A 57,671-nucleotide genomic window follows, 5' to 3' on the forward strand; every position below is an offset into this window, starting at 1 on the left:
CACCGCCTCCGGCGTCTCGCACCGCAGCACGCCGACGCTGCCCGACCCCTCGGCCGGCTTGAGCACCACCGGGAACTCGGTGGCCGCCGCGACCGCCTCGGACACCGACGTCGCCACCGTGCACGGCGCCCCGAGGACCGCACGCTGGTGCGCCTTGTTCCGGCAGTCCGCCACGGCGACCGGATCCGGTCCGGGCAGCCCCAGCTTCGCCGCGATCCGGGCCGCGACCGGGATGAAGTACTCCGAACTGCTCGTCACCCCGGCGGGCTCGCCGATGCCGGCGTCGAGCACCGCGCACGCGTCCGCCGTGTCGCACCGGACCACGCGCACACCGTCCTCGGCCGCGTACGGGTAGCGCGACGGGTCGGCCGCGGCCAGCACCGGCTCGAACCCGAGCGCACGGGCCTGCCGGGCGAACAGCCGCCCGGTGCCGGTCGTGTTGCTCTCGACGAGCAGCAGCGTGCGCGTCATGACGCGGCGGCCAGCGAGCGCCGGCCCCAGTTCAGCCACGTCCACGACCCGCCGGGCTCGGTCGGCGCGACGACCTCGTACGGCTCGGCCGCGCAGGCGTGCGCCAGTCCCTGCGCGCGCAGCCACTCGTCGGAGTAGACCGTGTCCTGGTAGCGGTAGCCCTCGTCCGGGAGCAGCGCGACGACCGTGGCGTCCGGGTTGCGGCGCGAGAACCAGTCGGCGACCTTGAACGACGCGCCGCTCGTCGGGCCCATGAACAGGCAGTGCCGGGCGTAGAGGTCCCGCGTCGCGGCGAACGCCTCGGCCGCGCCGATCCAGTGGACCTGGTCGTAGCTGCCGTGGTCGACGTTCGGCGGCACCAGGCTGTTGCCGAGCCCGCGCAGCACGCGCGGCCCGTCCGGCTGGCCGAAGATGGTGCTGCGCTGGGTGTCGACGCCGATGAGCGTCAGGTCGGGGACGAGCATCCGCAGGAAGGAGCTCGTGCCGGACGTCGACCCGCCGGAGCCGACCGCGCCGACCAGGCAGTCCGGGACGCCGATGGTCTCGGCGAGCTGCTCGGCCACCAGCGCGTACGACCGCGGGTTGTCGGGGTTGCTGTACTGGCCCGGAACCCAGTGGTTCGGGTACTCCGCGCGCAGCTCCTCGAGCCGGTCGAGCCGTGCGCGCTGGTACCCGCCGACCGGGCTGGGCTCCGGGCAGATCTCGACGCGGGCGCCGAGGTGTTCGAGACGGCGCTTGAGCGGCGCGTCGATCGCCGGGTCGCCGACGATCGTGAGCGGATAGCCGCGCAGCCGGCAGACCATCGCGAGACCGAGGCCGAAGGTGCCCGACGACGTCTCGAGCACGGTCGTGCCCGGGCCGACTTCGCCGCGTTCCTCGGCGCGGTCGAGCATGAACCGGGCGGGCAGCAGCTTCATCAGGCCGAAGGCGGCGACGTGGAAGTTGGGCCGGATCCGGATGATCCGGGGCAGCTCGGTCGCCTCCACGACGGACCGGCTGACGGGTGCGGCAAGGGTCATCGGACTCACCTCTCGGTTTCGAACTGCCAGGTCTCGGTCACGTCGAGCCGCGTCGCGGCGAACTCCAGCCGCGCCGGGGTTTCGGCGTCGGTGGCGTCGAAGAGCAGGCCGGCGACGTCGCCGCTGTGGGCGACCTGCACGCCGACGGCCCCGGCGGCGCGCGCGACGGCGAGGATGCCGTCCAGCCCCGGCACGGGCAGGTGCCGCTGGTTGAGCAAGGTGCTGGCGGTGGCGACGCGGCCGAGCAGGCCCGCGTCGCCGTCCCGCACAGCGCGGCGAAGCAGGCCGCGCAGCGGGCGGAACGCCTCGATCTCCCACGACGTGTAGCGCGCGGGCGTGAGTTCGAGGGTGTCGACACCGCGGCCGCCCGGACTGGTGCCGAACCCCAGCACGGCCAGCGGCATCAGCTCGCCCAGGTCCTCGATCGGCTCGCCTTCGCGGTGCGCGAAGACCACCGCCCGGCCGCCGTACATGAGGGAGTCCGACGCGGTTTCGGCCTCGACCGCCAGCGCGCCGACCTCGGCCGGGGAAAGCCGGCGGCCGGTCGCGGCGAGGACGGCGCCGATCGCCGACGTCACGTCCGCCGTCGACGAGCCGAAGCCGCGGCACAGCGGGATGTCGCTGGTGATGTCGAGCAGCCCGCCCGGCACCGGGTGGCCCAGCCGGGCCAGCGTGAGGTCGGCGGCGCGCCGGGCCTTGCTGCGCCACGCGGGCCGGACGATGGTGCCGGCGACGGCGGTGTCCCTGGTGGGCAGGAAGGTGGCGCGGGTGCTGTAGAGCGGGCACGGCAGGGTGACCAGGCCACGGCGCAGCCGGCCGCCGGCGACGAAGACCCCTTGCAGGATCTCGCCGTGGTGGGCGTCGACGCGGAAGCTGCCCGCGCGCGGATCGGTACTGTGCTGATCGTTACCAGTCCGGCCACAGTCACGGCCGAATGGCTCCGTAGCAACGGTTGCGTACCGCGCGAGGGTCGGCCTGCTTTTGGCCGGACTGGTAACCGCGGCGGGGGCCGGGGCGGCGACCGCGAGGTCTTCGGTCATGGCGTTCTCCTTCACTCGTCGGCGGTCACGGCGAGCCCGGCCAGCACGGCCCGGGCCAGCTCCGCCACGTGCGGCGGTTCGACCATGTCCCAGTGGTGGCCCGGAACCGGCGTCACCGTGAGCTCGCCGCGCGTGCGGGCGCGCCAGCTCTCCGGGCGCACCTCCGGGCGGCCCTTCACCGGGTGGGTGCCGGTGGAGGTGATGAGGTGGATGCCGGTGTCGACGACGGCCCGGCAGCGGTAGGCCTCGACGGCGTCCTTGCCGGCCAGGTAGACCCGCGCCATCTGCTCGACGACCGCGTTGCCGGCGACTTCGGAGACCATGCCGCGGTCCCGGGCCTCGGCGAGCATCTCGTCGAGGGTGTCGACGGCTCCCGGGGCGAGCTTCAGCACGGCTTCGCCGAACCACGCGAGGGGGTCGCTGGTGTCGACCTCGGGGAGCGGGTTGCCGTAGTCGTCGACGCCGAGGACGGTGGCGTCGATGATGCACAGGTGCTCGACGGGCCGCCCCGCCTTTTCCAGCTGGGCGGCCATTTCGAAGGCCACCGACCCGCCCTGGGACCAGCCGGCGAGGCGGATCGGCCGGTCGCCCACCACCGGCAGCAGGTCGGCGACGAACGCCGCGGCCAGCTCCTCGATCGTGTGCACCGGGTCCTCGCCGGGCGCGAACCCGGGGGCCTGCAGGCCGAACACCGGCAGCGCCGGGTCCAGCTCGGCCACCAGCTGCAAGTACGGGAACGGGCTCCCGGCGGTCGGCGGCAGCAGGAACAGCGGCGCGACACCGGCGCGGCCGGGCGAGAGGGGCACGACCAGTCCCCCGCCGTGGTCCCCGGCCCGGATGAGGTCGGCCAGCGCCCGGATCGTCGGGGCGCGGAACACCTCGGCCAGGCCGACGGTCGCGCCCAGCTCGGCCTTGATCCGGTCGACCAGCACGACCGCCAGGAGCGAGTGACCGCCGACGTCGAAGAAGCCGTCGATGACGCCGACGCGGCGGCCCAGGAGGTCCTCCCACAGCTTGGCGAGCGCCATCTCCAGCTCGTCGCGCGGCAGCACACCGGACGTCGACACCGGCGCGGCGTCCGGGGCGGGCAGCGCGACCCGGTCGATCTTGCCGTTCGACGTGAGCGGCAGGGTGTCCAAAGTGGTCAGTGTCGCCGGGACCATGTACTCCGGCAGCCGCTCGGACAGGTGCGCCCGCAGCGCGTCGGCGTCCACAGTGGACGGCGCGACGTACCCGGCGAGCGCGCCGTCGCGGACCACGGCGACCGCCTCGGTGACGCCGGGGCCGCCGACCAGCGCGGCCTCGATCTCGCCCAGCTCGATGCGGTAGCCGCGGACCTTGACCTGGTGGTCGGTGCGGCCGACGAACTCCAGCCGCCCGTCCGGCAGGTACCGGGCCAGGTCGCCGCTGCGGTAGAGCCGGCCGGGCCCGAACGGGTTCGCCACGTACTTCGCCGCGGTCAAGCCGGGGTTGCCGGCGAAGCCGCGGGCGACGCCCGCCCCGCCCGCGTACAGCTCGCCGGTCACGCCGACGGGAACCGGACGCAGGTGCTCGTCGAGCAGGTAGACCTCGGTGTTCCAGATCGGCCGCCCGACCGAGATCGGCGTGGTGACGCACTCGGCGGCGGGCAGCAGGTTGATCACGTTGGCCACCGACGTCTCGGTGTGGCCGTACTCGTTGGCCACCACGACGTCCGGGGCGTGCTCCCGCCAGAACTCCAGCGCCTCGGCCGTCAGCTGCTCGCCACCGACGACCACGTGCGCGGCGGCGTCGGCCGCTTCCGGCGTCAGGCAGCGGCGCAGCGGTTCGAGGTGGGCCGGGGTGAGCTTGACGAAGCTGAACTTGCGTCCGCTGGACAGGACGTCCGCGAGCCCGGCGACCGGGTGCTCGTCCTCCGGCACGAGCGTCACGGTCGTCCCGCAGAGCAGCGGCAGGAACAGCCCGGTGACGGTCAGGTCGAAGGCGAGCGACGAGTGCACCGGGGCGCCGTCGCCCTCGTCGGCGCGGTAGGCCTGGCGGCACCAGTCCAGGTAGTGCAGCACGCCGCGGTGGCTGATCAGCACGCCCTTGGGGCGGCCGGTCGAGCCGGACGTGTAGATGATGTAGGCGAGGTTCTCCGGGTCGACGACCGGGTCCCGCCACGGCACCGGGTCGTCGGCGACCGGCTCGTCGGCGAGGACCACGACGTCACCGAGGTCCTCGCCCGCGTAGCGGCGGGTCGTGACGAGGACGCGGGCGCCGGCCTGGCGGAGCATGTACTCCTTGCGGTCCTGTGGGTAGGCCGGGTCGAGCGGGATGTAGTGGCCGCCGGTCTTGAGGACGGCCAGCAGCACCGGCAGCAGCAGCGGGCCGCGTTCGCAGAGCACTCCGACCGGCGTCTCGACGCCGACGCCGTGCGCCCGCAGCCGCTGGGCCAGCCGGGTGGCGCGGTCCTCCAGCTCGGCGTAGGTCAGCTCAGTCTGTCCACAACGGACGGCGATGGCGTCCGGAGTGGACGCGGCCTGCGCGGCGATCCGGCCGTGCAGCGTGCCGCGCAGGTAGGGCTCGGCGGTGGCGTTCCAGGTCTCCAGGAGCAGCTTCCGCTCGGCCGTCCCGAGAACGTCCACTTCGGACAGCCGGACGCCGGGGCGGGCGGCCAGCTCGGTGAACAGCCGGACGACGTGCTCGCCCATCCGGACCATCCGGACCTCGTCGAACAACGCGGTCGCGTACTCCAGCACGCCCTCGACGGAACCGTCGGCCTGGCGGACGAAGGAGATCATCAGGTCGAACTTCGCCGTCGTCGAGGGCAGGTCCACCGGCGACACCCGCAGGTCGCCCAGGTCCGGCGAGCCGGCCGAGGAGTCGTAGACGGCGAACATGACCTGGACGACCGGGGTGTGCGCGAGGTCGCGCTCCGGCGCCAGCTCCTTGACCAGGCGCTCGAACGGCAGGTCTTCGTGCGCCTGGTCGGCCAGGCGGGCGACGCGGACGCGGTCGGCCAGGGTGGCGAAGTCCGGGTCGCCGGAGAGGTCGCCGCGGGCGACGACGGTGTTCACGAAGAACCCGACCATGTGCTCCAGCTCGGCCCGGCCGCGCCCGGCGACCGGGGTGCCGACGGCGATGTCCTCGCGTCCGGTGTGCCGGCCGAGCACGACGTACGCGGCGGCGAGCAGCGTCATGAACGGCGTCGCGCCGGCTGCCTTGCCCTGGTCGATCACGGCGGAGGCGGCGGCCGCGGGAATGGTGAAGCGGACCGACGCGCCGTGGTGGTCGCGCTGGGCCGGGCGCGGCCGGTCGGCGGGCAGCTCGAGGGTCTCCAGCCCGGCGAGCCGGTCCTTCCAGTACGCGAGGTCGGCGGTGTGGGCGTCCACGCGGGACTGTTCCCAGACCGCGAAGTCCGCATAGGACAGTTCGACCGGCGGCAGTTCCGCGCCGGTGTAGAGCCGGCGGAGGTCGTCCATCAGGATCGGCAGGGACCAGCCGTCGCAGGCGATGTGGTGGACGTTCAGCGCGAGGACGTGCCGCTCCGGCGCCTCACGCACCAGCAGCGCCCGGAACACCGGGCCGGTGGCCAGGTCGAACGGACGGCTGACGTACTCCGCGAGGATCGCGTCCAGGTCGCCTTCGACCACTGGGAGGTCGACTGGGGTCGGAGCCCCGATCACCTGGCGGGGCTGGTTGTTCTCCGCGGTGTAAGTCGTGCGGAGGATCTCGTGCCGTGCCACCAGGGCGTCGAGCGACCGGCGGAGCGCGTCGACATCGAGAGCGCCCTCCAGCCGGAGCAGGAGCGGCACGGCGTACTCGGCGCTGTCCGGGTCGAGCCGGTCGAGGAACCACAGGCGCTGCTGCCCGGCCGACAGCGGCAGCGGGGCGTCGCGGTCGGCCCGGCCGAACGTCCGGGCCGGGGTGGCGGCCCGGCCGCGCAACCGCTTCGCGAGCACCGCGGCCCGCAAGCGGGCGGCGCGGTCGGCGTCCGCCTCGGCTTGCGGGCGGATGTCGAACGTGGTCATGCGCTGGCCTCCTCGGTGAGGGAGTCGAGGAGTTCCTGCTCGGACATGCCGGCGAGCTCGGCCTCGATCTCGGTGTGGACCACGGCGGCGAGCGCGGCGACCGTGGTGGTCTGGAACAGCACGGGCAGGGGCAGGTCCACGCCGAACGCGGCCTGCAGCCGCATGCGGACCTTGGCGGCGAGCACGGAATGCCCGCCGAGGGCGAAGAAGTCGTCGCCGAGCCCGACGCGGGGCACGCCCAGGACCTCGGCCCAGATGTCGGCGATCAGCTGTTCCTCCGGACTGCCCGGGGCGACGTAGTCCGCCGTCTCCTCGGCCGGCTCGGGCAGCGCGGCCCGGTCGAGCTTGCCGCTGGCGTTGACCGGCAGCGCGTCGAGCACGACGAACGCGCTCGGCACCAGGTGCTCCGGCAGCCGCTGGCCGAGGAACGTCCGCAGCTCGGCGGCCGTGACGTCGCCGGCGACGTAGGCGACCAGGCGTTTCTGCCCGGCCGGGTCGGGTTTGGCGAGCACGACCGCCGCGGTGAGCGCCGGGTGCGCCCGCAGCGCGGACTCGACTTCGCCGAGTTCGATGCGGAAGCCGCGGATCTTGACCTGGTCGTCGGTCCGGCCGAGGAATTCCAGCTCCCCGGCGCGGGTCCGGCGGACGAGGTCGCCGGTGCGGTACATCCGCCCGCCCGCCGGGTTCGCCACGAACCTTTGGGCCGTCAGCCCCGGCCGGCCGAGGTAGCCGCGGGCGAGACCCGGGCCGGCGACGTACAGCTCACCCGCGACGCCCGGTGGCACCGGCTGGAGCCGGTCGTCCAGGACGTACGCCTGCGTGTGCTTCAACGCCGAGCCGATGGTCACCGAAGCGCCCACCACCAGGGGTTCGGACACCGTCGAGACGACCGTCGCCTCGGTCGGGCCGTACATGTTGAGCATCCGGCGGCCCGGCGCCCACTTCGCGACCAGCTCGGGCGGGCAGACGTCGCCGCCGACCACGACGGTCCGGAAGTCCGGCAGGTGCGGGTCCTCGACGGTGGCCAGGGCCGCGGGCGGGATCAGCGCGTGCGTCACGCGGCCCTCGGCGAGGACGTCCCGCAGCTGGTCCCCGAGCAGCGGGCCCGGCGGCGTGACGACCAGGGCCGCGCCGGTCATCAGCGACGCGCACAGCTCCAGGATCGAGGCGTCGAAGCTCGGCGACACGTACTGCAGCACCCGGTCACCGGGGCCGACCCGGTAGGCGGCGATGGTGTTCGCCACCAGGGTGCCGAGGCCGGCGTGGCTGACGACGACCCCCTTCGGCCGTCCCGTCGAACCCGATGTGTAGATCACGTACGCTGCGTTCTCGGGCTTCACTTCGACGTCCAGCGGACGGTCGTCCATTGTGGACGCAGGCAGTCCCCGCAGCGTGAGCACCGGGTTCGCGTCGTCGAGCATGTACCGGATGCGCTCGGCGGGGTAGCTCGGGTCGATCGGGAGGAACGCCGCCCCGGTCTTGACCACCGCGAGCTGCGCGACGACCAGGTCGGCCGAGCGCGGCAGCAGCAGCGCGACGACCTTCTCCGGGCCGGCGCCCTGGCTCCGCAGCAACCGGGCCACGCGGTTGGCCGCCGCGTCCAGCTCGGCGTAGGTGAGCGAGTCCGGTCCGGCCACGACGGCCGGGGCGTCCGGGGTCCGCCGCGCCTGGGCTTCGACCAGCCCGGCGAACGTCCCACCGGGGGCACCTGCGTCCGCCGGGGTCAGTGTGGCCGCGTCCAGCATGGGAACCCGGTCGACCGGCCGCTGGGGGTCGGCGGCGAACCCGCCGAGCAGACGCAGGTAGCGCTCGGCGAACGCGGCGACCGTGTCCTCGTCGAACAACGCGACCGGGTACTCGAGGACGCCGTCGACCGCGCCGGAGGCCTGCTCGCGCAGCACCATGGCCAGGTCGAACTTCGCGGCGCCCGTCTCGACGCCGACGGGCTCGCAGTCCAGCCCGGCGAACTCCCAGCCGCCCTCGGACATCGTCTGCAGCGCGAACATCAGCTGCACCAAGGGGTTCCGGCTCGGGTCGCGGTCGGGCCGCAGCTCGGCGACGACCCGGTCGAACGGGACTTCCTGGTGGCTGAAGGAGTTCAGGGCCGTCTCACGGACCCTTTCCAGCAGTTCGGTGAAGCCGGGCGAGCCGGTCAGGTCGGCCCGCAGAGCGAGGGTGTTGACGAACTGGCCGATCAGCCGCTCGGTGTCCGGGTGGTCGCGGCCGGCGACCGGGCTGCCGATCGCGAACTCCCGCAGCCCGGTGTGCCGCGCGACGAGCACCTGGAACCCGGCGAGCAGCGTCATGAACAGGCTCGCCCGGGCTTCCGCACCCACCTCACCGAGGCGGGCGGCCAGCTCCGCGGGCACGCTGAACTCGTACCGCGCGCCCCGCGGGTCACGCACCGGCGGCCGCGGGCGGTCCGCCGGCAGCTGCACGACCTGCGGCACCCCGGCCAGCTGCGTCCGCCAGAACTCGACGTCCGCCTCGCTCGGCCGGGACCAGGCCGCGACGTCGGCGTACTGCACCGGCAGGGGCGGCAAGTCGACACCGGCGTAGAGGTCGCGCAGCTCCTCGGCGAGGATGCCTTCGGACCAGCCGTCCAGGACGATGTGGTGCGCCGACAGCGCCAGGACGTGGTCGTCGTCGGCGAGCCGGCCGAGTGCGGCGGCGAACACCGGCCCGGTGGCCAGGTCGATGGGCTGCGCTCGGAGGAACGGCGTGAGTTCGTCGATCTCGGTGACGGGCAGCGGTACCGGCTCGGCCGGGTCGACGACCTGGCGCGGTTCGCCGTCGATCTCGACGAACCGGGTCCGCAGGATCTCGTGCCGCTCGACCAGCTTCGTGAGCGCGGCCGCCAGTGCGTCGACGTCGAGCGGCCCGCGGAGGCGGACCGCGTTGGGCACCAGGTACTCCGCGCTCGCCGGCGCCATCCGGTCGGCCAGCCACATGCCGACCTGGACCCCGGCCAGGGGCGCCGGGCCGTCCGGCCGCTTCGGGATGGCCTCGAACTCACGCTGGGTGGCGCGGGCGACGGCGCCGGCGAGCTCGGCGACCGTGGGCGAGTCGAAGATGAGCCGGATCGGGATGTCCGCCGAGAGGCGTTTGCGCAGCTCGGCGACCACCCGCACGCCCAGCAGAGAGTGCCCGCCGAGGTCGAAGAAGTTGTCGTCGGCGCCCACCCGCTCGACACCGAGGACGTGCTGGAGCACTTCGGCGACCAGTTCCGCGACCGGCCCTTCCGGCGCCCGGTACTCGGCCCCGGCCGCGGCCGGGGCGGGCAGCGCCTTGCGGTCGATCTTGCCGCTGGTCGTGGTCGGGAACTCGGGCAGCACGCTCAGCGCCGTCGGCACGAGGTAGACGGGCAGCCGCTCGCGCAGCTGCTCGCGGATCCCGGTCTCGGTGAGCGTGACGCCGGCCTGCGGGGTGACGTACCCGGCGAGCCGCTTGTCGCCCGGCACCGGCTGCCACACCGTGACGGCGGCTTCGCGAACGCCGGGCAGTTCGAGGAGGACCTGCTCGACTTCGCCGGGTTCGACGCGGATGCCGCGGATCTTGACCTGCGAGTCCTGGCGGCCGAGGAAGGTCAGCGCGCCGTCGGGGGTGCGCAGGCCGCGGTCGCCGGTGCGGTAGAGCCGCTCCCCCGGGTCGAACGGGCTCGCGAGGAACGCCGACGCCGTCTTGACCGGGTCGCCGAGGTAGCCGCGGGCCAGGCCGACGCCGCCGATGAACAGGTCGCCGGGGACGCCGACCGGAACGGGCCGCAGGTGCTCGTCGAGCACGTGGATCTGGTTGTTGGCGATCGGCGAGCCGACGCTCACCGAGCCCGCGCCGTCGAGGTCCGACCGGAGGCACGTGCGCATGGTCGAGTCGATCGACACCTCGGTCGCGCCCCACTGGTTGTGCAGCGTGGCGGTCTCGCCCAGGCGGTCGAAGAACAGCTTGAGCAGTTCCGGCTGCAGGGCTTCGCCGCTGGTGATGACGTTGCGGACGGTCTTGAGCGCGGCGCGGTCGGCCGGGGTCAGCTGCTCCAGGAACAGCGTCAGCATGCTCGGCACGAACTGCAGGTTGGCTACTCGGTGGCGGATCGCGCCTTCCAGGATGGCGGCCGGGTCGCGGTGCAGGCCCGGCGGGATCAGCGCGACGCGGCCGCCGACGATGAGCGGCCACAGGCATTCGACGGCGGCGTCGTCGAAGACGAGGGTCGTCTTCTGCAGGACGCCTTCGCCCGGCTCGAGCCGGTAGGTGTCCTGGTGCCAGCGCAGCCGGTTGACCCAGCCGCGGTGGGTGCTCGCGACGCCCTTCGGTTTGCCGGTCGAGCCGGAGGTGTAGTAGATCGACACGAGGTTGTCGGGGTGGGTGGTGTCGGTCAGCCGCGGCGCTTCACCGTCCAGATCGGACACTTCGAGGAAGACGACTTGGCTTCCCGACGGGGTTTGCGCACCCTGGTTGACCAGGCAAACCGGTGAGTGCGCGTCGCCGAGGATGCCGAGGACGCGGGGCTCCGGCGCGTCGGTCTCGATCGGGACGAACGCGCCGCCGGCCTTGAGGATCGCGACCAAGCCGACGATCAGGTCGATCGAGCGGTCCATCCGCAGGCCGACCGGGACGTCCGGGCCGACGCCGTGTTCGGCCAGGCGGGCCGCGAGGACTCCGGCCCGGCGTTCCAGCTCGGCGTAGTCGAGGTGGTCGTCGAGGTATTCGACGGCGATCGCGTCCGGGGTCCTCTTCGCCTGTTCGGTGATGAGGTGGTGGAGGCAGATGTCCTCGTCGTAGGCGACCCGGGTGTCGTCGACGCCGTGGACGAGGTGGTCCCGCTCGGCTTCGGTGAGCAGGTCCAGCTCGCCGACCGGAGTTTCGGGTGCTTCGGCGATCCTTTCGAGCAGGGTCGTGAAGTGGCCGGCCAGCCGCTCGATGGTGGTCGCGTCGAACAGGGCGGTCGGGTACTCGAAGATGCCGGTGAGGGCGCCGTCGGCGTCCTGGGCGAGGGCGAGTTCGAGGTCGAACTTGCTGACCTGGGTGTCCACGGCGAGCTTTTCTACGGTCAGGCCCGGCAGCGCCCAGCCGGCCTCCTCGTTGTTCTGCAGGGCGAACACGATCTGCACGAGGGGCGTGCGGGTGAGGTCGCGCTGCGGGCGGAGGAGTTCGACGATCCGGTCGAACGGGACGTCGTCGTGGTCGAACGCGGCCAGGGTGCCGGTGCGGACTCGGTGCAGCAGTTCCGTGAACGCCGGGTCGCCGGTCAGGTCCGCGCGCAGCGGCACGGTGTTGACGAAGTGGCCGATCAGCGGCTCGGTCTGCGGGTGGCTGCGGCCGGACACCGGGGTGCCGATCGCGAAGTCCCGCATGGCGGTGTAGCGGCTGATCAGGACCTCGAAGGCGGCCAGGACGGTCATGAAGAGGCTCGCACCGTGCTCGGCGCCGAGGGTGGCCAGCTTGGTCACGACGTTCGCCGGGACGTGGACCGGGGTCTTGGCGCCGGCGATGTCCCGGGTGAGTGGCCGCGGCCGGTCGGCGGGCAGCTCGGCGACGTGCGGCATGCCGTCGAGGGCGTGACGCCAGAAGTCCAGCCCGGCTTGGTCGTCGGCCGTCGCTTGCCAGGCGGCGACGTCACCGAACTGCACCGGCAGGGCCGTGGGTTTCACCCCGGCGTAGTGGTCGCGCAGCTCCTGCGCCAGGACACCCATGGACCACCCATCGGCGACGATGTGGTGCAGCAGCAGGACGAGCACGTGGTCGCGCTCCGAGACTCGGGCCAGTGCGGCCCGGAAGACGGGGCCGTGCTCGAGGTCGAGCGGGATCTCGACCTGCGAGCGCACAAACACCTCGACTGCCTGGTCCCGGGCGGTCCCGGCCGCGGGGTCGGCCGCCAGCGCAGGCCCAGCGGCATCTGCGAGGTCGGTCACCGGCAGTGGCACCGGCCGCACCGGGTCCACCACCTGGGTCGGCTCACCATCGGCCTCCACGAACCGGCTGCGCAGCACCTCGTGCCGCGCCACCACTGCCGACAGCGCGCCGCCCAGCGCAGCCACGTCGAGGTCGCCGCCGATGCGCAACGCCAGCGGCACCAAGTACTCCGCCGAGCCCGGCGCGAGCCGTTCGGCGAACCACAATCCTCGCTGCACCGGCGAAAGCGGCGTGCGGGCCCCCGCCGAACGGACCGGGATCGACTCGAAGTCCACAGTGGACGCTTCCGGCACGAGCCGGGCCAGCGAAGCGATCGTCGGAGCCTCGAACAGCGCCCGCACTCCCAACCGCACACCGAACTCCGTGCGCATCCGGCCCGTTACCTTCGCCGCCAGCAGCGAGTGGCCGCCCAGCGCGAAGAAGTTGTCCTCCACCCCCGGCGACGGAATCCCGAGCACGTCCGCCCAGATCGCGGCCAGCGCGGCCTCGATCGGAGTCCGCGGAGCGACCTGCCCGGCACTGACCGGCCGAGGTGCGGGCAACGCCGCCCGGTCCAGCTTGCCGTTCGCGGTCCGAGGCAGCTCCGCCAGGGGCACGATCACCGACGGCACCAGGTACTCCGGCAACCGCGCCGCGGCGAACTCCGACAGCGCCGCGGGATCAGCCGTCCCGACGACGTAGGCGACCAGCAGCCCGTCCCGGACCACGACCGCGGCCTGCGTGACGCCGTCGTGCGCGGCCAGCACGGCCTGCACCTCGCCCGGCTCGACGCGGAAGCCGCGGATCTTGACCTGGTCGTCCGCCCGGCCCGCGTACTCGAGGACGCCGGAGGCGGTCCACCGCGCGAGGTCGCCCGTCCGGTACATCCGCTCCCCCGCCATGAACGGCGAGGCGACGAACCGTTCCGCGGTCGCCTCCGGCGCGCCGAGGTACCCCAGCGCCGTGCCGACCCCGGACAGGTACAGCTCCCCGACGACCCCCGCGGGCACCGGCCGCAGCCGCGCGTCGAGGACGTACGCGTGCTTGCCGGCGAGCGGCCGGCCGATCGGCACCGGGCCGTCCACCGCCGTGACCTCGTGGAACGTGCTGAAGCCCATCGTCTCGGCCGGGCCGTAGCCGTTGATCACCGCGACGTGCGGGTACGACCGCAGCACCTTCGCCAGGTGCGCGGGCGAGGCCGCCTCACCGCCGGTCATCGCGCGGCGGACCGTCGCGAACACCGCCGGGTGCTCGTCGACCAGGAAGTTGAACAGGCTGGCCGAGACGTCGAGAACCGTGACGCCGTGCGCCACGACCAGGTCCTCGATCAGCGCCGGCTCCGGTCGCTGGCCGGGCTGGAGCACGACCGTGCCGCCCGAAAGCAGCGGCCCGAGCAGCTGCGTGCCGAACGCGTCCCACGACACCGGCGCGCACTGCAGCCAGACGTCGTCCGGGCCGAACCCGGCGTAGTCCTGGCCCGTCAGCGTCCCGACGACCGCGCGGTGCGGGGCCGCGACCGCCTTCGGGACGCCCGTCGAACCCGACGTGAACATGACGACGGCGAGGTCGTCCGGGCTGCCGGGCAGGCCGAGGACACCGCCGTCGCGGACGGCGATCGCGGCCGCGTCGGCCACGACGTCGATCCGCCGCCAGGGCAGCTCACCGCCGTCGGTCAGGACAACCGCGGCCGACGTCCGGCGAAGCGCAGCGACCAGGCGTTCGGCCGGGAAGTCCGTGTCCAGCACGGTGTAGGCCGCGCCCGCCTTGAGGACGGCGAGCAGCGCGACGGCCAGCCGCGGGGAGCGTCCGATGTGGACGCCGACCAGGTCGCCGGGCCGGACCCCCTCGGCGACGAGGTGCCGGGCGAGCCGGTTGGCCTCGGTGTCGAGCTGCCCGTAGGTGAGCGACGAACCTTCGAAGACCAGCGCGGTCGCGTCCGGCGCCCAGGCCGCCTGCCGTTCGACGAGTTCGTGCAGCCGCATCGCCGGCGCGGTCACCTGAGTCGAGCCGAAAGCGAGCAGTTCGGCCCGCTCGCCGGAACCGAGCACGTCCAGGTCCACAACGGACACGTTCGGCGTCGCGACGGCCGCGGTGAGGAACCGGGCGAACCGCTCCGCGATGGCGGCTGCCGTGGCCGCATCGAACAGGTCGGTCGCGTACTCCAGCTGCCCGGTCAGCCCGGCCGGGGTGCCGTCGGGAGCGTGGTTCTCCTCGATGCCCGCGGTGAGGTCGAACTTGGCGACGTCCCGGCGGACCGTGACCCCTACGGTGGCGAGGCCGGGCAGGCTGACCTGCGCGGTCGCGTTGTTCTGCAGCACCAGCATCACCTGGAACAGCGGGTGCCGGGACGCCGACCGCACCGGGTTCAGCTCCTCGACGACCCGCTCGAACGGGACGTCGGCGTGCGCCAGCGCGGCCAGCCCGGCGTCGCGGACGCGGGCCAGGAGCTGCCGGAACGTCGGCTGCCCGGAGACGTCGGTGCGCAGGACCAGGGTGTTGACGAAGAACCCGGCGAGATCGTCGAGCGCCGTGTCGCCACGACCCGCGACGGCGGTCCCCAGCGGCACGTCGTCCCCGGCGCCGAGCCGGGACAGCAGGGCCGCGAACCCGGCCTGCAGCGCCATGAACAGCGTCGCGCCGCTCCCCCGGGCCAGGTCCGCGAGTCCCTTGTGGACGTCCGCGCCGAGCGCGAACGCCACGGAGCCACCGCGGTGGCTCGCCACGGCCGGGCGGCCCCGGTCGGCGGGCAGCGCCAGCTCCTCGGGGGCGCCGGCGAGGGCGTCGCGCCAGAACGCCAGCTGACCGGCGAGCTCCGGTTCGTCGAGGACTTCGCGCTGCCACAGCGTGTAGTCCGCGTACTGCACCGGCAGCGGCGCCCAGTCCGGCGCGTGCCCGTCGACGCGGGCCGCGTAGGCGGTGGCCAGGTCGCGCCACAGCGGCGCGGCGGACCAGCCGTCGGACGCGATGTGGTGCAGCACCAGCAGCAGGACGTGGTCGTCGGCGGCCACCGCGACCAGGTGCGCCCGGATCGGCAGCTCGGTGCGCAGGTCGAAGACGTGCGCCGCGGCCTCCGCGAGGACGTCCGGCAGTTCGTCCTCAGTGGACTGGGTGAGTGTCCACGGCACTTCGTAAGTGGTCAAGATCTCCTGCCACGGCTCGCCGTCGTGCGACGGGAACACCGTCCGCAACGACTCGTGCCGTTCGACGACGTCGGCCAGCGCCGCTTGCAGGGCGGGCACGTCGAGCGCGCCGCGCAGGCGGAGGGCCCGCGGGACGTCGTAGCCCGCGTTGGCCTCCTCGGCCTGGTCGACGAACCACAGCCGCTGCTGCGCGAACGACAGCGGCAGCCGGTCCGGACGCTCCCGGCGGGTCACCGGCGGCCGCGCCGGGGCCGCGTCCCCGAGCACCTCGGCGAGCCCGGCGACGGCCGGCGTGCGGAACAGGTCCCGGATGCCCAGCTCGACGCCGAGCACCGCGCGGACCCGGCCGATCAGCCGGGCCGCCAGCAGGGAATGCCCGCCCAGGTCGAAGAAACCGTCGTCCAGGCCGACCTCGGGCAGCCCGAGCACGTCGGCGAACAGTCCACAGAGGACGTTCTCGGTCAGGGTCCGCGGCCGCCGCCGGGACGCCGCCGCGAAGTCGGGCGCGGGCAGCGCGCGGCGGTCCAGCTTGCCGTTCGCGGTCCGGGGCAGCTCGGCCAGCGGCACGATCGCCGACGGCACCAGGTAGTCCGGCAGCCGCTCGGCCAGGTACGCCCGCAGCGCGGCGCGCTCGGCCGAGCCGACGACATAGCCGATCAGCCGGCCGTCGCGGACGACGACCGCGGCCTGCTCGACGCCGTCGTGCCGCGCCAGCACCGCCCGGACTTCGCCGGGTTCGACGCGGAAGCCGCGGACCTTGACCTGGTCGTCGGCGCGGCCGACGTACTCGAGGACGCCGTCGGCGCGCCAGCGGACGAGGTCGCCGGTGCGGTACATCCGCTCCCCCGGAGCAAACGGCGAAGCCACGAACCGCTCGGCCGTCGCGGCGGGCAGGCCGCGGTAGCCGTCGGCGAGACCGTGGCCCGCGAGGTACAGCTCACCCGTGACGCCGGGGGCGGCCAACGCCAGGTGCGCGTCGAGGACGTACGCGCGCTTGCTCGCGACGGGACGGCCGATCGGGATGGCCGTGCCGCCGAGGTCCGCGGCGGTGATCGGGTGGAACGTCGTGTAGCCCATGCTTTCGGCCGGGCCGTAGCCGTTGATCAGCCGGACGTCCGGGTACTCGCGCAGCGCCTTCGTGACGTGCTCGACGGACGCCGGCTCGCCGCCGGTCATCGCCCGGCGCAGCACGGTGAAGACCTGCGGTTCCTGGTCGAGCAGGTAGTTGAAGAGGCTCGCCGAGGCGTGCAGCACGGTGACGCCGTGCTCGACGACCAGCGCGGCGATCCGTTCCGGCTCGGGGTTCTGGCCGGGCTGCAGGACCGTGCGGCCGCCGTAGAGCAGCGCGCCGAACAGCTGGAGCGCGAAGCCGTCCCACGACACCGGCGCGCACTGCAGCCACACCTGGCCGGCGTCGAAGGTGGCGTAGCCCTGGCCCATCGTGGCGACGACCCCGCGGTGCGACGTAGCGACGCCCTTGGGGACGCCCGTCGAGCCGGAGGTGAACATGACGCAGGCCAGGTCGGCCGGGGTCAGTTCGACGTCCGGGTTCGTGCTCTCGGCGTGGCTCGGCAGGGACTTCAGCACCCGCTCGACGCCCGCCTGCTCGGTGACCGCGGCCAGCCGCTCGGCCGGGTAGCTCGGGTCCAGCAGCGTGTAGGCGGCTCCGGACTTGAGCACGCCGAGCACCGCGATCGCGAACTCGAAACCGCGGTCCATCAGGACCCCCACGACCTCGCCGCGGCGGACACCGTCGTCGAGGAGGTGGTGGGCGACCTGGTTGGCGCGGGCGTTCAGCTCGCCGTAGGTCAGCGACTCGCCTTCGAACAGGATCGCGACGGCGTCGGGGTCCTGCCGTTCGACGATGGTGTGCAGGCAGTCTTCCGGCGCGTCGCTCACCTGAACGGCGTTGCCCGCTGCGAGGACGAGGTCGCGCTCGTCGTCGGTGAGCACGTCGTACGCCGTCACCGGCTTCGCGGGTGCGTCGGCGATCTGCTCCAGCAGCCGGACGAACGCGGTCGCCAGGCGCTCGGCGGTGGTGGCGTCGAACAGCGCGGTCGCGTACTCGAAGGCGCCGGTGATCCCCCCGCCGTTGCCGCGTTCCTCCAGGGCGGCGGTGAGGTCGAACTTGGCGACCGCGCGGGCCACCTCGTACGGCTCACACTCCACTCCGGACAGTACGGGCGCCGGCGCGTCCTGCTGCAGCACGAGCATCACCTGGAACAGCGGGTGCCGCGCGGCCGAGCGGGCCGGGTTCAGCTCCTCGACCAGGCGCTCGAACGGGACGTCGTCGTGCTCGAACGCGCTCAGGTCGGCTTCGCGGACCCGATCCAGCAGCTCGGTGAACGTCGGAGCACCGCTGACGTCGGTGCGCAGCACGAGGGTATTGACGAAGAAGCCGACGAGGTCGTCGAGAACCGGGTCGGGGCGTCCGGCGACCGGGGTGCCGATCGGGATGTCGTCCCCGGCGCCGAACCGCGCCAGCAACGTGGCGAGGGCGGCCTGCAGGACCATGAACGGGGTCGCGCGCTGCCCGGCCGCCAGCTCCAGGAGCCGCGCGTGCAGCTCGGCCGGGATCGTGACGGCCGCCGACCCGCCGGTGTGGTCCGCGGTGGCGGGCCGGACGCGGTCGTAGGGCAGCGCGAGCTCCTCGGGCAGGCCGGCGAGCGCGTCCGCCCAGTACGCGAGGTCGCTGTCGAGTTCTCGTTGCCACAGCGTGTAATCCGCGTACTGCACGGGCAGTGGTGTCCACTCGGGAGCGCGACCGTCGAGCCGGGCCGCGTACGCGTCGGCGAGGTCGCGCAGCAGGACCGGGATCGACCAGCCGTCCCCGGCGATGTGGTGGGTCAGCACGAGCAGGACGTGCTCGTCGCCCTCGCTGAACAGCCACGACCGCACCGGCGGGGCGGCGCCCAGGTCGAACGGGGTCCGCGCGGCCTCCGCGACCGAGCCGGAGCCGAGCTCGAACGGGACCTCGAAGGAGTCCAGGATCACCTGGTACGGGCCGGACTCGTCCTCGGCGTAGTACGTGCGCAGGGCTTCGTGGCGACCGGCCACATCGGACAGTGCCGCGGAAAGGGCCGAGGCGTCGACGTCGCCGCGCAGCCGCAGTGCGATCGGCATGTGGTAAGCGGTGTCCCCGGGGTCCATCCGGGCCAGGAACCACAGCCGCTCCTGACCGGGTGCCAGCGGCAGCCGGTCCGGCCGCGCGCGCCGCGTAACGGCCGGGCGTGCCGCGACGGCGTCGCCGAGGCTCTCGCTGAGCCCGGCGACCGTCGGGGTCGCGAACAGCGCCCGCACGGTGACGTCGAGCCCGAGCACCGCGCGGATCCGCCCGGCCAGCCGGGTGGCCAGCAGGGAGTGGCCGCCCAGGTCGAAGAAGCCGTCGTCGATGCCGACCTCGGGCACGCCGAGGACCTCGGCGAACAGCTCGCACAGCGCGTGCTCACGCGCGGTCCGCGGGACCCGGCCGGCGCCGCTCTCGACGGCCGGCGCGGGCAGGGCCTTGCGGTCGAGCTTGCCGTTCGGGGTCCGGGGCAGCTCGTCGAGCAGCACGAACGCCGACGGGACCATGTACCCGGGCAGCGCGGCCGCCAGGTGCCGGCGCAGCTCCTCGACGTCGACCGGTCCGCTGGGCACGACGTAGGCGACCAGGCGCTTGTCGCCGGGCCGGTCCTCGCGGACGACGACCGCGCGCAGCGCGACCGCCGGGTGCGCGGCCAGCACGGCCTCGATCTCGCCCAGCTCGATGCGGAAGCCGCGGATCTTGACCTGGTGGTCGACGCGGCCGAGGAACCGGATCTCGCCGTCGCGACGGCGGGCGACCAGGTCACCGGTGCGATACATCCGCTCCCCCACCGCGAACGGCGAGGCGACGAACCGGTCCGCGGTCAGGTCGGGCCGGCCGAGGTAGCCGCGCACGACGCCGTCGCCCGCGATGTACAGCTCACCCGGCACGCCCGGCGGTACCGGCCGCAACGCGCGGTCGAGCACGTGGACCTGTGTGTTCGCGATCGGCGTGCCGATGGTCGGCGAGCCTTCGCCGACGCGGGCGGTCGTCGACCAGATCGTCGTCTCGGTCGGGCCGTACATGTTGGTGACCGACGCGGCCCGCGCCCGCAGCGCGACGGCGAGGTCGTCGGGGAGGGCTTCGCCGCCGACCAGGACGTGCACACCCGCGAGGTCGACCGGCTCGGCCAGCAGGGCGTGGAACAGGCTCGGCGTGGCCTGCAGGAGCGTGACGTCCTCGGCGAGCGCGGCCAGGGCGCGGGTGTCGCGGACGTCGTCCCGGCTCGCGAGCACGACCGTGGCCCCGGCGAGCAACGGCGCGAAGATCTCCAGGCCGGCGATGTCGAAGCCGACGGTCGTGACCGCGAGGAGGCGGTCCCCGGCGGACATCCCGAACCGGTCGACCATGTCGAGGAGGAAATTCAGCAGCGGCCGCCGCGGCACGACGACGCCCTTGGGGCGACCGGTCGAGCCGGACGTGAAGATCACGTACGCCGGACTGTCCGGCGACGCGGTGTGCTCGAGGTTCCCGGTCTCGTCGGTGAAGACGAGGTCGTCACGGGTCAGGACCAGGGCCGGGTCGGCGTCCTCCAGCATCATCGCCAAGCGGTCGGCCGGGTACTCCAGGTCGAGCGCGAGGTAGCCGGCGCCGGTCTTGAGCACGGCGAGCATCGCGATGATCAGCTGCTCGTCACGCGGCAGCGCGAGGGCGACGTACCGCTCGGGCCCGGCGCCGCGGCCGGCCAGGTGGTGGGCGAGCCGGTTGGCCTCGGTGTTCAGCTCGGCGTAGGTCAGCGTCGTCGCGCCGAACTCCAGCGCCGGCGCGTCCGGGGTGGCCGCGGCCTGGGCTTCGAACAGTTCGATGACCGAGGTCTCCGGGAGCGAGCGCGCCGTCTTGTGGTTGGCCGTGTCGATGGCCGCGCGCTCGCCGTCCGACAACAAGTCCACGGTGGACAAGGTCGCTTTGGGCGCCTCGACGGCCGCGGCCAGGAACCGGATGAACCGGTCGGCGAGGTCGGCCGCGGTGCCTTGGTCCAGGAGGTCGGTCGCGTACTCCAGGTACCCGCCGATACCGGCCGGTTGCCCGTCGGCGCCGGTGTTCTCCTCCAGGTTGAGCGTGAGGTCGAACTTGGCGGTCTCGGTGGTCACCGGCACGTCCGCCGCGGCCAGGCCGGGCAGCGTGAGGTTGGCCGCGACGTTGTTCTGCAACGCCAGCATGACCTGGAACAGCGGGTGCCGCGCGGTCGAGCGCGCCGGGTTGAGCCGTTCGACGACCCGCTCGAACGGGACGTCGGCGTGGTCGAACGCGGCCAGCGCGGTCTCGCGGACCCGCCGCACGAGTTCGGTGAAGCTGGGATCGCCGCTGAGGTCCGTGCGCAGGACGAGCGTCGTGACGAAGAAGCCGACGAGGTCGTCGAGCGCGGCGTCGGGGCGCCCGGCCGACGGGGTGCCGACGGCGACGTCGTCCCCGGCGCCGAGCCGCGAGAGCAGCGCGGCGAACCCGGCCTGCAGCACCATGAACAGCGTCGCGTGCTCACCGCGGGCCAGGTCGAGGAGCCGGGCGTGCAGGTCCGCGTCGAGGCGCACCGGCAGGGTGGCGCCGCGGTGGCTCGCGACCGGCGGGCGCGGGTGGTCGAAGGGCAGGCTGATCTCGTCGGGCAGCCCGGCGAGCGCCTCGGTCCAGTAGTCCAAGGAGTCGTCGGTCAGCTCTTGTTGCCACAGCGCGTAGTCCGCGTACTGGACCGACAAAGGCGTCCACATTGGAGCGTCACCGGCGACGCGGGCGGCGTAGGCCGTCGAGAGGTCGCGCAGGAGCGGGGCAAAGGACCAGCCGTCACTCGCGATGTGGTGGGTGACGAGCACCAGGACGTGGTCGTCGTCCGCACGCAGGAGCGCCGCGCGGATCGGCAGATCGGTCGTCAGGTCGAACTCGCGGGCGGCGAACTCGGCGACGTCCACCGCGGCTTCGGTCCACGGCAGCTCGGTGAGCGGCCGGACCTCCTGGCGTGGCACACCGTCGGCGTCCGGGAACACTGTCCGCAGAGCCTCGTGACGCTCGAGGACGTCGGCGAACGCCTGGCGCAGCGCGGCGACGTCGAGGGCGCCGGTCAGCCGCAGCGCGCGGGGCACGTGGTAGGTCGCGCCGGCCTGGTCGAGCTGCTCGACGAACCACAGGCTGCGCTGCGCCGACGAGAGCGGCAGCACCTCGGGGCGCGGCCGGGCCACGACGGCGGGGCGGGCGGCCCGAGCGCTGTCCAAGACGGCGGCCAGGCCGGCGACGGTCGGCGCGCGGAAGACGTCGGCCACGCCGATCCGGGCCCCCAGAACCGAGCCGATGCGGGCGACGAGCCGGGCGGCGAGCAGCGAATGCCCGCCGAGGGTGAAGAACCCGTCGTCGACGCCGACCGTCTCGACCCCGAGGACGTCGGCGAAGAGTCCACAGAGGACTTCTTCCCGCGGGGTGCGGGGCGCGCGAGTCGTGCTCGTGCGCTCGGGCGCGGGCAGGGCCCGGCGGTCGAGCTTGCCGTTGGGGGTCAGCGGCAGCGCGTCGAGCAGGACGAACGCGCTCGGAACCAGGTGTTCCGGCAGCCGCTCGGCGAGGTACGCGCGGAAGTCGGCGGGCTCGCCGACGACGTAGGCGACCAAGAGCTTCTGGCCGGGCCGGTCCTCGCGGACGACGACGGCGGACTCGGTGACCGCCGGGTGGGTGCCCAGCGCGTTCCTGATCTCCCCGGGCTCGACGCGGAACCCGCGGATCTTGACCTGGTCGTCGGCGCGGCCGACGTACTCGAGGACGCCGTCGGCGCGGCGGCGCACCAGGTCGCCGGTGCGGTACATCCGCTCCCCCGCCTCGAACGGGCCAGCCACGAACCGCTCGGCGGTCAGGCCGGGGCGGCCGACGTAGCCGCCCGCGATGCCGCCGCCTGCGGCGTACAGCTCGCCGACGACGCCGGGCGCGACCGGCCGCAGCCGCTCGTCCAGGACGTACGCGCGCTTGCCGTTGAGCGGCACGCCGATCGGGATGGGCGCATCGAGGTCCGCGGTCGTGACGCGGTGCGAGCTGACGAAGATCATGTTCTCGACCGGGCCGTAGGCGTTGGTGAACGTCACGTCCGGGAACCTGTCCAGGGCCTTGGCCAGGTGCGTGACCGAGGCGACCTCGCCGCCGGTGTAGACGTCGCTGACGTGGGCGAAGACGGCCGGGTACTCGTCGAGGAGGAAGTTGAGCAGGCTGGCCGAGACGAACATCGTCGTGACGCCGTGCCGCGCGACCAGGTCGGCGATGAGCGCGGGCTCGGGCTTCGGGCCGGGCTGCAGGACGCAGGCGGCGCCGGTGAGCAGGGCGCCGAACAGCTCGAACGCGAAGGCGTCCCAGGAGACGGGCGCGGTCTGCAGCCAGACGTCCCCCGCATAGCCCTGGCCGAGGATCGTGGTGGCGACGGCTTCGTGGGACGCGACGACACCCTTCGGCGTCCCGGTCGAGCCGGAGGTGAACATGACGCACGCGGGGCCGGCCGGGCTGACCGCGCGGCTCGGTGCCGCCGCACGGGCGTCCACTTCGGACAGGTCGTCGAGCACGACGGGCGCGTCGACCTGCTCGGCCAGGAGCTGACGGCGGCCGGCGGGGAACGACGGGTCCAGGAGGGTGTACCCGCAGCCGGCCTTGAGCACGCCGAGGATGGCGGTGACCAGGTCCGGGCCGCGGTCGAGGCAGATCGCGACGATCCGGCCGGGCTCGACGCCGGCCAGGAGCGCGGCGACGCCGTTGGCGCGGGCGTCCAGCTCGGCGTAGGTGACGACCTGGTCCTCGAACAGGAGCGCGGTGCGGTCCGGGGTGCGCCGGGCGTGGCCCTCGATGACCTCGTGCAGGGTGACGGCCGGGGCGGCGGGCGCGGGCATGCCGCCCGTCTCGGCCTGGCGCAGTTCGGCCGGGTCGAGGAGGTCGAGGTCGCCGATGCGGACGTCCGGGTTCGCGGCGACGGCGGCGAGCACGCGCAGAAGGCGGCCGGCCAGCGTGGCGGCGGTGGCGCGGTCGAACAGGTCGCTCGCGAACTCCAGCAGGCCGGTCAGCTCGCCGTCGCGTTCCTCGAAGATCGCGGCCAGGTCAAACTTCGCGTAGCCGATGTCGACGCGCTCGCCGGTGGCGCGGACGCCTGGCAGGTTCAGTTCGGCGGCGAGGTTGTTCTGCAGCACCAGGAGCACCTGGAACAACGGGTGGCGGCCCAGCGAGCGCGCCGGGTTCAGCTCTTCGACGACCCGCTCGAACGGCACCTCGGAGTGCTCGAACGCGGCCAGGCACGTCTCGCGGGCGCGGTCCAGGAGTTCGCGGAACGTCGGGTCGCCGCCGGTGTCCGTGCGCAGGACGACGGTGTTGACGAAGAAGCCGACGAGGTCGTCGAGGGCGGCGTCCGTGCGGCCGGCGACGGGCGACCCGACCGAAACGTCGTCGCCCGCGCCGAGGCGGGTGAGCAGCGCGGCGAACGCGGCCTGCAGGACCATGAACAGCGTCGCGCCTTCCGCGGCGGCCAGGTCGGCCAGCCTGCGGTGGACGTCGGCGGGGACGTCCATCGGGAGGACGCCGCCGCGGTGGCTCGCGACCGCCGGACGCGGGCGGTCCGTGGGCAGCGGCAGTTCTTCGGGCAGCCCGGTCAGGGTGGCGCGCCAGTACGCGAGGTCACGCTCTACGGGGAGTTCTTGTTGCCACAGCGTGTAGTCCGCGTACTGGACCGGAAGTGGCGTCCACTTCGGAGGGTTGCCGGTGGCGCGGGCGGCGTAGGCGGTCGACAGGTCCCGCAGGAGCGGGGCGAAGGACCAGCCGTCACTCGCGATGTGGTGCACGACCAGCAGCAGCACGGCGGTGTCGCCGGGCAAGGTGAACAGGGTGGCGCGGATCGGCAGTTCCCGGGTGAGGTCGAAGCCGGCCTCGGTGGCCGCGGTCAGATCGTCGGCCAGGGTGTCCTCAGTGGACGGTTTGACTGCCCACCGGACTTCGCCCGCCGGCAGGATGTGCTGCACCGGCTCGTCGCCGTCGCGGGTGAAGACCGTGCGGAGGGCCTCGTGGCGGGCGACGACGTCCCCGATGGCGAGGCGCAGCAGGTCGGCGTCGACCGGGCCGTCGAGGCGGACGGCCTGCGGGACGTGGTAGCTCGCGTTCCGGGTGTCGGCCTGGTCGAGGAACCACAGCCGGCGCTGCGCGAACGACAGCGGCATCGGCTCGGGACGGTGACGCGGCGTCAGGGCCGGGCGCGCTTCGGGCGCGTCTTCGAGGATTTCGGCCAGGCCGGCCGGGGTCGGCGCGCGGAAGACGTCGCCGATGCCGGCCTCGACGCCGAGGGTGGCGCGGATGCGGGAGACGAGCTTGGCGGCCAGGAGGGAATGGCCGCCGAGGGCGAGGAAGCCGTCGTCGATGCCGACGCCGTCGACGCCGAGGATCTCGGAGAACAGTTCGCACAGCGCGGCTTCACGCGGGGTGCGCGGGGCGCGGCCAGTACGGGCGGCGGACCAGTCCGGCGCGGGGAGGGCCTTGCGGTCGAGCTTGCCGCTCGGGGTCAGCGGCAGGTCTTCGAGCACGACGAACGCGGCCGGGACCATGTACTCCGGCAGGTTCTCGGCCAGCGCCGCGCGCAGGGCGGCGACGTCGGGGGCGTCGACATCGGGGGCGGCGTCGTCGGGGACGACGTAACCCACCAGGCGCTGGTCGCCTTCGCGGTCCTCGCGGGCCAGGACGCACGAGCCGCCGACGCCGGGCTGGCGGTCGAGGACGGCCTCGATCTCGCCGAGCTCGACGCGCAGGCCGCGGATCTTGACCTGGTGGTCGGTGCGGCCGAGGTAGTGCAGGGCGCCGTCCTCGGACCAGCGGGCGAGGTCGCCGGTGCGGTACATCCGCTCCCCCGGCGTGAACGGGCTGGCCACGAACCGCTCGGAGGTCAGGCCGGGCCGGCCGTGGTAGCCGCGGGCCAGCTGGATCCCGGCGAGGTACAGCTCGCCGGCGACCCCGGGGGCGACCGGCTTCAGCTCGGCGTCGAGGACGTACGTGCGGGTGTTCCACACCGGACGTCCGATGGGGACAGTCGTTTCTTCGGGCCGGCACGCCCAGTACGTGACGTCGACCGAGGCTTCGGTGGGGCCATACAGGTTGTGCAGCTCGACGCCCGGGAGCGTGGCGAAGAACCGGGCCTGCAGCTCGGCGGGCAGAGCTTCGCCACTGCACAGGACGCGGCGCAGGCCGGTGCACGTCGCGGCGGCGGGGTCGAGCAGGAACGCCTGCAGCATCGACGGGACGAAGTGGACGGTCGTGATCCGCTCGGCGCGGATGATCTCAGCCAGGTAAGCGGGATCGCGGTGGCCACCGGGACGGGCGACGACGAGTGTCGCGCCGGTCAGCAGCGGCCAGAAGAACTCCCAGACCGAGACGTCGAAGCTGGACGGCGTCTTCTGCAGGACGCGGTCGTCGGCGGTGAGGCCGTACTGGGCCTGCGTCCACGCGAGGCGGTTGACGATGCCCTCGTGCGGCACCAGGACACCTTTGGGGCGGCCCGTGGAGCCGGAGGTGTAGATGGCGTACGCGAGGTCCTTTGTGGACGTCTCTTGTGGACATTCGATCGGCTGCGCACTGAAGTCGACGTCGTCGAGGCAGATGGTCTCGGCGTCGAACAGGGTTCTGTAGCGGGTTTGGGTGAGGACGACCGGCGCGGCGCTGTCGGCGACCATGTAGGCCAGCCGGTCGGCCGGGTAGTCCGGGTCGAGCGGGACGTAGGCGCCGCCGGCCTTGAGCACCCCCAGCAGGGCGATCACCAGCTCAAGGCTCCGGTCGACGCAGACGCCGGTGAGAACACCGGGGCCCACGCCCCGCTCGACCAGGAGGTTCGCGAGTCCGTCGGCCCGCCGGTGGAGTTCGCGGTAGGTCAGGGACTCGCCTTCGAACACCAGCGCCGGCGCGTCCGGGGTGCGGGCCGCCTGCTCGGCGAGCAGCCGGGTGAGCGTGCGGCCCGCCTCCGGGACGTCGGTGGTGGTGTCGTTCCAGGCCGCCAGCAGCTGCCGGGCGTCGTGGTTCACGGTGATCAGCTCCAGTTCGTTCACTGCCGGCGGGGGAAGGGTCAGCGCATCGCGGCGATGAGGCTCGCCGGGCGCAGGTCGGTCCAGTTCTGCTCGACGTACTCGAGGCACGCGGCGCGGGTGTCCTCGCCGTGGACCTTCGTCCAGCCGGCCGGGATGTCCACAGTGGATGGCCAGAGCGAGTGCTGGTTCTCGGCGTTGACCAGGACCAGGAAGGTGCCGTTCTCGTCTTCGAAGGGGTTCGTCATGACTGCTTCTCCTCTGTGAGTGCGGCCCGGCCGAGTGCCGGGGTGGCGACGAGCAGGGCGAGCGCGACGAGCGCGACCGCGGCGTGGGCGAGCATGGTGAGCGGGACGCCGAGCGTCTCGACCAGCACGCCGATGAGCAGGTTGCCGACCGGGGTGGCGGCGAGGGTGAAGAGCGCGAGGATCGACATCACCCGGCCGCGCATGTCCGGGGTGGCCCAGCGCTGGGCGAGGCTCACGAGCACGAGCGCGGTGAGCCCGGCGACCAGGCCGAGGGTGAAGAAGGCGGCGATGCCGACGGCGAGGGTGCCGGTGGCGAGCAGGGCGAGGCAGCCGACCTGCGCGGCGAGCCCGGCCGTCGCGAGCCGCCCGGCCTTCGCGCGCGGCGGCCACTTGACCGAGACGACGAAGGCGAGGGACGCGCCGAGCGTCATGGCGGTGAGCAGCCAGCCGGCGCCGGCTTGGCCGCCCAGCAGGACCAGGCCCAGGTTGATCGGGCCGGCGCCGCTGAGTTCGAGCAGGCCGGTGACGATCATGGCGGTCCGCAGCGCGGGCCGGCGGGCGACGTACCGGCAGCCTTCGGCGATTTCCGTGCCCAGCTGCTTGAGCTTGACGCGCTGCCGGGGTTCGGTGCGGGTCAGGGTCTTGGTGTTCCCGGCGGCGAGGGCGGAGACGGCGAAGCTGACGCCGTTGACGACGGCGACGGTGACGAGCCCGCCGAGCCCGGCCAGCCAAGACCCGAGCGCACCCCCGGCGGCTTGCCCGCCCCGCACGGCGGCGAGGTAGACGGCGTTGCCGCGCACGAGGTGTTCGGGCGGCAGGAGGTTCGGCCGGAGGGCATCGGAGGCCGGGATGAAGAAGGCACTCGCGACGGCCATGACGACGATGAGGCCGGTGAGCAGCGGGAGTTCGGGCCCGACGAGGAGGACCCCGGCCGCCCCGGCGAGCATGGCCCCGGCGCGGATGAGGTCGGTGGTGACGAGGACTCGCCGAGGTCCGGTCCGGTCGGCGACGGCGCCGCCGACGAGGAGGGTGAGGACTTTCGGGAGCGAGCCGAGGGCGAGGACGAGACCGGCGAGGGCGGGGCCCGCGGTGCCGACGAGCGTGACGGAGAGGGCGATGAGCCAGACGGCATCGCCGAAGGAGGACAGGCCCATGGCGAGGACCAGGCCGAGGAAGGGCGCGGGAAGGGCTTTGGTGGAGGGGCTCGCCGGTGTTGTGGTGCTCGGCTCGGCCGCTGTCGTCATGACAGCACCTCTTCCGCCACTCGCTCCGCTTGGCCCGGGAACCACACGTCGTCCGGGGTCAACGCGTCCGCTCGGTACTGGCCCAGTGCGCTCAGCAGCAGCCGCAGCTCCAACGCCAGCGCCTCCACGAAGCGGACCAGCCCGTCCGAGGGGTCCGTGTCCACCGCCAGCAGCGCCGCCCGGCCCAACCCCGCCGCGCGCGCTCCCAGCGCCAGGACCTTCGCCACCCTGGTCCCCTCCCACATCCGGCCCGACGCCAGCAGACAGCCGGCCGGCGTTCCGATGCGGGACAAGCACTCCGCCAACGGCAGGCCGACCGAAGCGAACGACAACGGCGCCCAGCCGGAACCGCCCTCGGCGCCGTCCACGGTGACCGCGGAAGCACCGGCCGCCCAAGCCACCGAAGCCGCCACCCCGACATCACGCCCCGGTGGGAGCTTCACCCACACCCCGGCGCGCGGGAAGTTGTTGCGCATCAAGCGGATCTGCTGCCGGAGGATCTCGTCGGTGAACGTCCCCGGCGAACTGCTCCGCAGCACTTCGGCACCCAGCGACTGGTCCACCGCGTACAACGACGCCAGCGAAGCGGCTTCGGCAGCAGAAACCAGCGTCATGCCCCCGAGCCCCGGCTTCGCGCCCTGGCCGACCTTCAGCTCGAACGCCAGCCGCCCGGACTCCAGCAGCGGCAGCGCCGACGGGTCCGAATACACCAGGTTCCACACCTCGGCGTCCGCGTCCTCCGTGCTCTGCTGGACGACCACGCCGCCGAGCCCGTCCGGCACCGCGTCCGCGTACGCCCGCAGGCGCTCCAGGAGCGTCCCGGCCGACGCGCCGTCCACGCGGCCGTGGCCGTGCATCGGGACGACGTTCTCGCCGATCACCATCGGGATGCCGAGCCGCGCGGCCTGCGCCGACGCCGCCGCGCCGAGCCCGCGGCCGGCCACCTGCGTCGAGCCGAACGCCGACAGGTACAGCGGCAGCGAAGACGCGAACCCGCCGATCGACGTCGACAGCGAAACGTCGCCGTACAGCGGTTCCCGGCCCAGCTCGATCAGCTTCTCCAGCCGCCGCGGCACGAACACCGGCGGCACCAGCCGCGCCTGCTCCAAGGGATCCGCGGAATCGGCCGAGGCCCCACCGAACAAGGACGTCCCGTACGAGGAAGCGGGCGGGAACACCGCCGAAGCACCCTGACGGGCCCGCGCCCGGACGAGCTCGGCCGGGAAACCCCCGGCGTGCAACGCGGTCACGGCGAGACCACCCCCGGCAGCTTCGGGAACGCCGTCGCCTGCCACACCGCGTCCAGCCCGGCGACGTACCGGGTGAACCGCTGCACGCCCAGCCCGAAGCCGGCGCTGGCCGGAATGCCCGCGCGGACCAGGTCCAGGTACCACGCGTACTTCGCCGGGTTCTCCCCCGTCTCGCGCATCCGCGTGACGATCCGGCCGTAGTCGTGTTCACGCTCGCTGCCGCTGCACAGCTCGCCGTAGCCCTCGGGCGCGATCAGGTCGAAGTTGCGCAGGACACCCGGCGTGGAAACGCTTTCCCGGTCGTAGAACCCGCGGGAGCCCTTCGGGTAGTCGACCAGGAAGAACGGCCGCGCGTGCTTCTCCGACAGGATCGCCTCGCCCGCCCAGTCGATCTCGGCGTCTTCGCTCTGCGGGTGCCCGAGCTCGCGCAGCGTCTCGACGGCGGTCGCGTGCGACAGCCGGCCGAACGCCCCGCCGAGCAGGTCGGCGAACGCGCCCGAATCGCGTCCGAGTGCCTCCAGCACGTCACCCGCGTCCTCGACGACCCGGCGCACCACGTGCGCGACCAGCTCCTGCAGCAGGTCGAGCACGTCGTCGCGGGACGCGCCGGCGACCTCGACGTCGAGCTGGTGGAACTCGGCCAGGTGGCGGCTGGTGTTCGCCGTCTCCAAGGGCTCCAGCCGCACGTTCGGCGCGACGTAGAAGATCTTCGGGAAGCCCAGCAGCGACGCCTGCTTGTACAGGATCGCGCTGGTCATCAGCTTGTACCGGTGGCCGTAGAAGTCGACGTCGACCTGCTTCGCGCCGCGGCCGCCCGGGTCGGTGACCGGGCCGATCACCGGCGGGAGCAGCTCGGTGAAGCCGCGGGCGCCGAGGAACGCGCGCGCCTCGGCGAGCAGCTTGTGCTGGAGACCCAGCACGTGCCGGGTGCGCTCCGCGGTCAGGTGCGTGCGCGGGTCCGGCGGATCGGTGTAGGACATGGCGTTCTCACTCCCAGCTGGTCGGTGCGGATCAGGACAGGACCGGGTCGAGCCGTCGGCGGTGGTAGGACAGGTCGGCGAGCAGCCGGGTCGCGGTGACCCGGTCGTGGCCGCGGCGGCCGCCGAGCGCGGCGGGCAGCGGCATCCGCCCGGTGTGCCACCACTGCAGGCGGCCGTCGTCGTCGAGCACGCACCGGGTTTCGCCGCCGTTGTCGGGGTGCAGGCAGTACGGGACGTCGAGCAGGCCGCGTTCGAACGCCGCCGGCAGCGCCTCGGCGAGCGTCGGCGCGAGCGAGCGCACCTCGTCGACGAGCAGCCGGGCCTGCAGGTAGACCTCGGTGTCCCCCGGCAGCGGCGTCGCCGGGCCGGGCTGGTCCAGCGCGGTCGCGTGCGCCAGCCGCAGCGCCTCGACGTTCTCCTCGACGGTCGGGATCCGGTGTGCCTCCGCGGTGGTCTTGACGATCAGCCGCTCGGTGCCGGTGCGCACGGCCAGCCGGACGCTTTCGGCGACCAGCTCCCGCGCCCCGGCCGGGGACTCCGGGAACAGGCCCATGTAGGTGTAGAGCACGACGTGGTGGTCCACAGTGGACAGTTCTTCGGCGCACAAGCGCCGCATCGCCCACAGCGCTTCGGCGTCCTGCTCCGGGCTCGTCTGCTGCGCGTAGCTGGCCGAGACGCTGCGCACGCCGTGTTCGGCGAAGAACAGGCACTCCAGCACCGAAAGCGCGACCAGCAGCCCCGGCGGGCACAGCTGCCCGAGCATGCAGCCGCCGAAGCTCTCGAGGTGGCAGTCGACGGCCTGCTCGGCGAGCAGCAACGCCGACCGCGTCCACGATTTCGCCGCCGTCCGCAGCGGGACGCTGCTGTAGGGCAGGCAGTAGGACACCGGCCCGCCTTCGGAGGCGTCGAGCCCGGCTTCGAGCATCGCGGCGAAGATGTCTTCGGGCTGCGCCGACCCGTGCCGCACCTGGACGGGGAAGCCGGGCAGCCCCTCCACCAGCTCGGCGGCGGCCGCCGGGCCGAGCGCGACCAGCGGGTAGCCGTTGAGCGGGACGCCGGAGGCGATCGACATGGCGGCGAGGTCGTGCTGCCCGGTGCGGGTGTAGCTGTCCAGGGTCACGGTGCCCACGGCCGGCACCCCGGCCCCGGCCACCGCGCGCAGCCCGCGGCGCATCGCGACGGGGTCGGAGAACCCCATCCGCGGCTGCACGACCAGCGTCCGGCGGCGCCGGTGCTCGGCCACGAAGCTGCTGAACACCGACCGGGCAGCGGTCACCGCAAGGTCCGGACGTTCGCGGCGACGAACTCGCGGAACGACTCGATCGCCTGGCCGGAGTCGCCGGCGCCGACGTGGAAGACCGCGTCGTAGCCCAGCGCCAGCAGCTCGGTCTCCAGCTCGGCGTCGGCGGCGCCGCGCACGCCCAGCTTGCCGCCGATGACGGCGGGCAGGCCGGCCAGCGCGGGGTCGGCGCGCAGCGCGGAGATCACCCGGGCGCCGTCGACGTGCCCGTGGCCGTTGATGGTGCTGATCACCAGGCAGTCGGGGCGCTCGTCGCGGCAGGCGGCCAGCAGCCGCTCGACCGGGACGCAGGCGCCGAGGTTGACCACCTCGTGCCCCATCTCCTCCATGATCAGCTGGAGGGCGACGAGGTTCCACATGTGCGAGTCGGACTGGACGCTGGACAGGACGAACTTGAGCGGGGACCCGGCGGCCACGCCGGGCCCGTCGGGGGTCTGCTCGATCTGGAACGTGGTCATCGTGCGTCGCTCCCTGTGCGTTCGGGGAACGTCCGCGGGGCGAGCCGCGAACTTCTCACTACGAATCGTCATCGGCGCGGGGGCGCCCCACCCGGGTGCGGCGGGCCCACACTCCCGCACCCCACCCCGCCCCCCAATCCGCCCCTCGCGCGGGCGTCACGGCCGCGCGCGCGACCGCGGAGTCCGGTGGGGAGTGGGTGCCCCGCATGGGGGATCGGGGGTGCGCACACCCTCGTCAACCCCGGTCCAGCCCGCCCGCCGAACGGAGCAACCACCACGTCCGAACGGCGCAACCACCCACTTCACGACCAGGCGTTTCGCCGGCGATGCCCCCATGAACCCCTAGAAAGCCCCCATGCCGCGCCGGAATGCGGGCGCGGCACCCCCATGTAACCCGCGTCACCCGCTGGCATGCTCGATCCCGTGATTCCCCCGCAGCCGAACCCGGCGACCACGACGCTCCCGCCCACCTGGTGGGCCGCGGCGCTGACCACGCAGGAACGCCGCCCCGGCGGCGCCCGTCCCGCGTGGGTCGACTTCGCGGAAGCGGCCCTGTCCCGGGAAAGCGCCGAGGTGCCGCTTTCCCGCGAGAGCGACGCCCGCTGGCGCACCGCGTTCGCCGCGGTGTTCCGCCCCTTCACCGACGCGGCCCGCGCCGCGATCGCCGGCGCCGCAGCGGCTTCGCCCGCCGTCGACGCCACCGCGGTCGCCGACGGGTGCGCGACGCGGCTGGGGCACCAGCTGGCCGGGCTCGCCGCCCGCAGCCTGGTGCTGGAGCTGGGCCGGGCCCGCCGCGCGGGGATCCTGGCCGGGGACACCGGGGAAGCGCGGTTCGCCGACTTCGTGCGGCGGACCGGCACCCCGGCCGGGCTCACCGAGCTGCTGCACCGCTACCCCGTGCTCGCCCGGCTCGCGGCGCAGACGGCGCTGTACGCGATCGCGGCCGTCACCGAGCTGCTCGACCGCTTCGACGCCGACCGCGCCGCGCTCACGGCGTTCACCGGTCCCGAACCCGGCCCGCTGGTGGAGATCAGCGGCGGCACCGGCGACGCGCACCAGCGCGGCCGTTCGGTGCGGGAGCTGCGGTTCGCCGGCGGCGCGCGGGTGATCTACAAGCCCCGCCCGCTCGACCTGCACGCGGCGTTCACCGAGCTGGTGGAGTGGCTCAACCCGCGCGTGCCCGGCCTGGAGCTGAGCACGGTGGACGTCCTGGTGCGCCCCGGCTACGGCTGGCTCCGGTTCGTCGAGCACACACCGTGCGCCGACCTGACCGAGGTCGACCGGTTCTACCGCCGCCAGGGCGTGCTCCTCGCCCTGCTGCACGCCCTCGACGGCACCGACGTGCACTTCGAGAACATCATCGCCGCCGGCGACCAGCCCGTCCTGATCGACATCGAGACGCTCTTCCAGCCGGTGCTGCCCGCCGACACCGGCGACGTCGACCCCGCGGCCGAGCTGCTCGCCCGGTCGGTGCACCGGACCATGCTGCTGCCGCAGATGATCGTCGGCGAGCACGGCGCGGTCGACATCTCCGGCCTCGGCGGCGGGCGTGCGGCGGCCCCGGCGCTCACCCGCGTCGACTGGCTCGACGCCGGCACCGACCGGATGCGGCTGACCCGGGTGCCCGGCGGCGTCGGCACCGGCGTCAACCGGCCGACCCTCGGCGGCGTCGACGTCGAGCCGGCCGAGCACGGGGCCGCGCTGCTCGCCGGGTTCCGCGCCGGGTACGACGCCATCGCCGCCGGCGCCGGGGAGTTCGGGCCGCTGCTCGACCGCTGCGCCGAGGCCGGCATCCGCGTCCTGGTCCGCCCGACCAGCTTCTACACGCGGCTGCTCGACGAGACCACGCACCCGTCGCTGCTGGCCGACGCCGCCGCGCGCGACGACGCGTTCGGGCTGCTGCACGACGACAGCACCGACGACGTCCGCCGCGGGCTGGTCGCGGCCGAGCTGACCGACCTGTGGGCGGGCGACGTCCCGATGTTCACCGGCCGGCCCGGCACCGCGGACCTCTGGGACGCCGAAGGCACCCGGCTGCCGGGACTGCTGGCCGAGCCGCCGCTGGCGTCGGTCCGCGCGAAGGTCGCCGGGATGACGACGATCGACCGCCGGGACCAGGAGTGGCTGATCTCCGCCGCGCTGGCCACCGGGCCCGCCGCCGAAACCCACACCGGCACCGGCGTCACCGACCCGGTCCTGCCGAGCAAGAGCCCCGAACCGGCGCACCTGCTCTCGGCCGCCTGCGGCATCGCCGACGCGATCGTCGCCCGCGCGGCCTCGGGCGGCGGGCGCGTCAACTGGGTCGGGCTGGAGCTCGTCGACGAGAAGTACTGGACCGTGCTGCCGATGGGTGCCGGGCTCGGCGAGGGCTACACCGGGGTCGCGCTGTTCCTGGCCCAGCTGGCCGAGCTGACCGGCATCGACCGCTACCGCGAACTGGCCGGGAAGGCGCTTTCCGGGCTGCCCGGGCTGGTCTCGGCGCTGGAGGCCGACCCGGACCTCGCCGCCGCGGCCGGTCCCGGCGGGCTGCTCGGGCTCGGCGGCGTCGCCTACGCGGCGGCCCGGCTCTCGCGGCTGCTCGACCGGCCCGACCTGCTGGACCTGACCGCCCGCACGGTCGCCGCGATGCCCGCGCCGACGCCCGAGACCTCCCCGCGGTACACCACCGGCCTCGCCGGCGGGCTCGTCGCGCTGCGCTCGGTGGCCACCCAGACCGGGCTCGCCGCAGCCACCCCCCTGGCCGACGCCTACGCGGCCGAGCTCGCCGTCCGCTCGATCGATCCCGACCTCGCCGACCCCGGGTTCGCGCACGGCGCCGCCGGCGTCGACTGGGCGCTGGCCGGGTACCCGCGCGAAACCGCGACGCTGCCGCCGGCGAAGGCCGCCACCGGGCACGGCTGGTGCTCCGGCCTGGCCGGCCAGGTCCTCGCCTATGCGGACGAACCCGCGCTGCTCGGCCTCGACGAGCAGGTCGCGGCGCTCGCGGGCCAGGACCCGCTGCGCGACCTGAGCCTCTGCCACGGCGAAACCGGCATCACCGACGTCCTCGGCTTCCTCGCCGAAGGCGGCCACGAGGGCGCCGCCGCCGCGGTCGCCACCCGCACCGGGCAGCTGCTCACCGCCGTCGAGCAGGACGGCGCGCGCTGCGGCACGCCCGACGGCGTCGCCTCCCCCGGCCTGCTCACCGGCCTGGCCGGCATCGGCTACGGCCTGCTGCGCCTCGGCTTCGGCCGGCGCGTTCCCTCCGCGCTGCTGCTGCAGCCCCCGACTCGCTGACCCCGTCCCCGCCCCACCTCACGAGGAGAGAACGCACGATGCCCGAAACCACCGCCGAGACCGTCGAAGCCACCGTCGGTGCCCTGGTGCTCCCCCGCGCGAACCGCGCCGGTGCCCGCAACCAGGCGCTGGCCGGCACCCGGCCCCGGCTGTCCGGGATCACCCTCGAGACCCTCGGCGACCCGACCGTCGTCACCAACGGCACCTTCGCCCTCTGACCGCCCTCCCCGCCCGAGACCTCCCGAGAGTGGAGCAGAAAGCATGAGCGAGCACGACTTCCCCGGCCCGGACGACCCGATCGGCGACCTCACCCTCCCGACGTCGAGCCGGACCGGCGCCCGCAACCGCGCCCTGTCCGGCAAGACGGGCCGGCTGAGCCAGCACGGCGCCGACACCCTCGACATCACGCCCGTCTTCACCGTCAGCATCGGTTTCGCCGAATAACCGTCCGATCCCAGCACTACTCAGAGTGGAGCTTCCAGCATGACCGAGCACGACTTCGCCGGCACGGACAACCCGATCGGCGACTTGACCCTTCCGACGTCGGCCCGCACGGGCGCCCGCAACCACGCTCTGTCCGGCCGCGCGGCGCGGGTCAGCCAGAACTCCTTGACCACGATGGACATCACGGTCGTCACCGGTGGCTTCACCGAATAGTGAGACGCCCGGGCGTCGGTAATTCGACCTACGCCCGGAGGGTGCCCGTCCGGTTATAGTGACCGCGATGGGCATCCGATCGACGCGCCTGATCGGGCGCGACAGGGAGCTCGGCGCGCTGTCCCAGGCTCTGGAGAAGGCCCGCACCGACCACGGTGGGGCCTTCTTCCTTGTCGGTGAAGGCGGGATCGGGAAGTCCCGGCTCGCCGCCGACATCGCCTCGCGGGCGTTGGCGACCGGGCTCCCGGTGCTACGCGGCCGCGCCAGCTCGATCGGCCCGATGGTGCCGTTCCGGCCATTGGCCGAAGCCCTGCTGTCCCACTTCCGCGGCGGCCTCCCGCCCGCCGCGCCCGAACTCGACCCGCTCGTGCCGGTCCTCGCCCGGCTCGTCCCCGACTGGTACCGCGGCGACCGCCCGCACGACAACGGGAACCTGCTGGTCCTGGCCGAAGCGGTGTTCCGGCTCCTGTCGGTCGCCGGCCGCGACGGCGGCTGCCTGATCGTGCTGGAGGACCTGCACAACGCCGACGCCGAGACGCTGTTCATCGTCGAGTACCTCGTCGACAACCTCGCGTCCAGCCGGGTGATGCTCATCGGCACCCTGCGCGGCGAACCGGGCGAGGCGCTGCGGCTGGCCTCGGCCGCGGCGCAGCGCTCGTCCAGCCACACCTTCGAACTGACCCGGCTCGACGCCGAGCGCACCCGCGAGTTCGCGGCCGCCTGCCTGGAGACCGAACCGGCCGCAGTACCCGCCGCCGTCGCGAACCTGTTGTGGCAGAACAGCGAAGGCGTGCCCTTCGTCGTCGAGGAGCTGCTGCACGGCATGGTCGGCGACGGCCTGCTCGTCGGCGGGCCGGGCGGCTGGCAGGTCGTCGGCGAGCTGCAGGCCCGCGTGCCCGAGGCGCTGATCAGCAGCATCGCGGCCCGCGTCGACGCGCTCGGCCAGGACGGCGAAACCCTGCTGTCGGTGGCCGCCGTGCTGGGCCGGCGGTTCCCGCTGTCGGTCGTGCAGGCGGTGACCGACATGGACGACCGCATGCTGCACAACCACATCAGCGCGAGCGTCGCCGCGCACCTGGTCACCACCGACGAGACCACGCCCGGCTGGTACGCCTTCCGCCACCCGCTGACCGCCGAGGCGCTGCTGGCCCGGCTGGTGCCGTCGACGAAGGCGAACCTGGCGCGTAGGGCCGCCGACGCCGTCGAGCAGCTGCACCCCGGTCTGCCCGGCGAGCTGTGCGCGCTGGCCGCGGGGCTGCGGCTGACGGCGATGGACCACCCCGGCGCCGGCCGGCTGTTCGCCGAAGCCGGCCGCCGCGCGCTCGACGGCGGCGCGGCCGACACGGCGGTGACGATGCTGACCCGCGCCGTCGAGCTGCTGGCCACGGCGAGCCCCGACGACCGCGCCGACGCCCTCGAAGTCCTGCTGCACGCGCTCGGGCAGACCGGGCAGTTCGACCGGGCCGTCGAGTTCTCCGCCCGGTTCGCCGAGATCGGCCGGCTCGAACGGGCCGTCGACCTGCACATCCAGCTGGCGTGGGCGGCCTACATCGGCGGCCGCCACGACGAGTGCCTCAACCAGATCGAGCAGGCCCGCGCCCCGCTCGGCGGCGAGATGACCGAGGAGCAGAACGCGGGTCTCGACGCCGTGGAAGCGACGCTGTGGCTCGACATCCCCGGCCCGGCCCACACCGAGCGGGCCCGGAAGCTCGCCGAGCAGGCGTGGGAGGTCGCCGAACGCGCCGGCGTGCCGTTCGTGTCGTGCCAGGCCCTGCAGGTGCTCGGCATGGTGGCGCTGGAGTCGGACCTGACCGAGGCCGAGCGCTACCTGCAGCTGGCGCGGCGGCTGGCCGAGCGCCACCAGCTGACGCACCTGCGCACCCAGGTGCTGGTCCGCCTCGGCGGCCACCGGATGCTCGCCGAGGGCGACATCCGGACGTTCGAGCTCGCCCGCGCGGAAGCCCAGCGCACCGGCGCGATCACACTGACCTGCGCGGTCGACGCCAGCCGCGCGGTGCACGCGGTGATGCGCGGCGAGTTCGCGCAGGCCGACCGCATCCTCGACGAGAACCTCGCGGTGCTGGGCCGGCTCCGGCTGGTCGCGCTGCTGCAGTACACGCACATGACGCGCGCGATGGTGGCCGCCCACCAGGCGGACCGGCCGCGGATGGAGCGCGCGCTCGAGGACTTCCGCGCGGAGGGCGGCACGACGGCGCAGGAGCTCGTGCTCAGCGTCGGGCTGGCCCAGGTGTTCTGCTCCCTGCTGGAGGAGGACGCCGAACGCGCCCGCCGCGAGCTGGCGCAGGTGCTCGCGTTGGAAGAGCGTCAGCCCAGCCGCTTCCACCTGGCGGGCCAGCACGGTCTCCGGCTGCTGATCGAGGCGCTCGACGGCGCACCGCCGCCGGACCGGCCCCCGGCGGCGGTGAGCGGCATGCGCTGGAACCGCCAGTTCGTGCTGCTGGGCGACGCGGTCCGCCACGGCCGCGCGGGAGACGTCGAGCAGGCCGACGCCGCCGTGGCCGCCGCGATCGAGGCGGCGGCCCCGTTCCCGGTGAGCCGGCACCTGGGGCTGCGCATGGTGGCCGAGTCCGCGGCGGCCGACGGCTGGGGCAACCCGGTGATGTGGCTCAAGGAGGCCGAAGAGTTCTTCCACCAAGCGGAGGTGACGGCGGTGGCCAGCGCGTGCCGCGGGCTGCTGCGCAAGATCGGCGCCCCGGTCGGCCAGCGCCGCACGGGCTCCGACCGCCTCCCGGCGGAGCTGCGCTCGGCGGGCGTGACGGTCCGCGAGTACGAGGTGCTGCAGCTGCTGGCCGACAACATGGGCAACAAGGACATCGCCCGCCGGCTGCACATTTCCCCGCGCACGGTGGAGAAGCACGTGGCGAGCCTGATGGCGAAGTCCCATCTGGAGAACCGCAGCGCGCTGACGGAGTACGCGCGCAACACTCCACAGTAACTTTGTCCATAGGGCGAAGAAGACTGTCGCCCAAGATCACGCCGAACCACGCCCTCACCGCAGCCGACTGGACAACTCTGACGGCAAGAGTCTCCGAGATCAGCTGGTCCCACCTGGCAATCGCCCGAGGAGATCCCCCCTTGGCAGGTAGTTCCCCGCGAACGACCCCCGCTCATCTCATGCCGAGCGCGGCGACGCAATAGCGCTGGCAGCACTTCGGAATCACACCCTCGACAACCCCCGTCGACGGGACAGAAACATGACAATATCTACCCATTTTCGGTTCGTTTCGGCTGACCATGACACCTTGACCTAGCATACCTGAACGCGCCGCCGCAGGCTTGAGAGGGTGTCCATGATCCGATTCCCCGCTCCCGGCAGGACCTCGACCTTCGCCATTGAAGGTCCGCGCGTGTTCATACGTCACCTGACGCACGGCGACGTTCCGGAGATCTCGATTATTTTGCAAGAAAGCGTGGAATTCCATCACCCCTGGGTGAGTTATCCACACACCGCAGCCGCCCTAGCTGATTACGTCACAAGCGCTGAATCTGAGGGAACTGTCTTGTTCTTGGCCGGCCTCAAGTCTTCCGGAGAATTCGTCGGCTTGATGAACTTGAGCAGGTTCGCCATGGGCACGTGGCGAACCTGCGAGTGCGGCTGCGCGGTCAGCGTGCGCCACCGCGGCCGTGGGTACCTGACGGAAGCGATGGGCCTCCTCGTCCGGCACGCGATGGCCAACCTCGGGATGCGCCGGGTCGAAGCGCTGGTCGCCCCAGAGAACACGGCGTCACGGCGAATGCTCGAAGCGGTCGGCTTCCGCCGCGAAGGTGTCGCCCGGTCCGCGATCGGTGACGACAGACGGCGACTCGACCAGGTTCGATGGGCGATCACCGCCGGCGACCTCGCCGACGGTACGGACTCGAAAGGAGGTGAACAATGACCCAGCCGAACACATCGCAAGGAAGCGGCCTCGTCGACGTCAGCAATGTCACGCTCGACTCGTTGAGGAACTTGGACGACTCAGTCCTCGCTCACTCGCTCCGCCGGTTCCAACGCGAGGCGGATGACGCGAGAGACCCGATCGCCGCATTCGGCGCCTTCAACCAGCACAGTTCGAGCCCCTGGTGATCAATCCGATGGCGGGCGCGTAACAATCCGCACCCGCCATCGGCTTCGAACCGTTCGAGAGGTGCATCCAGTGTCACCACATGTGCCCGCCGCCACCAGAACCGCTTCCGCAGAATGGCCGGGAGATCTACTCGACGTATCCGCGCTGCACACCTCCGGATGGAAACCGGTACCGTTTCGACAGTTCCTACTCAAGGTCCATTCCCGCTGCAACATCGCCTGCAACTATTGCTACGTCTACGAAATGGCGGACCAGAGCTGGAGAGCACAGCCGACCGTGATGTCGGAGCGGGTGGTCGAACGTGCAGCAGAACGGATCGCTGAGCACGCGAGGACGCATGAGCTCGACGAGGTGCGCATCATCCTGCACGGCGGCGAGCCCCTGCTCGCAGGTCGGGACTTCTTCCTTGACCTTACGCGCACATTCGCCCGAGCGATGGGGCCGGACACGGTCCACACCCTCGGAGTGCAGACCAACGCCGTTCTGCTCGACGAGGACTACCTGGATCTACTGCTGGAATGCCGAATCCGGGTCGGTGTCAGTCTCGACGGCGGCCGAGCCACCAACGACCGCCACCGCAGGTACCGGAACGGCCGGAGCACCTACGACGAGGTCGTCACCGCACTCGCACTACTGACCACGCCGAAGTACCGCCCACTGTTCACTGGCTTGCTGGCGACGATCGACATCGCCAATGACCCTGTCTCGACGTACGAAGAACTGCTCGAGCTGAATCCACCGTCCGTGGATTTCCTGCTGCCGCACGGCAACTGGACAACTCGCCCCCCTCACCGCATTGCCGACCCGGCGAGCACGCCCTATGCCGACTGGCTGATCCCGATCTTCGACCGCTGGTACCTCGCGCCCCACCGCGAAACCGGTATCCGCTTCTTCGAGGAGATCATCAACCTGGTTCTCGGGGGCCGGAGCTCTCTGGAGTCGATCGGACTCACCCCGGTAAACCTGATCGTCATCGAGACCGACGGGTCTCTGGAGCAGGTCGACTCACTGAAGGCGGCGTTCGACGGGGCAGCGAAAACCGGTCTCAACGTCTTCGAGCACGACTTCGATGTGGCGCTGGAGAACCCCGCCGTCGCGGCTCGCCAGATCGGGATCGACGGGTTGTCGAGCACCTGCCGTTCGTGCCGAGTACTCGGCGTGTGCGGCGGCGGACTTTACCCGCACCGCTACCGCGAAGGGTCCGGTTTCCTCAACCCGTCGGTGTACTGTCCCGACCTGCTCCGGCTGATCGACCACGTACACGGCCGCGTCGCGGCGGACCTAGCCTGGGCCGGGGGCGGCCCGAGATGACCAGCACCCACCGGCTCTCACCTGCCCACTTCGACCTCCTGGCCAGCGGCCGGGGTGAGGCCACTACGATCGCCGCGCTGCGCGCCGGGCAGCTCAGCAAGCACTTGCTGATGTTGCGAGCGATCGATCACATCGCCCCCGACGTCGTGCCGAGTCAGTTCAACGCCACCGGCTTCCGTGCAGCGTACGAACTGCTCAACGAGGTGCAACTCGCCGCACCCGAGGCAGTGCAGGATGTGCTCCTGCATCCCCATACCGGCGGCTGGCTCAGTCATTGCCTGCAACGGTTGCACGATCACGCTCCACCGGACTACCGGCTTCGTCTCGACCTCGCGTACGCGGCGAACGTCGCGGCAGCGGCCGCCGTACGCGCGGGTGTGCCGTTCCGGATAGCGGTGCATGTCCGCGGCGGCCGTGTGGCGCTACCCACCCTGGGCACAGCGGCGGCGCACGGTAGGGACACCGTCGTTGTGTCGGACGGCGCCGAGGTTCGTGTGTGCTCCGCAGGCCTCGCCGTCGTGGTGCGACCTCACAGCGAAGCCCGTAGTGGATGGACGCCAGTACGGAGGCTCAGCGCCAACGCCGGCGGCCGTACGATCACGGTCGACCTCGATGACGTCGACCCTTTTCGCGGCCACAACTACCCGGCTGTCACCGGCCGGCTGACCGAGCGCGAGTTCGATCGGTGGTCGGAGTTGTTCGATGGAGCCTGGGCTCTCCTGTCCGAGGACCACCCGGCCTACGCGAATGCGATCGCGGCCGGTTTGCGGTCTCTGGTTCCGCAGCGCACCGGCGACCTCCACCACAGCATCAGCGCGACGTCGACGGACGCCTTCGGCTCGATCGCCCTGTCCCTTCCCACGGACGCCCCGAACTTCGCGAACACCCTGATCCACGAGTTCCAACACGCCAAGTTGAGCGCACTCCTGGACATCGTCCAGTTGACCGATCCGGATCCGGCGACCCGCTACTACGCGCCTTGGCGGGACGACCCGAGGCCACTGCCGGGGCTGCTTCAAGGCACCTACGCCTTCCTCGGCGTCACCGACTTTTGGCGCGTGCACCGCTACCGCGCCGCCGACGTCGACGCCACCACGCTGCCCGATTTCGAGTTCGCCCGCTGGCGGACCCAGACCGAAAACGCCTGCGCGGAGCTTCTCGGATCAGGCGGTCTCACTCCGGCCGGCGTGCAGTTCGTGCGAGGTATGCGTGCGAGGCTGGCGAGCTGGCAGGACGAGCAGATCCCGGCTGATCTCGAGGCACAGGTCCGCGACACAGCCAGCGAACACGCGGCACGCTGGCGCTTGCGCAACCTGGTCCCGTCCCAGGCGGATGTCGAGGCCCTCGCTGGGGCCTGGGCCTCCGGTGACGCTGCCGCCCACGCACCTGAGTCCACCTTGCTCAGCGGCACCTCCGAAACGCACGTCGACGCGCCCCGACTCCGGCTATGGCACATGCGGATGACTTCTCCGGACGAATTCGCACGACTAATCGCGAGGCCCGAATCGGCTGCTGCGAAGGTGCCCGGTGCAACCACGGCCGACGTGAGCTACGTACACGGCGAGCTCGGCGCAGCCGTGTCCGGATATCGAGAGCAGATCGAGAAGTCGTCCAGCGCGTCGGCTTGGATCGGGTTGGCGCTCGCGCTGCGGCGTTCAGGCGACGAGCAAACCGCCGCACAACTGCTGCGCCGCCCCGAGCTGCTGCTCGCGGTATACGAACGCTTGCGCTCCGCAGGAAAGGTTCCCCTCCCCGAGTCCTTGGCCCGCTGGCTGCACCACGACACCTCCGACAGGAAGACGGTACTCACATGAGCGAGCTGCGCCCCGATCAGCTACCTGTCATCGACACCGACTGCCACGTGGTCGAACCGTTCGAGTTGTGGGCGGAAGAATTACCCGAGCAATTCCGAGACTTCGCCCGACAGCGGACCACCGACGACGAGGGCAACGAAACTCTGTTCCACCACGGGCGCGAACTGGACCTCGAGTGGACGATCGGCACTTTGTGCACACCCGGCTCGGGCAGCGCCGAGGGACGCCTCGACGTCAGTCTCGACGCCGAGGTGCACCCTGGCGTGCGAGACCCGGTTGCGCGCCTCGAGCTCATGAACAAGCAGGGAATCGCCGTCAGCGTCTTGTTTCCCTCGTGCACGCTCGGCTTGGACGACGTCGAGGACATCGAGTTCCGCTGGGCGTACGCCGAAACCTACAACAGTTGGATTGCGAGGTTCTGCGAGACGGACCCGATCCGGCTGCGGTGGGGAGCCGTGCTGCCGTTGACTTCCGTCGATCGCGCCATGGCGGAGCTGGAACGCTGCATCGGGCTCGGCTGCTCGACCGTCATGCTGTCGCCGCTGCCCAGATCCGGTCCGGGTGCGATCCCGTTCGCCGACTCGCGGCGGGCGAGCCTCTGCCGCAACCTCGGGCACCCCGAGCTTGACGTGTTGTATCAGCGCCTCGTCGAACTGGACATGCCGGCGACGGTGCATGTGGTGAACCCGGCAGCCAACGCACTCGGCATGGGCTGGGTCTTCGCCAACCGCACCCAGTGGCAGATGGGTCAGCCCTTCCAGGCTCAGCTGGCCGTGCTGCACATCATCGACGGCGGCGTGCTGGACCGGTTCCCCACGCTGCGAATGGGCATCATCGAGGGGGACGTCGGCTGGCTTCCGCACTGGCTCGGCCGGATGGAGGAGACATACGACAAGTTCGCGCTGATGTCGCGGAAGCTGGAACGCGGCCCGATCCAGCAGTTCCGCGATCAGCTCTACCTGTCGGGAGAACCAGCTGATCTCGGCCTGGCCCACTCGGCGAAGCTCGTCGGCTCCGACCACATCCTGTTCGGCAGCGACTGGCCCCACATGGACGGTGCTTGGCCCGACCCGGTCGTGATCGTACGTGATCGCGCCGACCTGAGTCTCCAGGACAAGCGAGCGATACTGGTGGAAGGTCCGGCGCGGTACCTCGGCCTCAATCTCGATGCCCTGATGGCACACCTCGGCCCTGGCTGGTCTCTGGACGCGCAGGTGGAGGACCTCGCCGGCATGCTGCCGCCGGACTACGTCCCGGGCGGTGGCGGCCGGGCCGGTGTGATGTGATGGCGTCGTCGGCACCGGGGCGATTCCGCCCGGACCAGGTGCAGATCCTGCTCACGGAGCGATGCAACTTGCGGTGCAGGCACTGTGCGGTGCCGGCCGAGGACTCGCCGGCCGAGCACGAAGTCGAGATAGCCAAGTGGCTGGCGTTCGTCGACGTCCTGGCCGCGGGCGGGCTACGCAGTCTCGTACTGTCGGGCGGAGAGGCACTGCTGCGGCCCGAAGCGGTCGATGTCGCTCTGCGGGCCCTCGAACGCGGCGTCGAACGAACGGTCCTCGTTACCAACGGGCTGATCTTCCGCGGCGCCGTGCCGCAGAAGATCGCTGACGCCCAGCGCAGGTTCCCCGGCTTCGGGGTGCATGTCAGCCTCGACGGCTGCACCGCCTCGACGCACGACTGGATGCGCGGGCGTGGGACCTTCCACAGAACAATGCGTTCGCTGGAACGGCTCCGCGAAGCGGGTGGGCGGCTCACGGGCGTGCACACGGTATTCCACCGCGGGAACGTCCACGAGTTCGACGGTTGCGCAGCACTCGCCGAGAAGCTGGGGGCGTCCAGCTGGACCGTCTTCCCCATCGCGGCCCTCGGGCGCGCCACGCAGATACAGGAGTACCGACTCGACGAGGAGACGTGGCGGGATCTGATCACCCGAAGTCCCGGACTCGAGCGGCGGTACGGGCTGAGCATCGGGGTGATGGGTCCGGTCCTGGAGGACGAGTGGCCCCGGACGCTCCCCGACCTGCCGACCCCCCGCTTCCCGCACGCCCGACAGACGTGCGTCGGACCGGACGGGGAGGTCTTCACCTGTCCACCTCTGCGAGACCGCCCGGTCGGCACTCTGCAGGACGTGGTGACGCGGCAGGACTGGCACACCGTCGCCGAGGGGGCCGGGGACCTGCTTCGCGCCGAGTGTTCCGGCTGCAAACTGATCCTGCTGTGCACCGGAGTTCACCTGGAATCCCCTTTCCACGCCACGAAAGGCTGATCGATGCGTTGGATCGAACCCGGGGATCCCATACGCCCGGACTCACCGCCGCTACCGAGTGCGGGTGCGCTGGCCATGGACGAGATCAACTGGCACCACCTTTCCTGCGGCGAACTGGCGATCAGCCCGAGAACAGGTGGCTGGGCGGTCTTCGACGGCCGGGAACGAGCCGTGTTCGAGAGCATGCCCCGGGTGGAGGACGCCGGAGCGTTTCGGCCGATTCTCGAAGTCGCTTGGAAATGCGCGCTGATCACCGTGGACGGGAAATCGACCTACGACGAGGCGGCTCACGCAGCAGCGGTGGCGGCCACTCGTGATTACTACACGATCGTCCTGTTGCTCAATTCCGGCTGCAACCTGGTGTGCTCCTACTGCTACCTCGGGCACGCCACCCCGACAAGTGCCCGTTCGATGGATCTCGGGCACGCGCAGGCCGTCATCCGGGCTTCCCTGGAGCAGCCGTGGCCTTCGGTGCTGGTGGACTTCGGTGAGATCGCCGCTGCCGAGCAACAGTTCCGTGCCCTGCTTCCATGGGCGGTGAACGAGGCGGAGCGCAGGGACAAGGTCTTGCGGGCTTCGATCCAGACCAATGGGACGACTTTGAACGAGGGACTCGCCGACTTCCTCGCGCGTCACGACGTTTCGGTGGGAATCAGTCTTGACGGACCCCGCGACATCCACGATGGCGCTCGTCGGTTCCGCAGCGGGGCGGGCTCCTACGATAAGGCTGTGGCCGCGATCGCTCGCTGTCGCGCTCGGGGTCTGCGCGTCCACCTCATCGCAACGGTCACCCAGCGCGCAGTGGGGCGCAGTCAGGATGTGCTCGCCGAGATCAGAGCGCACGACCCCGACAGTTACTTGGTGAAGCCGGTCCTGGCTCAGGGCGAGGCAGCCACGGCCTGGGAGGCAGAAGGCTTGTCCCCGGGCCAATTCGACGAGTTCATGGCCGAGGTCGTTTCCAGCGCCGACGTCACAGACTCGGAGCTGATGGAACAGTCCGCGCACAAGTTCCTTCTCAGGATCCTCGGCGATCGCGGCGGCTGGCGCGACTCCTGCACGAGCCGGTACTGCGGCTCGGGACAGTCCTTGCACGTGGCGGGCGCCGACGGCGGTCTGCACGCCTGCCCACGGTTCGTACAGGACTCCAGTAAGGAGCTGCCGCTGGTGCAGATCACGAAACGACCGGAAATCGGTCGGCTGGAGCTCCGGAACCTGGTCTCTGCCGACCTGCGGCGCCCGCCATCGACGTGTGCGGGGTGCAGCTGGCTCGGCAGCTGCGGAGGTGGATGCACGCTCGCCGGTCAGGGTGGCAACCGATCGGTGCCGCTGCCCGATCCGAACTGCCCCGCATACATGACGATCCACCACACGTTGTTCCACACGATCATTCCCTCGTTCCTGGCGGGTAAGCACCGTGGGAGCCGGGTGTTCAACGGGGCCGAACTCCACGAGGTGCTGACATGAGCACGGGATTGCAGGTTCGCATCGGCTACGGCCTCGGTGTTCAGCACATGATCGACGATGCGGACGACTTCGTCTCGTTATGCCGTGGCGTGGAGAGCTCCGGATTCGACTCGTTGTGGTTGTCCGAGGTAATCACCAGCCCCGCGCTCGATCCGATTGCGGGCTTGGCCTTCGCCGCGGCCGTGACCGAACGGATCAAGCTCGGGACCAGCATCCTGGTCGCCCCCGGCCGGCCGGCCGCCGTTCTCGCGAAGTCCGTTGTCACATTGGACATGCTCAGCGGCGGCCGTTTTCTGCCGATCCTCGGCCTGGGCACGGTCCACCCGGACGAGCAGCAATCCTTCAACGTGAATCGTGCTGATCGCGGGCCCTGGCTGGAAGAAGCCGTACACGTGATGCGGCGGCTCTGGTCCGAGGAGTCGGTCACCCACTTGGGAGAGCGGTTCCGGTTGGACGACGTGGGTCTGCCCGTGCGGCCGCGGCGGTGCCCACCCGTGTGGCTCGGCGGTCAGGCCGGCTCGGAACTGCGTAGAGTCGGACGCATCGCCGACGGGTGGCTGGCCAGCTTTGCGACCCCCGCGGAGGTCTCGCGAGGGATCGTCCGGGTACGGGACGCGGCAAGCGATGCAGGGAGGCGGATCGAGGAAGATCACTACGGTGTGCTGCTGCTGTACGCCCTCCGTGAGCCGTCACCGCAGTCGGTCGAGTTCATCTCGTGGCGTCGGCCGGACCTCACTCCGGACCGCGCGTTGCCGATCGGAGGAGCAATGATCGCCGAGCGGCTTCGCGAGTACGTCGAGGCGGGCGCTTCGAAATTCATCCTGGTTCCCGCTGACCGGCCGAAGAGCTGGCCTTCCGAGCTCGAAGAGCTGGCGGAGACGGTCATCCCGATCCAAGGTGAAGTGGCGGCATCGGCATGACCGCCGTCAATGCCCTCGTCGAACAGGACGATGCGAAGCGCGGCATGAACTTGATCAAGCTCGAGTGGGTGCGCCGACACCTCGAGGGAGGGACCGACGTGGGCGAGCTGTGCGCCGCCGTGGCTGCCGCTGGCGCACACGCCAGACCGGTACTCGTCGGGCCCCGGTTCGGCAGGTGGCTGAGCCGCCTGGTCCGGCTCCTCGACCGCCGTGCGGCAGAACTGCTGCCGGACGGCGATTTTCACGCAACCTGCCTGCAGGCAGCCGAATTCACGGCAGCCATTCGCTGCCTGGATCCGGCCGCGGTAGGCGTAACGACACACATGCGAGTAAACGCGGACGGCATCGTCTCTCTGCCCGGTGCCGGCGTCTGGCTTGCATTTCCCCTCGCGTTCGCGGGCGTCACCGTGCCGATTCGCGCATCTGTCACCACCGACCCGCCGCTCGTCGAGATCGACCTGCCGACCGGCGCCGACCCCGGATCGGTGAAGGTGCATCTCGGCTCGGAACCACACGACGGCGCCGATTCGGCAGGAGTGGAAACCGGAACCGCAACGGTAGGCGTGGCCGCGAGCCCGCCGACCGTGCGAACACCAACGCCGCTTCCGGCCTGTGCATCGCGCTGGACTGCGGCCGGCGGCAGGTTGCGAACGGACTTCGCCGCAGCGACGTGGATGCCAGGCGCAACAGCGGAGCTGCAGGCGGTCCTGACGGAGCTCGGCACTCCGGAGGGGATCCAGATCAACAGTCTTTCCGACCGCAAGCAGCGCACCGACCCGACTTTCGATCACCTGAGCCTGCTGCACGTTCGCCGCCCCGCGCGGTACGACTCGATCGTCGCCCGGATCGAATCGGCGCCCGACGGCGACGTGCGCCGGCTTCTCAAGGGTCACGTCGCCTACATAGAGCGTGACATGAGTTCCGCAGCCGAGACGTACGCCGAGCTCGTGGTCCGCCATCCCCACGACGTGGACCTGTGGCGCGACCTGACCTTCGCCATCCGGCACCTCGGCGATCCGGGACCCGGTGAGACATGGCTCTTCCACCCCGCAGACGTGATCGCGAGGGCGGAGGTCTGCGCGCCGGACCCGGCCCCGCTATCGCAAATCCTGCCGTCCCGTTCGCGGTACGACGCCATGCCCCCTGCCTGCCGGTTCGCTCTCGGTCTTCTGGAATGGGTGAGAAATGATCTCGATCATCGGTGACATCACCCCGCCCGTGCTGCCCTCGATGGAACAAAGCGACGAGCTGCGCGGCTACACCGTGCTCCGGCCGGAGCACGGACAGCCCGTCAACTTCGTGGCCGTCATGTCCGGGATCAAGCCCGTGATGGACGACTGGGTGGCAAGGTCGCGACTGGACGAGTACATCGACATGTGCCGCAGCCGCGGACTCTACGTGACGTCCAATGCGCAGTTCGCCGGCTTGTCCGGCGACGACGCTCTCGCCGACGTTATCGGCGGTGAGACGCTGACGACCACAAGGGCCGCTGCCCACACAGTAGCGGAAGATGTGCCTGACGCTTCCGTGCACGTGTTCGTCGGGCGAGACCGCGAGGCGGTGGACCGCACGCGGTGGTCGGGCTGGTACCCGCTGGTGAGCAGCGGGCGTGCCTCGAGCAAGCCGTGGATCGACCACTACTGGTTCGGCGAGGGACTCGGCTATCCCCGATGCTGCACGGAGGCTTTCGCCAGAAACAACAACTGGTCGATCAACAACATGCCATACCAAGCGTGGCGAGCCACCCGCGCACCGTCGGCGCTCTGCAACTCGACCCCGCGGTTCACCGGCCTCACCTGGACGGCCCACCTTCCCTGTCGCTACGACTGTGCGGCCTCGACAAAGCTGGCCAAGAAGACGAGGGTGGAAATGCGCCGGCATTGCCCGGACCTCGCCGACCACATCGACCGCCTCACGGCCCGGCCCTGCCTCGTCTTGAACGAATGGGAGACATTCAGCTTCGACGGCGCCGTACACGCGGCATCGGTCCGCTATCGGGCGGTTGCCCTCATGCCGTCCAACAAGCCCAACATGGAGCTGTTCGAGGCGCTCCGAGCGGGTACGCAGGTCGAGATCCGCGACGATCTCGTGGTGGTATTCGACGAGGATGACGTCGTCTGGATCGAACAATGCCGTGTCGACGGGTTCGCACCCCGTGTTCCTTTCTTCCTCGACTTCTCGGTCGGTGCCCGATGAGCGCGAAAGGAAGCGCGGTGGCTCGCCGGCTCGACCACCTGCGCGAACTAACGAGGTCGCTGAACCTGCACACGCCGCCGTCCTACTTCGCGTCGACAAAAGACATGATCCTCTATGAGGAGGCGCTCGCGCCATTGCGAGACGATGACACCGGGCGCCCGCTGAGCCTCTACGTCGGCATCCCACTGTGCGTCGAACACTGCTCCTTCTGCATGTACTTCTACGGGCTGGCCGACCGGGCAGGCGATAAGGCCGAAGCCTGTGTCCGTGGGATCGAAGCCTTCCTCCACGAGATCGGCGCAACCACCGGCCGCGCGATCGCCGGAAGCTACGTCGGCGGTGGTACCCCGACCGTGCTGGCGGCGGCACAGATCGAACGGCTGCTCTCCGCGGTGAATGCCGCGTTCGTGTTCGAAACCGATGCGCAGCGCACGTTCGAGATGTCCCCGAGTACGATGACCGCTGACAAGGCCCGGGCGATCGTGGCAGGTGGGTTCCAGCGGGTCAGTTTTGGTGTCCAATCCTTCAGCCGAGCAGTGGTCAGTGCCGAAGGACGGACGTTCGCGTCCGTCGACGAAGCCCGCGCGCTGATCCAGTACTGCCAAGACGCTGGCGTCACCGAGGTCAACATCGACCTGATGGTCGGTCTGGCCGGGGAAACAACCGAGTCCGTGCAGGACTCCGTGGTACATGCGCTCACCAGTGGCTGCACCACGGTCTCGATCTACCGCTACCGGCCCGCCCGCGGCTCGGAGCTGCGAAGGCGGGGCGGCGTCGACCAGTACGTCGCGACTTGCGCCGAGCGGATAACGCGTATGGCCGACCTGGCCACACGGCACGGATGGGATGTCGAAGGTCGCGCGGACGGCGAACACGTCCGGCTGATCGATCCCTCGGCGTCCGCGCACCGGGCCGAACGCAATTTCTACGAAACGCGGTACCGCCCACAATTCGCCAACTCCCTTTTGGGAGTAGGCAGCGGAGCGCGCTCGTTCCACCGTGACCACCGGTTCGTCCACTGCGCCCACCAGCCACGAGGAGGGTTCAGCTTGGTAGGCAGGTTAGTCGAGGTGCAGGACTGCGACCTGCCGTCCCGAGCGGCCGCCGCGCTGGTCAACGAGCTGTACCGGGAGTGGACCGTGGACACCGCTGCGATCGAGCGAGACGCCGGAGTCACCGTGCGGGACCTGTTCTGTGCGGAACTGGATTTCCTGCTCGATGAGGAAGTTCTCATTGAGGACGAGTCCTGGCTCACCGTCGCGCCGCGCCACCGTGCAGACTGGCTGTACTACGAGAAGCTGCTGTATCCCGAGGACTGGCTAGCCAGGCGTGGCGCGTCGAAGCTGCTTCGGGCAAGGTGATCGAGTTGACGACTCAGGTGTCGACTCGCGCCCTGTTCACCGTCCCAGTGTGGACAGCGGACCTCGCGCCGTCCACCGCGTGGATACCTCACCTGGTTGACGACATCGACCGTCTGTTGCGCGACGGAGGACAGGACCCCGCGACGTCGTCGGGTAACCAGACGCTGCCCGAGCTCCACTCGCGGAAGGAGCCGCACTGGTGTGAGTTTTTCGACTGGATTCGCACCGTGTTCGGAGAGGTAGCGTCGACTGCGCCTATACAGCGTTCCCACCGCTTCGTGATCCGATCGTGGGCCCTGCGGATCGACAAAGCCAGTGCGCATAAGGACCTTCACCACGGCCCGACGAGGCTGCTCGCCACGCACAACCACACTCCCGCACTCCTGACAAGCGTGTTCACGTGCGAGCTGCCGGCGGAGCCGGAGTCCGATCGGCTGGCCACGATCTTTCACAACCCCGTCTTCCACGTGAACTGCCCTTGGCAACCGAAAATAGTGGCCTTCACGCCCGTAGTCGGTACCCTCGTGGTCTTTCCGGGATGGCTCGAACATTCCGTGCCCGTTTCAGCGCCGATCCCGCACGGCCAGCGCCGGGTCACGATCAACACCGACTACCTACCCGACTTCGGCTGAGACCGTGATCAGCATCGTGGTGACGAGCTACAACCAACGTCGCTTCCTGCCCGCGGCGATCGACTCGGCGCTGGAGCAGACGCGTCTACCGGCGGAGGTGATCGTCGTCGACGACGGCTCGACCGACGCGAGCCGTCAGCTCATCCGTAAGTACGGCGACTCATTGGTGACGATTTCGCGTCCCAACGGCGGTCAGGCAGCGGCGTGGAATACGGCGGTGCCCGCAACGACCGGTGATTGGATCCTCTTCCTGGACGGCGACGACCGGCTAGCTCCACATGCCGTCGAGAGCCTCGAAGAGGCGCTTCGCGGAGTGATCGGCGCGGTGAAGGTGCACTGGCGCATGCGGCTGGTGGACGAACATGGAACACCCCTCGGAATCGAGATGCCCGAGGGTCGCCTACCACGAGGCGACCGGCTTCCGCAGCTCGTCGAGTACGGGTTCGACCGCGGGCCGAACCTGGCCACCTCGGCCAACGCGTGGCACAGGACGTTCCTGAGCAAGGTACTGCCGATGCCGGAGGAGCCATTCCGGATCAGCGCCGACACCTACCTCCACGGCCTTTCCCCGCTGTACGGCACCACTGTCGCGGTCGACGAGGTCTGCTCGGACTACCGCTGCCACAAAGACAACAACGGGGGGAAAGGTTCCGCCCGCTTCCGCGCCGAAGAGATCGTCCGCCGCTCCGCATTCATGTTCGACCTGGTCGCCGACGGACTGCGTACACGCGGGCTTCCCGCCGACATCGGACGATGGAAAACAACGAACCCGGTCTACACGCGACACGTGCGCATCGCGGAGGAGCACACCCATGCCGGATCCGAGGTACGTGGTCCTGGAAAGACTGCTGAGCGCAGTTGAATTGCTCGGCCGGCGCCCGGCGGCCGGGCCCCTGCCTGCACCGGACGACTTCCCTTGGCTCGCGTCGCTCGAAGCGGCGGCGCCGGCCATCGGAGTGGAGGCACGGGCGTTGTTCGACCGCTTTGCGGCCATCGACACGAACGTGTTGAATCCGCTCTCGGTCGACGTGGCGGGAAGCTGGCGATTGGTGCCGCTGATCGATCGAACGGGCCCGTATCCCTACCTGGCTGCCATGCCGGCAGCGCAGGCCGCCCTGTCCCAGGTTCCCATGTTGCGAGCCGCCGACTTCGCAGTGCTCACGTCTGGTTCGCGGATCGCGCCGCACACGGGCAACAACTGGGGGGTGCTCCGCGCCCATCTGGCACTCGTGGTTCCGCCGGGCGAAGAGGTCTGCGCGCTGCGCTTTCCGTGCCAACGCATCGAAGTTTCGTGGTCCGCCGGCAAGGCGTTCGTTTTCGACGATTCGTTCGAACACGACGCGGTCAACGACCGGGAGGGCGATCGGCTCGTCTTGCTCGTCGAGGCCGACCGGCCGCTATCGGGACCGGTCGCCGTGCTCAACCGGTTGTGCCAGCGCTGGTATCGGAACCACCCCGTCCAGCGTGGAGTCAGGCAACGCGTGCTAGCAGCGTACGACAGCATCGGCCGATGAGCTCGCCGCGACGTCCACGCTGGCCGGCCCGACTGCGCGGCCGATGGCGATGGTGGGCGATCGGGTGTGCCGGGCTGGCGGGGGCGGTCGCCGCCCTTGCCTGGTTGACGCCGGTCGGCGCCCGGCTGTTCATGTCCTACATTTCGCAGTCGCCGGATCGGCAGAGTGCGCTCTCCGGCATGGCCGGTGCGCTGCTCGCCGCAATGAGCCTGCTGGTCTCGATCGTCGGCATAGTCGTGTCGTGGCGGCAGCTGAAGCTCGGTAGTGGCGTCCCGGGGAAGGCAACCGTGGCCCTCCACAGCGAAATCGGTGTCGCCCGTCGGCCGGGTATGGCCTCCCTCGCTCCGCCCGAGGGGCTGCTCGGTGAACACCTGTTCGGAAGGTCTGCGCTGGTCAAGGATCTGTGCAGGATCCACCGGCGGCGAGTTCGGCAGTCACCTCGTGTCCGGGTGTTGCACGGCATGGGAGGAGCGGGGAAGACCACGGTCGCTTTGCTCGTGGCAGAGGTGCTGCAGCGGGCCGGTGTACAGGTGTGGTGGGTGTCCGCGGCGACAGAGGCCAGCCTGCAGACCGGGATGCGCGAGGTGGCGGCTCGACTGGGCGCCGGTGACTTGGAAATCGACCGGGCCTGGGCCGGCATGGGCAGCGCTCCGGACCTTGTGTGGCGTCTGCTCGGCGACCGCAAGGACCGATGGCTGCTCGTCGTCGACAACGCCGACGATACCGTGTCCTCGGATCCGATGAGGACCCGGTCGCGACCGGCCGAGGCTGGATTCGGCCGGTTCGCAGGCGATCCGGTGCCGTTCTCGTGACCACGCGGGACGGGCTGCCCACCACGTGGGGAGGGCGGCCCGGCATCGAATCGTGGTGCCAGTTCGACCTCGTCGGCATGCTGTCCACCGCAGACGGCGCACGAGTTCTCCTCGAGCACGCGCGACACGCCGGTACTCCGGGGGAAGCTGCCGCGCTCGCCCAGCGACTCGGCGGCCTCGCACTGGCCCTCGGACTCGCCGGCCGCTACCTCGCCGACGCAAACCAGCTGCGGCTTCCCGGCTCCGTCACGACGTTCACCTCGTACCAGGCGGCGATCGAAGCCGGTGGCCTCCAGTCGGTCTTCGAGCACCGAACGGATGCTCTGACGACCACACAGGCGCGCGGTCTCGTCGGCAGAACGTGGGAACTGTCGCTCGACCTCCTGCAGGACCGAGGGCAACCACAAGCCCGGACGTTGCTGCGGATCCTGTCGCTGTTCGCCGACGCGCCGATACCGCTTCGGCTGCTCGATCCAGAGACAATGGTGTCGTCGCCGCTGTTCCCGGGACTGGACGAAGCCGCGCTTCGCGGGCTGCTGCACGCGCTGAACGGCCTAGGCCTCATTGATCTCGGGGATTCAGGCCACTCTTCGCCGGACGCGCTGGCGCTCCGGATCCACCCCCTCATCCGCGACACCTGCCGACTGCACCTTTCGACATCCGGCCGGCACTCGGACCACCTGGCTCTGGCCGTGCACCTGCTGAGCAACGCCGCACCGGAAGATGCCGACGACGTGGCCAACTGGCCGGCATGGCGAATCCTGACGCCGCACGCGCTACATCTGCACGCCGCTGTGTCGGACGCCGCGACAACGAGTGCCCTGCTGGCCCAGGTGGTGCGGTGCGCCGACAGTGCGGTGCGTTTCCTGGCGAGCAGCGGGTGGCACCGCGCCGCCTTCACCGAAACGGAAGCCATCCTCCGCGCCAGTCGTGAACGGCTTGGCGCCCGCCACCACCGGACAATGCGCATCGAGGCCGTGTGCTCATGGCTCTTGGGAGAGAACGGCGATGCCGTGGGTGCACGAGACAGCTATGCGCGACTGGTGCCGGTCCGAGAGGAAGTATACGGGCCCGAGCACACAGTGACATTGAGCATGAAGGCGAATCACGCCTGGTGGATCGGCGAAAGCGGAGACGCGGCCGACGCGCGCGACCGGTACGCGGAGCTGGTAATGGTCCGCGAACGCATATCCGGTCCCGAACATTCCGAAACCTTGATCGCGCGATCCGGCTTCGCCTGGTGGGTCGGCATTGCCGGCGACGCCGCGGGCGCACGCGATGCGTACATGTCACTGTTGCCGCAGTGACGAGATTGTACGGGCCGGAACACCCATCGACTCTGATCTTGCGCGCAAATCACATCTGGTGGGCAGGCGAAGCGGGAGACCCAGAATTCGCTCGCGAAGAGAGTCGCGCATTGCTACCCGCGTTCCAGCGAGTATACGGCCTGGGGCATCCTGACACGATAGGTTTGCGTACCAGCCTCGCTCGCCGAACGCGAGAGGCCGGAGACCCAATCTCGGCTCGTGATCAATTCCTGCAAATTCTTCATATCCGTGAACAACGGGCAGGCCTTGAGCACCCGGACACCCTCTTCGTCCGACTCGACCTGGCCACCTCCATCGGCGAAGCCGGGAATCCCACTCGCGCTTGCGAAATTCTCGCGGACCTGCTGCCGACGGTAGCGCGAGTACACGGTTATGAACACCGCGTCACGCAGGCCGTCCGGCGAGGACTACTTCGCTGGTCCCCGGCCGGTGCCGAAGTGGCATTACCCGTCGACTGGCCGTCACCTTGAACTCGATTGGACAGAAAGATGACATGTTCAGGTCATCTTTCGCGCGCTCTCAGCTCGTTTCTCACGAAATGGTCGCAAGCAGGTTGAACATCGGCACCCTCCGTGCCGGTGATCGATCCGTGTACGTATGCTCGCCGTTCTGCGGGTCGCCGACCTGAGATTCGGAGGGTGTCGATGACCGAAGACGAGCTGGCTCACAAGACGGTGTCCGTCTTGTCGCACTATCTCGTGCGGAAGTCGGCAGAGGGCCCCGCTGCGTACAACGGACCTTTGGAGGATCTGCTCACCCGGGTGCAGGGGCAGTTCTCCGAACCGTTCCTCGCCGAGGTGTTCGCCCGCTTCGCCGCCCGTCCGTCGGAACCGGTCGAAACGGAGACGATGCGGCTCCACCTCCGCCAAGAGGTGATACGGGACGCGGGTTTCGCCAGAGAGCTGACGTCGGCCCTCGCCGGCCGGAAGGTGGGAAAGGTGAGAAGTTCGCGACGGCGCACCCACGTGGTATTGGCAGCTTCCGGCGTGCTGGTGCTGCTCGTGGCGACTTTCGCTGTCGCACGGGTGACTGGGTCTGGAGCCGGGCCAGCGCCCGGACTCCCTCAGGTCGTCGCCGTCGCCACCACGGTCACTGTCGCTCCACCGACAAGCAGTCAGCCTCCTCCGGAGACCACCGAACCACCGACATCGGCGACGGCGGCCGCCGATGATCCGGCCGTTCCCGGTGACGGCGGCAGCGTCCCCAAGGGCGTACCCATCCCGCTGGTGGAACTGCCGCGTCCCAACGACAGCTGGAACTTCCAGCACGGCGATCACGACGTACAGCTGACGCAGTACTCGAACTCGCTGTGGAACACGCTGGCCACCTGCAACAGCAGCGCCTACCGCGGTGAGCAGCAGTTCCGCCTGAAGAACTTCATTCGACTTGAGGTGAAAGCAGTCGGAACGGATTCGACCGCGTCCCCGGACCTCGCGGTGAAGTTCGAGGTGTTCGTAAACGATGACGCGGTCAACGCGAAACAGACCGTCGTGGCCAATCCCGGAGAAGCAAAACCGCTGTCGGTTGAGCTGCCGCCGGGCGTCTTCGCCATCAAGCTCCGGACGTCGTTCACCACAGCTCCGGGAAGACCGTGCCGAAGCGGGAACGCGGTCTGGGGATCACCCTACGTCGTCGCGGCGGGGAGCTGAGCGACGGATGACCAGGGGCAGAGATATCGCGACGATCTTCATCAACTTCCGGAACGGTGACGCGCAGGACACCGCCGTGCTGATCGACCGCAAACTGTGCAAGGTATTCGGCGCGGACAACGTCTTCCGGTCGAGCCGGACTATCCCCAAGGGGGTTGCCTTCGACCCCGCGCTGATCCAGGCCGCGTCGAGCTGCTCAGTGCTGGTGGTCGTGATCGGGCCGCACTGGCTCAGCCGCGACGATACCGGTGCACGACGGATTGACGCACCCGCAGACTGGGTGCGCAC

The 57,671-nt window shown here is 71.3% G+C and carries 34 protein-coding genes and 1 pseudogene (2 of these 35 cut by a window edge); 24 read left to right on the forward strand and 11 right to left on the reverse strand.

Going from position 1 to position 57,671, the window contains the following annotated elements; genetic code table 11:
* The 11 genes and pseudogenes from ACZ7OH_RS30980 to ACZ7OH_RS31030 all read right to left on the reverse strand — a co-directional run.
* Positions 1-510 carry the 5' end (the start) of an ATP-grasp domain-containing protein gene (locus ACZ7OH_RS30980; RefSeq protein ID WP_470284050.1) on the reverse strand. The gene continues 723 nt to the left of window position 1, outside the view, so 510 of the gene's 1,233 nt are visible here — the first part of the coding sequence; its start codon is at positions 508-510; its stop codon lies beyond the left edge, outside the window.
* On the reverse strand, positions 468-1,490 hold the full coding sequence (locus tag ACZ7OH_RS30985; protein ID WP_470284051.1) for a pyridoxal-phosphate dependent enzyme: 1,023 nt from the start codon (positions 1,488-1,490) through the stop codon (positions 468-470). Before ACZ7OH_RS30985 ends, ACZ7OH_RS30980 begins: the two co-directional genes overlap by 43 nt.
* A 5-nt stretch (positions 1,491-1,495) precedes the next feature.
* The gene (locus ACZ7OH_RS30990; RefSeq protein WP_470284052.1) at positions 1,496-2,530 is read right to left on the reverse strand and encodes a GHMP family kinase ATP-binding protein; all 1,035 of its coding nucleotides are present in this window, start codon (positions 2,528-2,530) and stop codon (positions 1,496-1,498) included.
* A gap of 11 nt (positions 2,531-2,541) precedes the next feature.
* Entirely contained in the window at positions 2,542-6,522 is a 3,981-nt protein-coding gene (locus ACZ7OH_RS30995) for a non-ribosomal peptide synthetase (protein ID WP_470284053.1), read from the reverse strand.
* A pseudogene (locus tag ACZ7OH_RS31000) lies at positions 6,519-26,636 on the reverse strand (non-ribosomal peptide synthase/polyketide synthase); the annotation flags it as partial. The pseudogene ACZ7OH_RS31000 and the gene ACZ7OH_RS30995, both read right to left, overlap by 4 nt.
* 17 nt (positions 26,637-26,653) lie before the next feature.
* The gene (locus ACZ7OH_RS31005; RefSeq protein ID WP_400899079.1) at positions 26,654-26,860 is read right to left on the reverse strand and encodes an MbtH family protein; all 207 of its coding nucleotides are present in this window, start codon (positions 26,858-26,860) and stop codon (positions 26,654-26,656) included.
* Positions 26,857-28,104: an MFS transporter gene (locus ACZ7OH_RS31010; protein WP_470284054.1), complete on the reverse strand. Its 1,248-nt coding sequence runs from the start codon at positions 28,102-28,104 to the stop codon at positions 26,857-26,859. The genes ACZ7OH_RS31005 and ACZ7OH_RS31010 overlap by 4 nt, the downstream gene beginning before the upstream one ends.
* Positions 28,101-29,354 (reverse strand): glutamate synthase-related protein, encoded by a 1,254-nt coding sequence (locus ACZ7OH_RS31015; RefSeq protein ID WP_470284055.1) that lies wholly within the window; start codon positions 29,352-29,354, stop codon positions 28,101-28,103. The genes ACZ7OH_RS31010 and ACZ7OH_RS31015 overlap by 4 nt, the downstream gene beginning before the upstream one ends.
* Complete coding sequence (locus ACZ7OH_RS31020) at positions 29,351-30,334, reverse strand: asparagine synthetase A (protein WP_470284056.1); 984 nt, start codon at positions 30,332-30,334, stop codon at positions 29,351-29,353. The genes ACZ7OH_RS31015 and ACZ7OH_RS31020 overlap by 4 nt, the downstream gene beginning before the upstream one ends.
* Positions 30,335-30,365: 31 nt before the next feature.
* Positions 30,366-31,610, reverse strand: a complete 1,245-nt coding sequence (locus tag ACZ7OH_RS31025; RefSeq protein WP_470284057.1) for a methylaspartate mutase — start codon at positions 31,608-31,610, stop codon at positions 30,366-30,368.
* Positions 31,607-32,092 (reverse strand): cobalamin B12-binding domain-containing protein, encoded by a 486-nt coding sequence (locus tag ACZ7OH_RS31030; RefSeq protein ID WP_470284058.1) that lies wholly within the window; start codon positions 32,090-32,092, stop codon positions 31,607-31,609. Before ACZ7OH_RS31030 ends, ACZ7OH_RS31025 begins: the two co-directional genes overlap by 4 nt.
* A 411-nt stretch (positions 32,093-32,503) precedes the next feature.
* On the opposite strand from ACZ7OH_RS31030, the gene ACZ7OH_RS31035 reads away from it, so the two are divergent.
* From ACZ7OH_RS31035 to ACZ7OH_RS31150, 24 genes are all read left to right on the forward strand, one after another.
* Positions 32,504-35,368: a type 2 lanthipeptide synthetase LanM family protein gene (locus tag ACZ7OH_RS31035; RefSeq protein ID WP_470284059.1), complete on the forward strand. Its 2,865-nt coding sequence runs from the start codon at positions 32,504-32,506 to the stop codon at positions 35,366-35,368.
* Between the two features lie 38 nt (positions 35,369-35,406).
* Entirely contained in the window at positions 35,407-35,586 is a 180-nt protein-coding gene (locus ACZ7OH_RS31040; protein WP_470284060.1) for a hypothetical protein, read from the forward strand.
* 43 nt (positions 35,587-35,629) lie between these two features.
* Positions 35,630-35,812, forward strand: a complete 183-nt coding sequence (locus tag ACZ7OH_RS31045; RefSeq protein WP_470284061.1) for a hypothetical protein — start codon at positions 35,630-35,632, stop codon at positions 35,810-35,812.
* Between the two features lie 39 nt (positions 35,813-35,851).
* Positions 35,852-36,025: a hypothetical protein gene (locus ACZ7OH_RS31050; protein ID WP_400899061.1), complete on the forward strand. Its 174-nt coding sequence runs from the start codon at positions 35,852-35,854 to the stop codon at positions 36,023-36,025.
* Between the two features lie 67 nt (positions 36,026-36,092).
* Positions 36,093-38,981, forward strand: coding sequence for a helix-turn-helix transcriptional regulator (locus tag ACZ7OH_RS31055; RefSeq protein ID WP_470284062.1), 2,889 nt, complete (start codon positions 36,093-36,095; stop codon positions 38,979-38,981).
* Between the two features lie 355 nt (positions 38,982-39,336).
* Positions 39,337-39,924 carry a GNAT family N-acetyltransferase gene (locus ACZ7OH_RS31060; protein ID WP_470284085.1) on the forward strand — a complete coding sequence of 196 codons (588 nt, stop codon included), beginning with the start codon at positions 39,337-39,339 and terminating at the stop codon, positions 39,922-39,924.
* On the forward strand, positions 39,921-40,112 hold the full coding sequence (gene fxsA / locus ACZ7OH_RS31065; RefSeq protein ID WP_470284063.1) for an FxSxx-COOH cyclophane-containing RiPP peptide: 192 nt from the start codon (positions 39,921-39,923) through the stop codon (positions 40,110-40,112). The genes ACZ7OH_RS31060 and fxsA overlap by 4 nt, the downstream gene beginning before the upstream one ends.
* 82 nt (positions 40,113-40,194) lie before the next feature.
* Positions 40,195-41,424: an FxsB family cyclophane-forming radical SAM/SPASM peptide maturase gene (locus tag ACZ7OH_RS31070; RefSeq protein ID WP_470284064.1), complete on the forward strand. Its 1,230-nt coding sequence runs from the start codon at positions 40,195-40,197 to the stop codon at positions 41,422-41,424.
* A complete protein-coding gene (locus tag ACZ7OH_RS31075) occupies positions 41,421-43,238 on the forward strand; it encodes an HEXXH motif domain-containing protein (RefSeq protein ID WP_470284065.1) in 1,818 nt (605 codons plus the stop codon). Before ACZ7OH_RS31070 ends, ACZ7OH_RS31075 begins: the two co-directional genes overlap by 4 nt.
* Entirely contained in the window at positions 43,235-44,524 is a 1,290-nt protein-coding gene (locus ACZ7OH_RS31080) for an amidohydrolase family protein (RefSeq protein ID WP_470284066.1), read from the forward strand. The genes ACZ7OH_RS31075 and ACZ7OH_RS31080 overlap by 4 nt, the downstream gene beginning before the upstream one ends.
* Positions 44,524-45,507 carry a radical SAM protein gene (locus ACZ7OH_RS31085; RefSeq protein ID WP_470284067.1) on the forward strand — a complete coding sequence of 328 codons (984 nt, stop codon included), beginning with the start codon at positions 44,524-44,526 and terminating at the stop codon, positions 45,505-45,507. The genes ACZ7OH_RS31080 and ACZ7OH_RS31085 overlap by 1 nt, the downstream gene beginning before the upstream one ends.
* Positions 45,508-45,582: 75 nt before the next feature.
* Positions 45,583-46,971, forward strand: coding sequence for a radical SAM protein (locus ACZ7OH_RS31090; RefSeq protein ID WP_470284068.1), 1,389 nt, complete (start codon positions 45,583-45,585; stop codon positions 46,969-46,971).
* The gene (locus ACZ7OH_RS31095; RefSeq protein WP_470284069.1) at positions 46,968-47,891 is read left to right on the forward strand and encodes an LLM class flavin-dependent oxidoreductase; all 924 of its coding nucleotides are present in this window, start codon (positions 46,968-46,970) and stop codon (positions 47,889-47,891) included. The genes ACZ7OH_RS31090 and ACZ7OH_RS31095 overlap by 4 nt, the downstream gene beginning before the upstream one ends.
* Positions 47,888-49,096 (forward strand): hypothetical protein, encoded by a 1,209-nt coding sequence (locus ACZ7OH_RS31100; protein ID WP_470284070.1) that lies wholly within the window; start codon positions 47,888-47,890, stop codon positions 49,094-49,096. Before ACZ7OH_RS31095 ends, ACZ7OH_RS31100 begins: the two co-directional genes overlap by 4 nt.
* Entirely contained in the window at positions 49,077-50,087 is a 1,011-nt protein-coding gene (locus ACZ7OH_RS31105; RefSeq protein WP_470284071.1) for a hypothetical protein, read from the forward strand. Before ACZ7OH_RS31100 ends, ACZ7OH_RS31105 begins: the two co-directional genes overlap by 20 nt.
* A gap of 17 nt (positions 50,088-50,104) precedes the next feature.
* Entirely contained in the window at positions 50,105-51,448 is a 1,344-nt protein-coding gene (locus ACZ7OH_RS31110) for a radical SAM protein (protein ID WP_470284072.1), read from the forward strand.
* The gene (locus ACZ7OH_RS31115; RefSeq protein WP_470284073.1) at positions 51,445-52,080 is read left to right on the forward strand and encodes a 2OG-Fe(II) oxygenase family protein; all 636 of its coding nucleotides are present in this window, start codon (positions 51,445-51,447) and stop codon (positions 52,078-52,080) included. Before ACZ7OH_RS31110 ends, ACZ7OH_RS31115 begins: the two co-directional genes overlap by 4 nt.
* A gap of 4 nt (positions 52,081-52,084) precedes the next feature.
* Positions 52,085-52,942 carry a glycosyltransferase family 2 protein gene (locus ACZ7OH_RS31120; RefSeq protein WP_470284074.1) on the forward strand — a complete coding sequence of 286 codons (858 nt, stop codon included), beginning with the start codon at positions 52,085-52,087 and terminating at the stop codon, positions 52,940-52,942.
* Positions 52,893-53,594, forward strand: a complete 702-nt coding sequence (locus ACZ7OH_RS31125; protein WP_470284075.1) for an aspartyl/asparaginyl beta-hydroxylase domain-containing protein — start codon at positions 52,893-52,895, stop codon at positions 53,592-53,594. The genes ACZ7OH_RS31120 and ACZ7OH_RS31125 overlap by 50 nt, the downstream gene beginning before the upstream one ends.
* Positions 53,591-54,406, forward strand: a complete 816-nt coding sequence (locus ACZ7OH_RS31130) for an NB-ARC domain-containing protein (RefSeq protein ID WP_470284076.1) — start codon at positions 53,591-53,593, stop codon at positions 54,404-54,406. The genes ACZ7OH_RS31125 and ACZ7OH_RS31130 overlap by 4 nt, the downstream gene beginning before the upstream one ends.
* Positions 54,403-55,713 (forward strand): hypothetical protein, encoded by a 1,311-nt coding sequence (locus ACZ7OH_RS31135; RefSeq protein WP_470284077.1) that lies wholly within the window; start codon positions 54,403-54,405, stop codon positions 55,711-55,713. Before ACZ7OH_RS31130 ends, ACZ7OH_RS31135 begins: the two co-directional genes overlap by 4 nt.
* Positions 55,710-56,204, forward strand: a complete 495-nt coding sequence (locus tag ACZ7OH_RS31140) for a tetratricopeptide repeat protein (protein WP_470284078.1) — start codon at positions 55,710-55,712, stop codon at positions 56,202-56,204. Before ACZ7OH_RS31135 ends, ACZ7OH_RS31140 begins: the two co-directional genes overlap by 4 nt.
* Before the next feature lie 174 nt (positions 56,205-56,378).
* Complete coding sequence (locus tag ACZ7OH_RS31145) at positions 56,379-57,383, forward strand: hypothetical protein (protein WP_470284079.1); 1,005 nt, start codon at positions 56,379-56,381, stop codon at positions 57,381-57,383.
* A gap of 7 nt (positions 57,384-57,390) precedes the next feature.
* Positions 57,391-57,671 carry the 5' portion of a TIR domain-containing protein gene (locus tag ACZ7OH_RS31150; RefSeq protein ID WP_470284080.1) on the forward strand. Its footprint extends 679 nt past the window's final position, so the window shows 281 of its 960 coding nt (coding positions 1-281); its start codon is at positions 57,391-57,393; its stop codon lies off the right edge, out of view.

The organism is Amycolatopsis sp. NPDC114478 (genome assembly GCF_055633805.1).

Bases quoted from the DNA above. Each gene is read 5' to 3' on its own strand.
- ACZ7OH_RS31040 (WP_470284060.1), top strand. From the start codon at position 35,407: ATGCCCGAAACCACCGCCGAGACCGTCGAAGCCACCGTCGGTGCCCTG.
- ACZ7OH_RS31080 (WP_470284066.1), top strand. From the start codon at position 43,235: ATGAGCGAGCTGCGCCCCGATCAGCTACCTGTCATCGACACCGACTGC.
- ACZ7OH_RS31030 (WP_470284058.1), bottom strand. From the start codon at position 32,092: ATGACCACGTTCCAGATCGAGCAGACCCCCGACGGGCCCGGCGTGGCC.
- fxsA (WP_470284063.1), top strand. From the start codon at position 39,921: ATGACCCAGCCGAACACATCGCAAGGAAGCGGCCTCGTCGACGTCAGC.
- ACZ7OH_RS31050 (WP_400899061.1), top strand. From the start codon at position 35,852: ATGACCGAGCACGACTTCGCCGGCACGGACAACCCGATCGGCGACTTG.
- ACZ7OH_RS31020 (WP_470284056.1), bottom strand. From the start codon at position 30,334: ATGTCCTACACCGATCCGCCGGACCCGCGCACGCACCTGACCGCGGAG.
- ACZ7OH_RS31090 (WP_470284068.1), top strand. From the start codon at position 45,583: ATGGACGAGATCAACTGGCACCACCTTTCCTGCGGCGAACTGGCGATC.
- ACZ7OH_RS31060 (WP_470284085.1), top strand. From the start codon at position 39,337: ATGATCCGATTCCCCGCTCCCGGCAGGACCTCGACCTTCGCCATTGAA.
- ACZ7OH_RS31125 (WP_470284075.1), top strand. From the start codon at position 52,893: ATGCCGGATCCGAGGTACGTGGTCCTGGAAAGACTGCTGAGCGCAGTT.
- ACZ7OH_RS31045 (WP_470284061.1), top strand. From the start codon at position 35,630: ATGAGCGAGCACGACTTCCCCGGCCCGGACGACCCGATCGGCGACCTC.
- ACZ7OH_RS31035 (WP_470284059.1), top strand. From the start codon at position 32,504: ATGCTCGATCCCGTGATTCCCCCGCAGCCGAACCCGGCGACCACGACG.
- ACZ7OH_RS30985 (WP_470284051.1), bottom strand. From the start codon at position 1,490: ATGACCCTTGCCGCACCCGTCAGCCGGTCCGTCGTGGAGGCGACCGAG.
- ACZ7OH_RS31010 (WP_470284054.1), bottom strand. From the start codon at position 28,104: ATGACGACAGCGGCCGAGCCGAGCACCACAACACCGGCGAGCCCCTCC.
- ACZ7OH_RS31145 (WP_470284079.1), top strand. From the start codon at position 56,379: ATGACCGAAGACGAGCTGGCTCACAAGACGGTGTCCGTCTTGTCGCAC.
- ACZ7OH_RS30995 (WP_470284053.1), bottom strand. From the start codon at position 6,522: ATGACCACGTTCGACATCCGCCCGCAAGCCGAGGCGGACGCCGACCGC.
- ACZ7OH_RS31105 (WP_470284071.1), top strand. From the start codon at position 49,077: ATGATCTCGATCATCGGTGACATCACCCCGCCCGTGCTGCCCTCGATG.
- ACZ7OH_RS30990 (WP_470284052.1), bottom strand. From the start codon at position 2,530: ATGACCGAAGACCTCGCGGTCGCCGCCCCGGCCCCCGCCGCGGTTACC.
- ACZ7OH_RS31100 (WP_470284070.1), top strand. From the start codon at position 47,888: ATGACCGCCGTCAATGCCCTCGTCGAACAGGACGATGCGAAGCGCGGC.
- ACZ7OH_RS31055 (WP_470284062.1), top strand. From the start codon at position 36,093: ATGGGCATCCGATCGACGCGCCTGATCGGGCGCGACAGGGAGCTCGGC.
- ACZ7OH_RS31130 (WP_470284076.1), top strand. From the start codon at position 53,591: ATGAGCTCGCCGCGACGTCCACGCTGGCCGGCCCGACTGCGCGGCCGA.
- ACZ7OH_RS31005 (WP_400899079.1), bottom strand. From the start codon at position 26,860: ATGACGAACCCCTTCGAAGACGAGAACGGCACCTTCCTGGTCCTGGTC.
- ACZ7OH_RS31075 (WP_470284065.1), top strand. From the start codon at position 41,421: ATGACCAGCACCCACCGGCTCTCACCTGCCCACTTCGACCTCCTGGCC.
- ACZ7OH_RS31095 (WP_470284069.1), top strand. From the start codon at position 46,968: ATGAGCACGGGATTGCAGGTTCGCATCGGCTACGGCCTCGGTGTTCAG.
- ACZ7OH_RS31085 (WP_470284067.1), top strand. From the start codon at position 44,524: ATGGCGTCGTCGGCACCGGGGCGATTCCGCCCGGACCAGGTGCAGATC.